Origin of the sequence: Amycolatopsis sp. NPDC047767, assembly GCF_040704195.1 — a bacterium.
GTDB lineage: Bacteria > Actinomycetota > Actinomycetes > Mycobacteriales > Pseudonocardiaceae > Amycolatopsis.
Genome location: NZ_JBEYSJ010000047.1, coordinates 1 through 56,668, shown reverse-complemented (window position 1 = coordinate 56,668; position 56,668 = coordinate 1). Strand labels below are relative to the sequence as shown.

The following is a 56,668-nucleotide window of genomic DNA, read 5'->3' as shown; positions in this document are numbered from 1 at the left end:
GGAGTACACCGGGACGGATTCGAGCGGATGCACGACCGTGCCGCTCGGCACCGCCTGCTGGTCGATGTCGGCGGGAGCGTCCGTGAGTGTGGTGAACGTCGTCGCCGCTGGCAGGCTGTCGAAGTTCGGGACGGCCCGCGGCGCAACAGTCACAGCCTGGACCTCGTTCGCCCCTGCAACAGCCGGGTGCTGAGGGTTGGTGTGGTCGGGATGACCTGAGGCCTGGAACCAGACCACGGCGGCAGCCGATGCCAGAAAGAGCAGGGGCATGACAACCACCGCGACGACCAGGTAGCGGCGACGAGCGTCGTAGGCCGGCACTTCGTTTGCGGGCATGGCGATCCTCCTGAAATAGGGGCGGGGTGGCGCGGACCCGCCCCCCGAGCGGGTCCGCGCCTGCGCGTCAGCCGGCCGCGAGGGCGGCGACGAAGCCTGGGGCAGGCGTGCCGACACCGGTCACGTTGTCCCAGCCCTGGGCGCTCTGCAGGGACTGCGGTCGCGCGTCGAAGTCGACGAGGTACGAGCCCTCCGCCCCGGGAACCGTGGCGCCCGCCACGCTGTGCATCGTCGGGGTCCACACGCCGGCTTTCTGCGGCGTTACGTCGGTGATCCCGTCGTGCATCGAGTAGAGCGCCGGCGTGAGCAGCCCGCCGCGGCCGCCGCGGATCTGCTGGGCGTCCGCCGAGAGACCGGCGATCAACGGCGAGGCGACCGAAGTGCCTCCGAACGAGCCAAGCCCGAACTGGCCGTTGACGGTCTGGCCGACGAGCATCCCGGTGTACCCGTCGGCCAACGCGGCCACGTCCGGGACGGCTCGGTGCCCGTTCGCCACCGAGCCCGGGACGACACCGGCCTGCCAGTCGGGCTCGTCATACAACGCCGAGGTCCCACCGCCACCGCCGCCGGCGAACGGGCCATCGGCGTCCGACTGCGGCACCCACTGATCTCCGGAGAGGGTGTTGCCGCTGTTCTCCCAACCGCTGACGACAACGGGCTTGTTCGCGCTGTCGAGGCCGACGCTGGTGCCGCCGACCGCCGTCACCCACGGCGTGCTCGCCGGGAAGCTTGCGGTCGGGTGACCGGCGAGGGTCTCGTTCGTGCCGGCGTCACCGCTGGAGACGGTGATCGACTGGCCCTGGATCGCGGCCTGCAGCGCCACCGAGTTGAACTGGTCGCGGGCGGCGGGGGTGAGGCTGTTTTCGCCGTCGGCGTTTCCCCAGGACAGGCTGATCACGTCGGCGACGTTGTCCGTCACGGCCTGGTTGACAGAGTCGTAGAGGCCACCCAGGCAGGTCGTCGCGGCGTAGTAGCGGATCTTCGCGTTCGGCGCGATCGTGTGCGTGGCCTGGACGTCGAGCGTCTGCTCGCCGGCCCAGCTGTCGGGGTTGCACTGGTCCTGGTCGGTGAAGCCGCCCTGCGGGAGCACTGCCGAGTACTGGCCGTCCGCCAGGGCCGGGATGCCGAGCTGCGGTGCGGCACGGTTCGTGTCGTCGACGACCGTGGCGGAGTTGTAGGCGCCGACGATGCCGATCGTCGTGCCGTCACCCCGGTCGTCGGACCCGAGGCCGTACATCGCCCGGACGGACGTTCCGGTGTATCCGCAGAGTGAGTTGGACTGCGCGCCCGCCGGGTACTTCTGCGGGACGTCGGTGTTGTTCTGATCGCCCCACCAGCGGGAGCAGTGCTGCTCCGTTGTGGCGGACGGCGCGGTGTGCTGGGGCTGGATCGCCATGGCGCTGTCGTCCAGGCCGAGAACGGCGGTCACCGTGCCGCGCAGTTCGCGGGGGATGGTGATGGGCGAGTCCGGGGCGATGAGCGTCTCGACTCGGCCGGCGATGCGCGAGCGGTACTTCGACAGTGTTGCACCGAAGGCACGCTCGAGGCTGCCGGTTGTGGCCTGTGCGTCGATGAGGTGCTTGTTGCCGCTCACGCCGGTGACGGTCACGCCCTCCCGTGTGAGCCAGTCGCGGACTTGGGACACGGCGGTGTCGGTGGGCCCGAACCGATCAGTGAACTGCTGCTCGGTCAGGAATTTCCCGTGGGCTGGGTTTCCAGGAGTGGAGACCGCGGCGGCGAGCTTGGCTGCGGCGCCCTCATCGCGGAGGGCTAGCGCGACCTGGACGTGTCGGACGGTCGAGGAGTCCGTGCTCCCGACCTTCGCCTGCGGCGTGGCCCACTCCGGCGTGCTCCCGGAGACGACCGTTCGGTCTCCCGCTGATGGGCTCACGATCGTCGTCGGCACCGTCGCGGAGACCGCCGCGAACGCGAGCGCGGAGGCCAACGCCGTGGCGGCGTGTGACAATTGCATGGTAGTCCTTTCAGTTGATTTAGGGCAGGACAAATTGGTTTCCGTGGATTGCCGGTTTTGGGTGCGCGAAAAGAAGCTCAGGCTTGGGTTTGGTTGCCTGGCGGGCGCATATTGGATCGGTGAATGAACGGTGGTCGGCGCGCGCGAGTCCGTGCGGCACCGGCGTGATTCCCGTCAGGTCAGCAAGTTCGGTGGGCCAGCGTTGCCGCTGTGACGTGTAGTGCGACTGTCCTGTTAGGCTGAATTTGCCGAGGGAAGTGATGTTCTCGATTGAATTCGATGAAGCGACTCGACGTTGAGCCTTGCTACTGAAAAATCTCTGGTGTGAGAACACTGCCCTCGTCGTCCGATTCGCAAGGGCAACTGCTGTTGCGCGCACGGATGTGCGGTAGTGGATTTCGGCACGCGTACTCCCCGCTCCACGGCCACTGAGCCTGAACGCCGCGCCCTCCCTGACGCGGCGGCACCAGATGACCAGGTGTCCTCTACCGTAGCGGCTGAGATAGTTTTGTCAACACAGTGATACAAGACTGCTGGATAAGCGGGTTTTTGTGTCGTCACGCGCCGCTAATGGGTGTGCGGATGTGCGGCTACTGGATCTCTCGCGCGCGGTGACGTTTCTTGTCGACATCGATACCAGCTGCTGGAGCGCCCGTCATTCGCGAATCGCCCAGGAACCTGCGTGATGCAGCGTCCAGTGTGCGATGAAGGTCCGGATCGCGCGCCGTGACCCTTCGCTGGCCGATCTGCCGGCGTGAAGGCGTGATCAGGGCCGCGGGAGTGCCATGCAGAGGTGACGCAGATTCCTCTATCGAAGAGGTCCTGCGGGGCAACCTGAGGGAGTGACGTCGAGCTCCGCGCCCAGAGGCGTGCGTGGGCTGGTGGTCAGCTCTTATCGTCGGAGTCGTCACGCTGGTGCTTCGCGATGCCCTCCAGGACGTCGAGGAACGCGAGTTGCTGTTCGGCTGTTGTGGCATCGAAGACGGCCGAGACCTCACGGGCGCGGACGCCCTGGAAGCCGATCTGCTTCATCAGCTCCCAGGTCCTGCCGGTGACGCCGCCGAGGGTGCTGGCGGGCAGGTCAGAGATGTCTTCGGCTTGGGACTCGGCGATGCGGTCGGCGGTGGCGCTCGGGTCGAGCAGCCTTGGGTCGATCCGCCAGAAGTCGGCCATGGCGTTCGCGACTGATGCGCGAGGTGGTGGGCGACGGCCGGTCCGCATCTGGGAGATCGCGCCGCGGGAGATCGCCGTGCCGGAGTGGTGCTGAACCCAGGCGGCGATGAACGAGGCCGTGGCCTTGTGTCGACCCAGGTATTCGATCCGTGCGCTGATGATCGCGGGGTCGGTGACCGCGGTGCCGTCTTGGAGGTAGAAGTGTGACTCCTCGTCCAGCAAGTACGCCAGCCGCTCGTGGAATGTGGGGAGGGAGAGCAGTTTCGACGTCAGCGCGGCCTGAGTGTCGCCGTACCTGGTGGGGATCGGCGTGGGCTGGTCGGGCTGCGCGGGAGTCGGCGGCCTTCCTGCCATCGTGAACGCCCCCTGCGGCTGTCGGTCGAATCGTGTCTCGCTGCTTGACAAGCCTGTCACGGCGATTACTCTCGTGACCAGATGTCGTCGCCATGATACAACATCGCGATATCAGCCCTCCTCGGCAACACGGTGATACGAAACGGGCCCGCGAGCTCGGTCGGTGTCGCCTGGCGATGCAGGAGAGGCGGCCGCGACGATGGTGGCGTTCGACATGCAGGTGCAGACCCCTGATCGTGCGCAGCAGGATGCCGGTAGCGCCTTCGGTACGGTCGTGTCCGTGCTGGCTGCTTCGCCGGGGTCGGGAGCGACAGCTGTTGCGGCGGCACTCGCTGATGCGGCGCAAGTTCGCGGGCGCCGAGTGTTGATCGTCGATGCAGCTGATGGCGTCCGATCAGGTCTTGCGCGCGCGGCCCGCGACGACGGATTCGCTCTCCCCGGGCCCACCGGCGCGGTTCGAATGCGGTTCTCCTGGCGGGCCCAGGCGCTGATCGCTCGTGCGGAGACTTCCGCGCGGATGCTTTCGGCTTCGGCTGTTCCGCCAGTTCCTTACTGGCTGCCGCCGCGGCACCAGGTTGAATTGACGGTGGCCGACCTGTCTGCTGACTCGTGGGGGATCGCGACGAACCCGGGAACCGGTGCGGGGATGTGGTTGACGCAGTTCGCGGGCGGGACGCACCCTGTCCTCGTGGTCGCGCCCAGCATGCCGGGCGTTGTCCACGCTGAGCAGATCCTGGCGCGGCTCGAAGACTGGAGCCGCAGGGCGCCCGTGACGCCGCCGAGCCAACTTGTCGTCGTGGGAGCTCGAAAATGGCCCGCTCGGGTGGCCGCCAGTGCTGGACCTCGGCTTCAGGCGCTGGTTCCCGGCACGATCTTCGTGCCACACGACTCCGCCTTCGCTGAGACCGGTGTCACCGCGCAGATCACCCCCGCCAGTCTGCGAACGCCCTTGATCCAGTTCGTTGATCGATTGTTCGGACAGCAACCCGGCCTGCCGGCGGGCGTTCCGCACTCTCGCGGTCGTTTTTGGCGACGCAGCGAGGTTCCGGCTGCCGCGACCCGCCCGTCGAACTGACCGTACCTCCACAGTAGACAGAAAAATCGAAGCCCTCCCCGCTTCGCTGTCCGGTTCGGGCCGGACGTGCATAGGGGAGTCACGATGTTCGCGCACGTGCTGGTCGAGTGGCTTTCGGCCGGGCCGCCTCCGATTCCGAATCCCGACCCGACGCAGCCGCCGGGCGCGGACAAGATCCTCGGCCTCGTCGGCAACGCCAAGTGGGCGGCGGGGGTGTCGCTCGTCATCGGCTTCTTCATCGGCTTGATCGTGTGGGCCGGCGGGCGCTGGGTTGACCACCACCGCGCCGGGAAAGTCGGCCTGGTGATGATGCTGTGCGCCCTCGGTGGCGCACTGCTGTACGGCCTCGGCTGGACGGTCATCAACGGATTCGCACAGGCGCCGGCGAAATGACGGCGCCATCAGAACGCCAGGCGAGTCGGCGGGCACAAGCGCGGCTCGTTGCCGTCGGCCTGGCGTTGGTCAGCGTAGTCGTCGTCGGCGTCGCCTTGATCGTCGCGCACCACCGCACAGAGCCGCGGGTGGCGTCGGTGGCTCCGGCAAATCCGTCGAAGGGCGACGTTGCGGCTGAACGCGTCCTCGCGACGCGCCCGATGACCTGGCTCCCCGCAGTGGCGGCGCAGCCTCATCCTCTCACGACCTCGACTGCGGGTTCGCCGGTCGTTCTCCCGTCTCCATCAACTCAGGACCACGAGTGGGTACCGAAGTCCTTTCCCCGCAGTGCCGAGGGCGCGCTCGCGCAACTGGTCGTTCTAGACGAGACAGGCGCTGCAGGCGGTGACCCGGACTCTTACGCACGCGCGTACGCGGAGATCGCAGATGCCGGGGCGCCACCGGTTGCCGAGTCCGCGCTCCACACCGTTCTTTCGCATTTCCGCCAGGCCGCCGGCATAGCAGCCGGCGAGGTGAAGCCCGGGCTGTCTGTGCGATTCGATGTGACGCAGGGCCTCATCAAGGGCACCGCGGACGGCGGAAGCTACGTCGTCGCGTGTGTGCTCGGAGAGCTCTCCACCGATGCGCACGGATATGGCGCGAACCTGGGAATCGGCGACTGCCAGGCTCTGCGCTGGACCGCCTCCGGTTGGCGGGTCAGCGACGGGCCGCGTGCCGCATACGCGCCGTGCGCTTGGCCGGGGAGCGCGGAGGCGATCGCGGCGGGTTACCGCACACTGGTCAGGAGCGACCGGTGACGCCCGTCGACGAGCTGCTCAAGCTCCTCGGCCAGCTAGGAGATTCGGCCGGGGACGCGGTCAATCTTGGCCTGTCGGTGGCCGCGCAAAGCGTCTTCGACACGGCGATGCAGCAGATCTGGACGAGCGCGTTGTTCGTCCTGCGCAACGTCCTGGAGTTCATCGACAAGATGTCGGTGTTCACGGTGTCGACGACGAGCGGCCCGGTGTCGGTTCTCTGGCCGCTGATGCTGTGGATCAGCGGTTTGCTGGCACTGGCGTTGTTCTTCTGGCAGATCGTCGTGACGGTGTTGCGAGGCGGCCGAGGCTTCTTCCGGCTGATCGCGGGCCCGGCGCAGTACGGCGTCGCACTGGCAGCCGCCGTCGGCCTGGTCGCGGCGTTCCTCGCGGCCGCGGACGGGCTCACCACCGCAGTCCTTCAGTACGGGCTGCATTCCGACAAGTTCGCCGACGCGCTGCACGCCATGAACTTCCCGGACGCCGCCTCGGACACGATCAAGGCAGCCGTCCTCGGGCTGTTCGGCATCGCGGGAACCTTTCCCGCCGCGTTCGGCCTCGGTTTCGAGATGGTGCTGCGCGAGGCCTCGATCTACATCGTCGTGGTCACGATTCCCTTGCTGGCAGCGGGGTTGTTGGCCCGAGCGACGACGAGCTGGTTCTGGAAAGGCTGTCGCATCATCTTGGCGCTCGTCTTCGTCAAGCCCGGTATCGCCCTGGTGATCGTCGTCGGAGTCGCGGTCGAGGGCGGCGCCCAGGGATTCGCCGGCCTGCTCGCCGGCACCATGATCCTGCTGATCTCGTTGTGGACTCCGTTCGTCCTCTTCAAGCTCTTCGCGTTCGTCGACCCGCGCACGGAGTCCGGGGAAGCGCTACGCGACGCCCTCGCCGACGCCGGCGCGAATTCGTACGGCCCAGACAGCATTCCCGGTCGCCTCGGCGGTTCGCTGATGGACAAGCTCAAGGACCGTCTGAGCCGTCGACCGGAAGAGGACGACGACGAAGACGGCGACTCGGACGACACGCAGGAACTCGCGAACGTCGAGCGGTTCGCCGAGGCGGGCGGCGGCGATGAGGCCGACGACGATCCGTCCCCGTTCGACGACGAGGACAGCCCGTCCGAGCACGTCGGCGAACCCGACGGTGAGGCAGAGGCCGAAGAGGAAACCGATCACGCGGACGGCGATGAAGAGCCGGGTCCTGTGTCGCCCCCTGCCGACGGCGAGCCTGAGATGCCGGGGCTGCTCGAGAACTCAAGTTTGGGGGCAGGTGACGAGTCGGGTGGCGGTGATGACGACGGCCCGGACGAAGGGGCCGCCGCGGGGTCGGCGGTGGTCTTGTGAGCACCGGCCAGCGGATCTACACGGGGCTCGCGCATCGGGAACGAGCGGGCTGGCTGCTCGGCCTGCGCCCCGGCCAGGCAATTGCCAGCGTCGTCCTCGCGCTCCCGGTCGTCGTGTTGCTGTCGTCGGGGAACCTGGCCGGCGCCGTGATGGCCACGCTCGCGTGCGGGCCCGGCGTCGCGCTGTTCATCGTCCCCGTGCGTGGCCGACCGGCCTTGCAGTGGCTCGCGCACCTGCTGCTGTTCCAGGCCGGAATCGCCTTCGGCTGGTCCCGGTGGCAATCGCGTGCTGCCGCGGGCGAGCCCGTTGACCCGGCCTCGCCAGACCTGCCCGGAACTCTGACCCGGCTGCGGTTTCCCGACGGACCGCCGATGCGGGACCTGGGCCGGATCTGCCTCATCCACGACACCGTCGAGGGCAGGTGGGGCGCCACGGCGCGGCTGATCCACTCCGGCGTCGGGATGCTGTCGGACGCGCAGTGCCAGCGTCTGGCCGACCAGCTCGGGAGCCTGCTCGCGACGCTGGCCCACCGCGAGGTCGTCGACCGGATGTCGCTGGTGATCCGGACGGTGCCGGACACCGGGGCCGAGTATGCGGCCTGGCGCGCGGCGCACGAGGTCGCCGACGTGCCGGAGGTCGCCCGTCGCGCCGCCCGTGAGCTGGACCGGACCGTCGGCGCGGTGTCGGTGCGGCACGAGGTGTTCGTGACTTTTTCCGGGTCCGAGGACTCACTACGTAGACCTGCCGCAGCGGCCGGCGGCGGCGTGGAAGGCCGGGCCGTCGTCCTCTACCGGGTTCTGGACGGACTCGAGGACAGGCTCCGCGGGCTGGGCGCGCAGCGAGTCGTCTGGCTCTCAGGTGGTGGCCTTGCCGAGGCCATCCGGACAGGCTTCAGCCCCGCCTCGGCGGCCGTTCTCGCGGCAGGTCGTCAGGGCGGCGTCGCGTGGGCGGTTGCAGGACCTGGCCGGGCGCCGGCCCCCACCGCGCGGGTCTATCGGCACGACGGCTTCGCGACCGTCTCGTACTCGGTGCTGATGCCAGAGGGCGGAACCGTCTTCGGCTCGCTCGGCGGACTGCTGGCCGTGCGCACGGCAGGCGAGCGCCGGTCATTGGCGGTGCACTACGAAGCTCTCTCGCCTCGACGCGCGCGCAGCGCTGTGCGCGCGGGCCGCTTCCGCGCCGGGGTCATGCGGGACTGGAAGCGGTCGAAGGGCTTCAGCACTTCCGCCTCCGACGCCCGTGTCTCCTCGGGCGCGCGGGCGCAAGAGCAGTCGGTCGCGGCCGGCCACGGCCTCGTGCGGTTCGCCGTGGCCGCGGCGGTGTCGGTGCCGGACGAGTGGGCCGTCGAGGACCACGCGGCCCGCATGGAGAACGACATCGCCGGCCGGTTCCAGCTGCTGCGGATGGACCTCGCGCAGGACGCCGGGTTCGTCACGGCGGTGCTGCCGGTCGGCATCGGGTTGCCGAAGCTACGCGGGGGCGGGCTGTGAGCCGGCGCGTGCCGGAGCGCGGTGCCGCCGAGCTGCTCGAAACCTTCGGCGTCGTCCCGCAGATCGGCACGAGACAGCGCACGCCGGAGCCGAAGACTCGCGAGCGCATCAACCGCGCTGCCGCCCCGCGTCGCGGATACGCCCGGCCCGGGTACGGCTGGTCCCCGGCAGCGGCGCCCTTGCCCGTTTACCAGGCCAGCACCCGCGAAATCGGCGGGTTGTTCCCGCTGCTCGCGGCCAGCCCGTTGCCGGCGGTGGGCGCCAGGATCGGTTACGACGTGCTGTCCGGCGGCGCCTTCTACTGCCATCCGGTCGAGTGGGTGTTGCGCGGCTACGCCACCAACCCGAACATCGCGCTCTTCGGCGAGCCGGGAAGAGGCAAGTCGTCGACGGTCGTCGCGATGATCCTGCGGCTGCTCAACTTCGGTGTCCGCACGCTGATCAGCGGCGACGTCAAGGGCGAATACACACCGGTCGTCAAGGCGCTGGGCGCGACGCCGATCGTGCTGGGCGGCGGCAGCAGCGCCCGGGTGAACGCGCTGGACCTCGGCCCCCTGACCGCGCGCTGGGATTCGTGGTCAGCCGCTCGGCAGCGGACTGAGCTCGAAGGAGTGCTCGGCCGGTGGGGACAGCTGCTCGCCGCGCTGGCCGAGTCGCAGGGCTACTCGCCGACCGTGACGGACGAGGCCGCGATTGCGGCAGTGCTTCGTCGGCTTGTCGGCGCTACCGCCGGCGCGACACGCCTGAGCCCGATCACCATCCCCGACGTCCACCGCGAGCTGGCCGATCCAGACGAAGAGTTGTGGCGCGAGCTGCGTTTCGCCGACCGCCGCGAATGCCTCGACCAGCTGCGCTCGATCACCGACGCACTCGGCAACCTGATCTCCGGGACGCTCTCCGGCCTCTTCGACGCGCCCACCAACATCAAGCTCGACTGGAACGCACCGGTCCAGAGCATGGACCTGTCGCGAGTCCGCTCACGCGGTGACCGTGTCGTTGCGGTCTCGCTGACGTGCCTGGGCGCGTGGTCTTCCCTGGCGACGGATCTCCGCTCGGACGGCCAGATCCGCTGCGTCGTGCGTGACGAGAGCTGGCGCCAGCTCCGCCTCGGCCCGCGTGCGGTCGCAGCGATCGACGCCGAACTCCGCCTGTCCCGGCTGGAGCAGATCATCCAGATCCTCGTGCTGCACAAGCTGTCGGACCTGCTCTCGGTCGGCGCCATGGGGTCGCAAGCGGTCGCGATCGCGAAGGACCTGATCGCCCTCTGCTCCACCAGAGTCCTGTTCGGACAGTCGACCCACGTCGCCGACGAGCTGGCCGCGGCGCTGGGGCTGACCCGTCCCGAACTGCAGCGGCTTGTCGGAGCCGTGAACGAGCGGCGGGGCCGCGCGCTGTGGAAGACCGAGAACCACCCTGCACACCTCGTGCAGACGGTGCTGTCGAGCTTTGAGCGCCGCCTGTTCGACACCAACGCCCAGCTTCGCCCGCGATCCGGACACGGCAGGCAACACCATGGCCGATAGCCGGATCCGCCTGCAACCCCGGAGTGCCGCGCTCTTCGTCGAGCGCGAGATCTACGTCGGCTGGGATGACGTTCTGCAGACCTACTACGCCCACGTCATCGACGGGGCCGACGAGCAGGGGGAGGAGCGCCGGACCTTCGAGGTCGGCGGCGACCTCGGCGAGGTGACCGACCCGTCCCGCTTGGTGGCCGCAGTGGGCCCCTACGCGGAAGTTCCGGACAACCTGGGAGAGCTCCTCAACATCAGCCGCGTCTCGCGGACCACGACGGACACAGACCTGCGTGGCGAGTCGCGTTCCTACCAGAACCAGATGCATTTCGAAGAACGGATCGGCGAGCTCTATCGGCCCAACGGGTTCGTCACGGGTCTCGGTCGAGATGACGTCCTACCCGTTCTCACCTGGCAGAACTGGGATCTGACCGGTGTCCAAGCCGTCGAGGGCGGTTACGCCGAGACGTACCGGCGCGGTGATCACGAGGCGGTCCTGCACCGGGACCAGCCGGACTCGAATCGCTTGGGCGAACGACTCCTGAGCCCGGTCCTCGTCGACGGCGAGAGGCACGGGGCGCATTCAGTGCGGGCACTGGAGCGTGCCCTCAGCGAGTCCACGGAGGACAGATTGGACGATCCTGGTCCTCGCATGACCGCGCCGCTAGATCAACTGCCGATCGCTGAAGCTGTATCTCGCGACGGTGCCCTCTCGGGAGATCTCATGCCCGAGCCCGCCGAAGCACGAGCGGCCGATGACCTTCTGGATCAGCTGTTCCTCGAAGACCCGCTTGACGACGACGAGGGCTTCCACTTCGGTCTGGGGACTTGAGCCGTGGGAGCGCTTGGCGGCCGATTGGCCGCGATCGCCGTGACCGCCCTGATTGTCATCGGCTTTCCGCTGGGCGCCATTGGCATGGTCGTTCTGTCGACGCAAAGGCCGGACGAGCACACCGGCATGATCGTCTGCTCGGGCGGCGGGCCGGGCGGTGGCACCCAGCCGGTCGACCGGCAGTTGCTCGATGCCAGCTCCATGGACATCGCGCGGACGATCGTCGACGTCGTCCGGCAGCGTCGCCTGCCCCGCCGGGCCGCGGCGCTGGCAATCGCCACCGGGCTTGTCGAGTCGGGCCTGCACAACCTCGACCACGGCGACCGCGATTCGCTCGGCGTGTTCCAGCAGCGTCCGTCGCAAGGCTGGGGCATGCCCGCTCAGATCCTGAACCCCGTCTACGCCACCAACAGCTTTCTCAACCACTTGGTGGCTCTCACCGGCTGGGCGACGATGCCGCCGGGAGTGGCCGAGCAAGCTGTCCAGCGGAGCGCGTTTCCTGGCAGGTATGCGCCTCGGGAGCAGCAGGCCTCTGACCTGGTCGCGAAATTCTGGTCTGGGCCTGACAATCCCGTCCCGCCATCGGGGGGTGGTTTGCAGCCGGTGTCGGCGACACCGAGTTGTCCGGATCACGAGGCGTCGAACTTGCCGGTGTCGCCAGGCAGTGGCGGTCTGCCCCCGGGTTTCACCTATCCCTCGGATGCGAGCGAGGGCGCGGCCGTCCGGTTCGCGGTCGCCCAAGTCGGCAAGCGCTACGTGTGGGGCGGCAAAGGTCCTGACGTGTACGACTGCTCCGGGTTGATGCTTGCCGCCTGGGCCGCTGCCGGAGTCGCCGTGCCCGCCGGGACGCTGAGTCAGGTCCGGGCCGGGCACGCCGTTGCCGACGCCGGCCAGCTGCTGCCGGGCGATCTGCTGTTCATCGCCGGCGCGCTCGGCACCGCAGCCGTGCCGCGGCACGTCGGGATGTACGCCGGCAACGGAGTCGTCGTCGACGCCTACGACGAGCACCACGGGGTCATCCTCGAAGCCCTGGCCGACTGGACCCGTCGGATCGTCGCGATCCGCCGGGTCGCGGATCCGGCCACGCCCTCCCCGTCACCAGGAGGGAGCCAGCACGGATGACTGCCTGCTGGTCCGTGGCGCTGCTTCCTCCGTGTCCGGGAGGAAGTGCACCACTGTGCCTCGCAATCGCACCGGAGCAACAGATTTTGACCGCGATATCGCCCTCGTGGCGCTCGTCGCAGGAGCTGTCGTCCTTCTGCTCGTCCTGGCGGCCGCGCTGGTCGTCGCAGCCTCATTCACAACGGGGCTGACAACCGGAACGTGGGCCTGGCCGCCTGCGCGTGGCTGGTTGACCGTCGCCGCCCGGATCGCGATCAACCCCGGGGATCCCGGACACGACCTCACGAGCCCTTGGGTAGATGGGCTGACTGGACACGAGCTCGCGTTCTATGTCTACTTCTCAACGCTCGTCCTGGTTTTCGCGGGTTTGACGACCGGTGTGTCCGTCCCCGCGTGGCGACGTCTGGCGCCTGTGACACCGGGCCACGCGTCCCGCCGCGAGGTTCGCGCCAACTTGTCCGTCCACGCCGCGCGCAAGACCGCCGCCTGGACGCGCCCCGACTTCACCACTTCCGAGCGCCGGCAGGCAGGAACGGACGCCATCGCGGTGCCACTGCACCGCGGACCGCACCGTGAACGTCTCGTCACCTCGCTCGAGACGCCGACTGGCGTGATCGCGCCGACGCGCTCCGGCAAGAGCCGTACCGACCTCGTCCACAAGATGCTCGTCGCCCCCGGAGCCCTCTTCGCCTCCACCACCAAGGACGACTTGGCGGAGTGGGGCTTGCTGGCTCGTTCCCGCAGGCCGAGGGGCGGGATGGCGTGGCTTCTCGACATGACGGGCACTGTGGACTGGCCGCGGCACGTCCGCTGGAGCCCCATCACGGGCTGTGAATCCCCCGCGGTGGCGCTTCGCCGCGCCGAGACGCTGATCGAGAGTTCATCACTGGGGTTGGAGGGCGTCGGCGGCAACGACAAGGTCTTCCGTGGCCGCGCGATCATCGTGCTGCAGGCGTACCTCCTTGCGGCCGCTCGCCACCGGCGGACGGTCGATGACTTGGTCGGGTGGGCGATCACGAAGCCAGCCGACCAGGAGCCCGTTCAGTTGCTGCAGCGCGAGTTCCCCCAGTTGGCCTTCAACCTGCGCTCGGAGATCGGGATGGTCGCCGAGACGTCCGACGCGGTATGGATGAGCGTCCGCCGGGCCATCGAGCCGTTCATGAACCCCGACATCCGCGAGCTGTGCACGCCGCCCGCGGACGATTCCTTCGACATCGACGCCTTCCTCGAGTCCGGCAGCAGCGTCTTCGTGATCGCCGGTCAGCACCAGGCGCCTCAAGCTCGTCCCGTGCTCACCGCGTTCGCCGAGCAAATCCTCACCACGGCGCAGGACCGCGCACTCGCCACCAAGCACCGTCGGCTCGTCCCGCCGTTGACGGCTATCCTCGACGAGATCTACGAAGGGACGCCGATTCCGCGACTGCCCGGGTTCATCTCGGATTCCGCCGGCCGGGGCGCCCTCATCCACTGGTCGGCGCAGTCGCGAGCGCAACTCGACGAGCTCTACGGCGAGCACGGCAGGCAAACCCTGCTCGACAACACCCTTACCCTGTCAGTGTTCCCTGGGCTCAAGGACGACAAGACGCTCGAGTGGCTGTCCACGATCGCCGCCGAACACCGGCGCCACACCTACCAGCACCACAGCGACGGGCTGTTCGCTTCCGGCCGCGGTTCGGTCGGCTTCGAGACGGTGCCGACCTACCGGCCAGGGGATATCCGGACACTGGAGCGCGGCCGCGTGCTCATCCTGCACGGGAACCTCAAGCCGATCCTCGGCCGTACCGTCGACGTCTCGGAACGGGACGACTGGGCGCAGCTTGGCGCTGACGTCGCTGCCATCCGCGCAGGCCGAGCTCACGAACTCGTCGAGGCTGCGAGGCCACTGTCGTGATCCGCGGCGATGACGAGGAGATCCCGCTCCCGGACGATGCCGACGGCGAAGACGTACCGGCTCGCCGTTCGCGCGCGGAGCTGGATGCGATGGTCGAGCGACTGTGGTCGGCGGCCCAGGAGCACCAGGGCCGGTTGGCGCAGCTGCACGACCGCGTTCAGCAGCTCGAGGCGCGCGAGCAGGCCGACACCGACCGGCTCGCGAGGTGGCTCTCGTTCCCGACTCCGCCTGCGGCAGAAGATCCTCAACACGCGGGGGAGACGCCCCTGTTCACGATCGCGCACTTCGTCCACTACTACAACGAGGTCTACGTCGGGCGGCCCGGCAGTCAGGCTGTCGCGATCCCCGACTGCTGGCTCGACCATCCCGGGCTGCTCGCCGAGCTGGCCACCCTCACCTACGCATGGCGCGCTGCGCACCTTGGCCGGCAAGCCAATCCGCGCGACGCGCAGCACTGGCACGACCGGTGGCGGCCGGCGTTCGCGGAGCGCCTCGCGACACAGTGGACGCACGCACACTGCCTGACCGACATCCACAAGGCAGCTGGGGCGCAGTCGAAGAAGGATCGCTACACGTTGGAGACAGCCACCGTCGTCGCGAAGTCGAGTACCAGGAGGGCGGACGGTGTCAGCGGCTCGTGACACGCAAGGTAGCCGGAGGAAGCCTCGATGGACAGCCCGTCAGCTGACTACGCGCCACTACGCGGTAGTGTGCAGGGTATTGCAGCGTTGTGCTGCACAGCGCCAACTGTGCAGCACAACGCCGTAGTTAGCGCAGGATCCCGCCCACAAAGGCGATCACTTGCGCGATAAGGTGCAGCACCGGACCCCAGGCCTTGAGGATTGCAGCCCAGTCTGGGGTTCGGTGCGGTCGGGCCGGGGTCGCCCTCGGTGTCGGCACCTGTTTTCTTTAGGGGCATCGCCCCTCCTTCTCGCCGGATCCGTTGAGAAGAAGCACCAGGCTCCGGCAATGCCCAGCGCTTCCCCGCGCCGGGCAAGGCACAGGTTAGCCTCTGCGCAATCCTGAGATCGCGCGGGGTTCGCTGACCGGCAATTGCCTTACAAGTTGTACAAACTCGATGTCCTGCCGGGTCTTCAGGCTTATAAGCGTGGCTATAAGTCTAGCTCGGAAAAGTGCAACTCCCGAACTTCCGAAGTTGCCTGGTCAGGGTACTCGAACGGTGGCACTTCGTGCGCCTGAACCTATCGGAAAGGAAGGGACCGGGCCGTCGTGTGAGTCGCAGACGTCCTGCAGGGCCGGTGTTCGGCTCCGGTGTGAGGGGGTGGTGGCGTCGAGGAGTCGGGATGGGTGGTTGGCTGCCAAGCCGGTCAAGTGGCAAGCTGGTTAAGTTGCAAGGCACTTCACCGGTTAACCGGTGAAGTGGCAAGACGGTTAACCGGTTAACCGGTGAAATCACCTCTGGGTTTGCTGGTAGGTGATTCGTGGGGCTCGCCGTTCCCGGGGGGCGCGATTGAATTGGTATGTTATCTTCGATGTGACTGCGGTATCGTGTGCGTGAATATTTCCAGATCTGGAGGAAGAGGCATGGCGCAGAAGGTTCTTGTTGAGGTGGTTGACGACCTCGATGGTGGGGTCGCTACGCAGACCGTGCCATTCTCGATCGACGGTGTGCAGTACGAGATCGACCTTTCCGAGGACAACGCGGCGGAGCTTCGCGACGTGCTCGCGCGCTTCGTCTCGCGCGCCCGCCGGACCGGTGGCCGGAAGATGCGGTTGGCGGCTGGCCAGTCCGGCGGTCGCAGCAGGACCACAACGGCGGAGGAGCGGAAGTTCACGCAGGAGGTGCGGCAGTGGGCACAGGACAACGGCTACGCGGTTTCCGACCGCGGCCGCCTTCCTTCGGAGGTCCAGCAGGCGTATGAGATAGCTCAGCAGGAGGCTGCCAAGCCTGCGAAGAAGGTTGCGGCTACGCGGAAGCGTTCGCCGCGGAAGAACGCTGCGGCGAAGTAGAGCGGGCGTCACTGCGCGGCTGAGGAGCTTGAGGCGCTGGCGGACGAGCCCTCAGAGGTCGCGGTCGCGCAGACGCCGGTTGTCGAGCAGTGCCCCCACCGGATCGCACAGATTCGTCCTGGTGGGTCTGCAGCGTTAGCCCGCAGGCGCGAAGTCCTCGTAGGACCGAGTGTGTGAGCCCGTGATGCGTCCTGACGGTCGTCTCACGGGCTTCGCGCTTTTCTGGGCACAGTGGAGGGCGTCGCCGCTCCGGCGCTTCAGTAGCCGAAGCCGCGATGTTCGCGAGTTGTGTCGAAGTCCTCGGCCGCGAAGCCCTGGCTAGGTGGTTCATCCGCTTGGCTGTCCGACGATTGGCGAACGACGACCCCCGACGAGTCTGTCGGAGCAACTTGCGAAGATCGCCGGTGTACTTCGTCGCGGCCGAGGTGATGGGCCGCCGCAGCCGAATCGAACTCGGCGTCGAGACGTCCATCGAACGTGTCCGAGTGAGAATTGGCCGGCACGAGCGGTGCGTCGTTCGGTGACGCAGGCGAACTCCATAGGGCATCAAGCCGGTGCCACTCCCGCGCTCGCGGGCCGTTGCCGTACGGCTCCGAGCCCAGCGGATGGTCCGGATCGGCGGACCTGATGCGGAAGGACTCCCGGTAGGCTGCCATCTGCGCGATCGTCTCGTCCCGCACTACAGAGGCGGCTGGCTCGTTCGACCGTGCGCCAACATTCGGGGCCCAGTGCGGTGGCCTGGCAAGAACCTCGGTTCGAAGCTCCGAGACGCGGTCGGCGATCTCTTCGTTGATCCTCCTGAGCCTGTGAACGTTGGCGGCGGCGGAGGAGGCAGGGTCGGCCTGGGCGAGCCAGGGGACGGCGGGGCGGTTGTGGTCTTCTATCCGGGTGCGGTGTGTGAGCTCGCCGACCAGCTCGTGGGCGAGAGCGACGGGTAGCCGCTCCGGAGGCGCCTCCTCCTGGGCAACGGCCGCGGCCGCAGCGCCGAGCGCTTCCCCGACGTCGACGCCGCTCAGCGCAGCACCGGCGGCGTGGCGCCACACGATGTCCCACGTGTCGGTCTCCACGTCGGCGTCCGGGAATCGCCGGCCGACCACTTCGCGCCAGGTGACCAGGTCCGTGTCGCTGGGCGTCGCGGTCCGGGCCGGTGGCTGGCGCGACGAGAGGTACCGGTGCAGCGTGGCGAGCAAGGCGGCGTCGGGTGCCTCCGCCCAGCTGAAGTCGTTCCCGCGAGTGACTGCGTGGAGTACTCGCTCCGGCTGCCAGCCGGTGTCTTGGGCGTCGGCTAGGACCCGAACCAGGCGGGGTTCTCCTGCAGTGTTCACGGTGCCCGACACGTATCGTGCCAGGAGGTCGAGGTAGCGCGACTCGTCGCCGTCGTGCGCGAGCTGGTTGTAGCGGGCGACGAGAAGGTCGAGAGTGTCGCGCGGAGCCTGGTCTTCGGTGTCCGCATCCAGCTGGTCGAGGACGTCGTCCATCGTGAACGCCTCGCCGTGAACAACGAAGGTCTCGGCGCTTGTCTCCGGGGTCTGCGGCGGCGGTGTGCGCGGCGGGTCGCCGGTTCCGGACCAGCGTCGGGCGAGCTCGGCCCACGCCTGAGCTCGCACTCCGCGGCTCGTCGGTGCGTCGCCGAGTGGCTGAGCCGGGTCATCCTCCTTGATCCGGTACGTCTCCCGGTACGCAGTGGCGAGCCCGACCAGGTCGTCCCAGTCCCACGCGGCCAGCGGGTCAGCAGGCCGTGGCCCGAGGCCGTGGGTCCACCTCGGCACGGTCCGAATGGCCTCGGCCCGGAGCTCTTCCACTCTGTTCCCGATGGCCTCGTTGACCTCCGACAGGTACTCGACCCGGCCGGGGTGCCTGCGTGCGTCGGCGAGGTCCGGGCGCGCTTGCCACGCGACGGCGGGGACATGGACCTGTCCGCGCTCGGCCTGCTTGGCCAGCTCTCGGCTGAAGAGCTGCTCAGCGAGGAGGTGGTCGGGTGTCGGGTCCGCGCTCGAGCCGGCGGTGTGCTGGGTGGAGAGCTGGTGGGCTACGACCGTCATGGCCGCTTCGACGTCGTGTCCCCGCGCCAATGCGCCGGCTGCGACCTTCCACACGCGGTGCCAGACCTCGTCCTCTACCGCGGCATCGGGCGCGATGGCGTCGAGGATCGTGCGCCACCGCGTGACGTCGGCGGCGTCGGGGTGGCCGGTGACGACAGGCGTTGGGCGTGAGGAGAGGTGGTTGTTAAGCCGCGTGATGAGCACGGCCGCGGCGTCGTCGGTTTCGGTGAGCGGCGGACTTGTAGTCACCGTTGCGAGCAGGTGCTCGGCGTGCCAGCCGGCATCGCTCGCGTTGCGGAGGGTCTGCACAAGAGCGGGTTCTGCCTTCTGCCCCAACGCTTCCGGTGCGTGCCGCGCGAGGGCTCCGAGATAGGTGTCCTCGTCGAGGTAGTGCGTGGCGTAGTTGTAGCGCTCGACCAGCGTGGCCATCGAGACCACGGACTCGAGGCTTTCGCGCAGCACTTCCGTGGCGGACGGCTCGATGCCGGAGTGCTTGAGCACCCACTTCAGCACCTTGATGTACCCCGGGATGATCCTTCCGTCGTCGGTCTCGGTGTCCTCGATGACGACCGATTCCTGGTGCTGGTCGACCAGGTGCAGGTGCGTCACGACGTACATGAAGTTCGACCGCATGGCCCGCGTGATCGCGGGATACAGCTGTTCGCGCGTCATGGTCTGCGGCACGACCGTGTGGCTGTTGCCGGAGCTCGTCATGCCCTGGACGCGGTTGACGGTGGTCGCGTAGGCCAGCTCGACGTAGGCGCGAACGTAGCCGCGCGGCAGCGTGACGCGGGCGCCGTGGTCGACGTGCTGCACGGTGAGGGAGCCACCTTCGTCGACGTCGACGACCCGCCAGGTGTCGCCGTTCTTGACGAAGTCGGCGCCCCTGAAGAACTTCAGTCGCCGTCGGTTCCTCCGTGTGACGATGAGGTCGCCGGCGCTGGCTTGGCTTCCGTCATGGAGGTCGACTTCGATGCCGAGCGGTCGCGTCTGCCGTTTGAGGCGTTGCGCGCGGGCTTCCAGGTTCAGCGCGACGGTGTCTTCGTTGGTCGGGACGATCAGCAGGGACTGCTTGCCGACCCGCAGGTCGTGCCGCCAGCCGAATAGTGCGGCGGCACGCATGGTCTCGATCGAACCGCCTTCGATGACGCCGGCTTCGTCGTAGTACGTCAACCCCGCGGGGACGCCGTCCCGGATCAGCAGGGATGCCGCGGCCTGCTGTTGCGCGTCCTTGCCCTTGAATCGGACGACTTCGGAGAACCGCACCGCGCCGACGTCGAGCGAGATCAGGCGGACGGCGCCACCTGCTTCGACGGCCGCGAGCTGGCGGTCGTCGCCGATGAGCCGGACGTCGGCGCCCCTCTTCAGGGCGTAGGTCACCGCCGCGTGCAGGGTGTGGGTGCCGGCCATCGCGGCTTCGTCGACGATCAGTAGGTCGCCCGGGCCGAGCGGGAACATCTTCTCGGCGAAGCCGTGTTCGATCGCGGTCGGGAGCTGGTGGAGCGTGTGGGGTGTGGCGTCGATCGAGGTACCGATCTCCTGAGCGGCCCGCGCGGACGGTCCGAAGGCGTAGACGCGTCCGCCGTCCTCGGTCCACAGCTCGGTCAGCAGCTTCATCGCCGCGGTCTTCCCGGCGCCTGCGGGCGCGAGTGCGAGCTGCAGCCTCCGCCCTGACCGGGCGAACTGCCGAACCATGCGCTGCTGCCCCTCGTTGAGCGACGACCGTTTGAGAGCGCGGTCGACACGTCGGCGAAGAAGCACGTGGCCGCCGCGTCGGCGGGCCCACGCGACGAGATCGCCTTCCTGGAAAAGGGTCCGCGTTGTGGTGTAGCGCGTTGAATTGTGGTTCTGGAACACGGATTCGCCGGAGCGACGCCGCAGGAACGGGGCCTCCGCGACGAGCGTTGCCCCCTCTAGAGTGACGGTGCCCCGCGCTGACATGACGGCTTCGACGACCTTGGCGACGAGTTCTTGCCGACGTTGCGGGCTGACCTTGAGGTGGGAAGTCTGACGGTGTGCCTCGCTTTCGAGGTGCCAGCGGGTGAAGTGGGCGTACTTCTCGGACACCGCGGCGAGCGTCGCGGTTGCAAGGCCGGCGATGTCGCGGACGTTCTCCTCACGCATCGGCCCGCTGAAGACCAGCCCGCCGAGCTTCTCGACCACGGCGCCGGGAACAAGGGTCCGGGCGAAGGTCACCCAGTCCGTGGTGTGCTCGTCAAGTGACTGTGGCGGCTGCTTTCCTGGTCGGCCGTCCAGCTTTGCGGCCCGGTCGATCTCGAAGATCTCCTTGGGCCGGGGTTCTCGCCCGTGCCGGTCCCGGAAGTCCACGATCCGGCGGGCCCGGGCGGCCTCGAACTGTCGTGTCCGCTGGGAGAAACCCTTGATCAGTGGGAGTGGCACGGCTGCGAGCTGCCAGATCTTGCGGGTCTGGTCGACGCCGTTGGCCGGCCGCTGGGACCATTTCGCTCCGTGTGCACGGAAGAGGTCGCGTGTGCGGGAGTCGAAGAACTCGGACGCCGTGACGGCACCGGCGAGCATCGGGCGGCCGTCGAGCGCCGTCCACTTCCCGTCTTCGGAGCGGCGGACCTTGGCGGAGATCAGCGCGTGGATGTGGACATGGGGGTCTCCGCTGCGGGAGTCCCAGTGCTCGAAGGTGGCGACGGTGATGCCGTCGACGTCTACCTGGGCTTCGCCGCGGTTGCCGGCTCGGGTGAAGGCGAGGTTGTGCTCGACGTAGGTCAAGGTGTCACGCGCGGCCTGGCGGACGAGGTTCGCGATCAGCTCCCGCTCTGCGGGCTGCGCGAGAGCCCACGCGACAGACACGGATTTGTCGGGGGCGAAGACCATCTCGAAGCCGGACACCGCCTGCTTGAGCTTCTTCTGCTCACTTGTCAACCATGCGTTGAGCTCGGTGGCGTCGACGTCTCCGGACGCTCCTGTGGCGTCGCGGAACGCCTGTTCCTGTACCGAGCGCCGGATCTGGCGTCGCGTCTCGGCATCGATCGGTGCTCCGACTGGGCGTTCGTGTTCGCGGTTGTATTGCTTATACGCCTGGGAAGTCTTGCTCCGCAGTCCGTCGAGTCCGCTGTAGACAGGGAAGTTTCGGCCGAGCTGTGTGGCTTTGAGCGCTTGGTCGGCGGTTGCTCCGCCGGCGATGAGCTCAGTTTCCATCGCGTCGGCGTTGGGATGGCGTCCTTCGCCGAACAGCGCCTGCATTTGGGCAGCGCTCACCTGGCCGGCGAGCCCCAACTCCTGCGCGCCGGCACCGAACCATTCGCCTGCCGGGTAACCATGGGAGAGGTAGTAGTCACTCAACAGCTCGCCGGGCTCGAGCCGGCGGTCGTGGCACGCGACCGCGTTCGTGAGGTACTCATGACCACCAGGGCTCAGCTTGCGCAAGCCCATCACTGATGCCCAGGCTACGCCGGGAAAGGCGAGACGCCCACCTGGTTCAGATGATCTGCAAGATGTCCTGAATGGTTTGGGGCCGCCGCGGAGAGGGGAGTGGGTGGGGGCGGTGATGTGGTCGGCGGGGTGGGGGTGTGTGCGGGGCGTGGTGGCGTCGGCGGTGGGACGTGGGGGCGTGCGGGGGTCGGGTCCGGCCGGCCACACGAAAGTCACCAGCCGCCGGCGCTTGCCGGCCGCGCGTCGACCGTGGGTGCCGGCGCCGGAGGCGCCTGCATCCCAGGGGCGACACGTGGTGGCGGCGTGTCGGCGGGCGCAGCAAAAGCGCCGCTGGTCCGAGACCAGCGGCGCCTTTTGAGCGGAGGGAGCTACGCGGCGATCAGTTCGTGCCGGGGGGTGAGCGGCGGGGCGTCGACCTCGGCGCAGATTCCGCACCGCCCGACTGGCGCGGTGAGGTGCTCGATGACGGAGCGCTCAAGGTTGCAGGAAGTGCACAGCGCGCCGTCTGCGACCGGGCGCATCGCGCGGGCCTCGAATTCGAGTTCTGACGTCCACCACTGCTCGTCGGTGTCCTCGGGGTCGTCCGACAGGGTTGGGCGGTCGTTCTCGTATTGGTCCACCACTCGCTCGTCCTTGCGGGCGCGGCTTGCGAGCGGAATGGCGCGGACGATTTCGCGGTAGTTCTCGTCGTACTGGGTTTCGATGGGGCCTGCTTCGACGTAGGTGCGCTGAGCGCGCTTCTCGGCTGGTTCATGCGTGGGAGTGGCGGCGGGACGCCGCGCCGCTGATCGGCTGTGGTCGGACACTTCCGCCTCCCGGCGGCAGGCGTCAGAGCAGTAGGCCATTTCAGGCAGCTCGGCGAGGTTGCCGTCGCAGTTGCCGCACCGGTGGACGTCGCCGGTGTCCGCCTCAAGCTGGCGTGCGCGGTCGGCCTGGCGTTTGGCGGCCAGCGTTGCGCGCTGGTGGCTGGCGTAGACACAGGACACGATGAGGGCCCGATAGGGCTTGTCGAGGCTCGGCCACAGCTGGTGCGACTCCTTGACCGCGTCCACGATCAGAGGGTGCGTCGCGGACGGGTTGTCGAGCAGGGTGAGGCAAATTCGGATCGCGCCTCGTTCGGTCTCCTCAGCCTGGGCGGCGAGCCACCGGAGGGAGCGTCGCGCCTGGGTGAGGGGCTTGGGGTTCTGCCGGAGGGTGGCGGCCAGTTCGTTCGGGTCGCTGATCAGGTCGGCCCGGGTCTCGGTCGTGTAGATGCACGCGTTGAACAGGCGGCGCTCTTCGTCGCGGAAGTCGTCCAGGTCGGCGCGGAGGCCACGCATGCGGGCGATCATGTCCCCGTCGGTCGGGTCGTTCGCGTTGAGCAGGTGGCCGCAGGTCAAGATCAGGCGCTGCGGGATGTCGCTGCGGTTCTCGAACAGCCAGCGCAGGGCGATGGACGCGGAGCGTTCGCGTCCGCTCCGAAGTGCGTCGACGACGTAATCGACGGTATAGGTTTCACGCTTGTTCTTTTCGCTCACGAGTGACTCTTTTCTATTCGGTCGGTTTTGGCTGAGGCTTGCGGGTTTGGCGCCCCGCGTGCCTTTCGTGATCAATATTAGTCGCCAATGGCAATTTGCTCAAGAATTACCCGCCTACGAGCAATAACTTTCGTGTGACGATTCAAAGATGCACAATGGCGCTCTGACCTGGGTGTTTGTGCTTTAATGGTGACCATTATGCGAGTGGCGGAGAAGTGGCCCCGAAGCCTTCCGGGGCAGGCCCTCGGCCTGCCCCTAATGCCTGTCCAAGGCCGAAAGGGGACCCGAATGCAAGGTCGGGGCCTCAATTTTATTTTGACGCGCTTTTTGTCAAAATAAAATTGGGGTGGCCTTGTATTTGGGGCATCGGCCGATACAATTTCGGGGCCACTTCTCCGCCGCGGAGGTGAGGTCAGAACACGGCGTGACCAGGCCAGAAGGGCTTTGAAGCTGGTGCAGAGCTCGACGGGAGTTCGCAGGGTGCGCGGGTCCGGTAAACTCCGGCTGCCACCGTGTACGGGCTGGTCGGCCCATGGCGCACGGCGGCGACGCCCTCGTGGCTTTGGCGAGCCGCCGCCTCGGCGGTGATGGCCTCCGGGCCTTCACGGGGTGAGGCAGGTGTGGCCGGCTCGGCCGGCCACACCGCGCCGCTCAAGGTGAGCCGGGACGACGTGGGCCCTGACCAATCGGACGCTCGCCCGGTAGCCTCGACACGGACCGAGCCCTCCCCAGGTGTGGGAGGTAGCCATGTCCTCAGCAGATCGGAAGACCGGGCGGCGCCGACGGCGTTCGAGCGCCGAAGTCGAGAGGCTCGCGGCCCTCAGGCGGGCGCACGCGGAACAGCTGGAGCGAGCGCGAGATCAGGCCCGCGCTGTGGACGACGCGCTGGTCCCGTTCGCGGAGGCGTTGGCGGCGATCGAGTCTGCGCAGTCGCACGCGGCGGCTCAAGAGGCGAAGGCACGCGAGCGGCTGGCGGACCGCATTGGGGAGCTCGACGCGGCACGAGCGGCCGCGGAGGCAGAAGGCGTGAAGGCGCGTGAGGACGCTGGAGCCGCGCTGGCTGACGAAGTGCGGCGTTGGCGCATGGTGATGGGGGGCTCGGTCCGCGCGATGAAGTCGGCGGGCCTGGATGCGAATGCCGTCGCGGCGGTGCTGGGAGTGTCCGTGCGTGAGGTGAACACGCTGGCACGTGTTGAGTCTGCCGACGCGCGTCCCGACGTGCCGGAAGCCAAGGCTGGCACTGGGGGCGTCGGTGTCGTGGACGAGGCGGCCGTTAGTGGCGTCCCGGCACGGGACGAGCGCGATGGCGGGTCGTCGCGGCATGTCGGCGGCAGCAGGGAGGCGCCGGAGGCCGTACATGGCGGTGGGAGCTGACGAAGCGGGTGGGGGTGTGCCGTGCACACCCCCACCCGCGCGGTCAGTGGTTCGCGAGTTCGCGTTCGCGGCGCTTGGTCACGGCAGCGTCGGCACGCTCGTGGCGCATCCGCACGGCGGCGCGTCGCCGACGGACGTAGTACGAGACAACGCCCACCGCGCCGCAGCAGAAGATGAACCCGCCGAGCTGCGGGCCTACCGCGTCGTCGTGGATGACAAGGTCCAGCTGCCCGACGAACGCAGTGAGCGGCATCGTGGCCGCTCCGGCGACGACGAGACGTCGACGACGACGCTTGTGCGCCGTGGCGTTCCTGGGACGTGTTGCTCGGGCGACGAGCAGGCCCGTCAGTGCGCCGACTCCGATGAAGACCGGCACCGTGACCAGCTTCCCCGGGTCCTGTGGCGCGACTGCGAGCATCGCGACGAGCCCGAGCGGCACAGTCGCCAGGTAGACACCGAACGCCGCGGAGGCGATCAGTCCCACGACGGTGATGCGGTACGGGTTACGGGGCATGTAACCAGCGTAAAACGTGATCAGCCCCAGAAAGGGTGATCTTTCGGCGGCCGGCCCGCGTCGGTGACGAGGGTGCCGGGCCGAGCCTGCGGAGGATTGGCTGCTGGTGCGGTCCGCGCGACTCACGACGCGGGTGGAAGGCGAAACCCTGTGACTTGCGCACGCCACAGGTCGAACGCGTCTCGCCAGTCCTCCGAGGCCGTCAGCGTGGTTCGGCCGTACGGGTCCCAGGTGTGCCAAGCACTGAGGCGATGGACGTCGACGGTCAGGCATCCGCTCGGGTGGCCAGCCCCACCGCTGAAAACCGCACGGAACACGCCGCGGTTCGGGTCGAGCGGGACGCGGCGCGGGATACCGGTCAGGTCCGGCGTCCGCCACAGCGCAGGCGGCAGATAGGCGCGACGGCGATCCGGGCTCGCGCACACTGGGCACCGGGTGTCGGCGAGACGGTGCCGCGTGCGTGTGCGGACAAGGTTCCCCTCGTGCCAGACGTTGACGGGCCCGAACCCTCCGTTCCCCCGGTACGGCACGAGGTAGCAGACACCGGACTCGGTGACGACGCACCAGTCTTCGAGTCCGTCGGCATCGTCACGGAGGTCCGCGGTCGGGAAGGCGGGCCACCCGGGGAGCGCGTCTCGGCCGGCATGGCGGATCAGATAGGTCCCGAGGTGGTCCGCGAGCACTCGGTCCGCGGCGCTCAGCTCGGCGTAGCCGATGGGCAGCAGTGAAGGCCAGAGCGATCTGGACGGGTCGTAGGGAACGACTCCTTCGGACAGGAACATTTCGACGTCGTCTGAGAGCTGGCGGTGCCACGCCCGCGCGAGGGTTCGGGCGGCTCCGTGGCTCATCTCGTGGAACCAGGTGATTCCGAGCCGGTCGTTCGCGCGCGCGACGCGGTGGACATGGGATCTGACTTCGGTGAGGTCAATCCGTGAATGCGGCACGGGCTGACTCCTTCCGGACGGCGAGCCGCGCCGAGCGCGGGAGCGCTCGGCGCGGCCGTGCGTGGGAGGTGCCGGTGGCCCGGTAGCGGGCCGGGCCACTGGCGGGCAGTGCCTGGTCGGCGGGGAAGGGCCGACCAGGCACCGCGATCGGGTCAGAACGTGGGCGCGTCGGCCGCGGCGACCAGGTCGTCGAGCGGGGTCGAGGTCGTGTCCCACGGGTCGCCGGCCGGCTCGGCCGACTGCTGCGTGGGGATTCCCTCGCGAGGCGCCTTGGTGACCTTCGCGACCGCGTACTTCAGCGACGGGCCGATCTCGTCGACGTCGATCTCCATCGAGGTGCGCTTCTCACCGTCGCGGGTCTCCCAGGACCGCTGCCGGAGCCGACCCTGCACGATGACGCGCTGGCCGCGGTTGAGCGAGTTCGCGGCGTTCTCGCCGGGCTTGCGCCAGATGTTGCAGCGCCAGAAGGACGTCTCGCCGTCCTTCCACTCCCCGGACGTGCGGTCCAGGACCCGCGGGGTCTGTGCCACGGTGAGATTGGTGACGGCGAGTCCGGACGTCGTGAACCGCAGCTCCGGATCCGAGGTGAGGTTGCCGACGACGGTGATAGTGGGCTCTCCGGCCATGGTGGCCTCCTTCGGGCTGGTGGTGTGTGGAACGCGGCGCAGCCTCAGCGCGCCGCGCCCGGGCCCGCAGCCCCGGACCAGCTCGTCCGTCCGGTGTGGACCGACCGCGCCCCGCGCGAGCGATGCGCTCGACCGTGAGGGTCGGTCCGCCCGGACGGATGCGGCCGGTCCTCGGGGCTGCTCGCGGCCCGGGCGCGGTGTGCTTGCCTTCGGGCGTCCACTCGCCACCGGCACGCGGAGGGCGCGAGCGGAGAGCCTGCGCAGCCGTCGCAGGTTGGCCTTCTCTCACCAACATGAAGCGAGGGCTGCATCCGCCGGTTAGGCGGATGCAGCCCTCGCTCGGGTGAAATCAGGCTGTTCCCAACAACCCAGTGAGATGAGCTGTCTACTTCGAGCGCTCGATGATTTCCTCGCCGAGTCGTTCGATCACCGTGCCGACGGGCAGCTCGTCGGCGATGGCCAGCAACGAGTGGGCCGAAGCCTCGATCTCGGAACGGTTGTGTTCGGTGTCGGCGACCCCGGACTCGAACAGACTCGCGCGGTATTCGGTCAGATACTCGTCCACGGACATGGCAATCTCGATGACCTCGGCGGTAGTCGCGGCCTTCCGCGATTCGAGGCCGGTGAACACACGGCAGAGATCGCAGCCACAGCGGGCGTTCCCGCGCTCGCATCCCGTGGTGACGGCGACGAGTTCGCCGTCGTCACAGGCGAGGAAATCGGCGGGCCGCCACCCTTGCGTGCGCGCGGTGGCGACGAGTACGCGAAGCTTGGACACAGTGAACCTCCTTGTGGTTCTCGGGAATAACAGGCCTCGATCTGTCAGCGGCCGAACGAGCCACACTGGTTGACCAGCTCGCGGGCCAGGCCATGCAAAATCGGGTACGTGGCACTACCCAAAGCCCAGCCCGCGATGCTGACCGCTAAGGGGGGCAGCATGAACGCGATGATGCACACCACGTCCCACATGTGTTCGGAGACGAATGCTCGCTTCGGCTTTGATCGTTTTTGAACAGGGCGGGGTTTGTCCAGCGGGAACGCGTTGTCGGCGGGTGAATGCTGGATGTCTTCGGCTGCGTCATACCGATGCCAAACCGGCGGTTCTTGGTCACGATCGTTCTCTCGCATGGGATCTCCTCGGGGTTGAGGAACCGACTTGCTGTGTGCAAGGGCCGGCTGATCCCAGAGACGGGATCAGCCAGCCGCCGGTCAGAGGATGATGATCGAGTCCCCGCCGAAGGCTTCGGGCGGAACGTTGATCGCGCGCGCGAGTGCGGCGAGCAGCGCGGTCCGGAACTCGGCCAGGTCCTCGACCACCTTCTCGAACCAGCGGCGGAAGTCCTCGTCGAGAGCCACGGGCTCTCCGTCCTGGTCCGCGCCGGTGATCACACACGGGCCGTGGATGACGGGCAGGGTCTCGGGCCGGCTGAGAAGTTCCGTCGCGTGGCGCCGCTCGTCAGTGGTGGCAGGGAAGGCCTCCGCACGGGTGTCGACGAGAAGCCGGTGGAGCAAGCGGGTCGCTCCGACGTTCAGCGGGTGCGCGGCGATGCTGTTGTCACCGACCCGGAACTCCACAGTGCGGAAGTGCCGCATCGGGTTCGGGATGTCCCCGAGGTGATCGAAGATGCCGGGCCACGGTTCCGTCGAGCTCATGTCGATGAGGCCGATCCCCGTGGACCCGACCTTGATCGCCCGCATCGCGTCCGGCCCCTCCGCGTCCCAACGGGGCGGCATGGGGGAGGTGGGGTTGCCTTCCTCGTCGGTCGAGAATGCGGCGAGCAAGTCCATCAGCTCATCGGAGGAGGGGTTGATCACGAGCTCTCCTTTGCTTTTCGGTTTGTCCGGGTCGGGTGGAGCCGGTGGCTGCCCGCCCCGGACGGGGCGCTCGGTGTTCGGCCGGCGAAGGCGTCCGGGTCAAATCGGGTCGGCCAGGACGGGCGGCGCGGACCTCGCCGACGCGAAGGCATCGCCCGTCCTGGTCGGTTTGACGCGGACGCCGGGAGTCGGCCACCGTGCGCACGCCCCGCCCGGGCTGCTGCAGCCCGACGGGTCAGGGCTGTGGTTCGTCGGCGTCGCCGGCGGCGAGCGCGCCGAAGCGGGCGAGTGTGGTGCCGGCCTGGTCGGCGAGGGTTGTCGAGCAGGTCTCGCCGAGTTGCTTTGTCAGCACGGTGAGTGCGGCGATGACGAGGTCGGCCGCGTCGGCCTGGTCGGTGTCGATCCGAGCGACGAACCGAGTCTGCGCGCGAGTGGCGACGGTTGCGGCACCAACAGCGGCCGGTGATTCCGGCGGTGGTGTCGGCTCGCTGGCTTCCGCGGTGGGCGGAGTCGCTGCCGTCACGGCAGCGACCGTGTCGTCGAAGACGGGCGTCGAGGAGTTGGCAGGATCCTGCTTCTTGGTGGCCGACTGGGGAATGTGACTGGCGGGCTGGGAGACCCACTCGATCGGAGAGGGCACTGGGTGTCCTTTCGCAGAGGAACCGAGATGCATCGTTCGCGGTGCCGTCACGACAGTCCGCCGGTGAGCGAGCCACGTCGCCGGATCGATTCGTCGATCAGGAATCCGGCGGCGGTGTCACGAGAGCGAGTTCCCTTGAGTGCCAGGGACATGAGGTGACCGAGGATGGAGGCCTCGGATGTGGATTCGACGGCGAGCCGTGCGCGAGTGTTGTCACCGCAGAGGAAGTAGGTGACCGCGAGCGCCCCCGCGATGGCCGCGCCGTCGTCAGAAGGCGCGACACGAAGGAGGTGGTGAAGCAGGTTCTGCGTGGCGACGATGTCGTCGTCACCGCGGCGAGGAACGACGGCGGCCATCGCTACGTCGATGCTGCCGAACGCGCCGATCAGATCTGCGATCTGTGTGTCGGTCTTCGGAAGGTTGCCGCTCTCCACGGCGGCGACGGCGGAGTCGACTCGCTGTAGACGCCTTCCCAACGCCGGAAGGTCCTGACGATTGGCTTCTTCGCGCACCGCGGTAGCGATGTCCCGGACAGCCTGCGCCAATCGCATGCGGACGTCGGCGGGGCCGGGCTCGAAATCTTGCGCGACCTCCTGGATGCTGCCGAAGATCCGCCGGCCGTTGTGCGCGTTCACCGCTGCCAGCTCGGAGCCGGACACGTCCGGCAGCGTGCCGCTGCACGCGTCGTGACAGTAGCCCCGCCACGGTTGGCCTGGCGCGAAGCTGGGGACGTGGACGACCCGCACGCGTGAATGGCCGGCCTTTGCACACAGGTCCTCGAAGGTTTCGACCTGCAGATGAAGCGGGAGGTCTGGCTCGTCGAACTTCGCGCCTGTGACGATGACTCCCTGGAGCCGGGCCACCTTCACGCCTTCCACGACTTCGAGGAGCTGTGGCGTGGCGTTCCCGGGGTACGGGGCGAAGTGCCTGAGGTCCATTCGAGCTACGGGGCCGAGTCGGGTCTGCCCGCTCGGGTGGACGATCGCGGAGACGAGGATGATCGATTCGCTGGGGTGAAAGCCGAGGATCAGCGGTATCGAGGCGATGAGGGTCGATTCGTCCTTGAGGTCGATGGGTTCCATCGATGTGTGTCCTTTCTGTACGGACCTGACTCAGGTGGGCAGGGCGAAGCCGTGCTGGGCGCGGATGCGCCCGGGCCCAGCACGGGTTGGCAGGGTTTACGAGGCAGGTGGCCGGAGGATTTGGAGGGCCTCGCCAGCGCCGCGGAGAAGCGCCGTCGACACGAAGTCGTGGGGCATTCCTAGGCCCATCGCCTGTGAGATGCCCAAGCTGAGATTGGTCGGGGGCTTGACGGCGGAGGCTGCGAGGCCCGCCCACACTCCTTCACCGCGGAGGTACGACACGGCGGCCAGCACTCCCGCGATCGCGGCGGCCTGGGGCTGTGGCGCGAGGCGCAGCAGCTTCAGGAGCATGTTCGGCAGATCCGCCTCTTCGTTCTCTGCGAAAGAAACCACGGCGTCGGCGATGACAATGCTGGCGAACGCACCGATGAGGTTCGCGATTTGTTGGTCTGAGAGTGGGGCGGACGTGCTGTTGGGCGTCGTCAGTGCGGACTCGAGCTCGTCCAGCCTCGACCGCAGAGCGGCGAGGTTGTTCGTGGCTGTTTCGTCTCGCACGGCTTGAACGACCGACCTGACGAGCGGCTCGAGCGGTGCGCGCTGTGACTGGGGTGCGGGGTCGAACTGAGCGATGAGGGCGTCTCGATCCGAATGGATCTGGTGCCCAAGGTACGTCAGAGCGAGTGCGAAGTCGGTCGTTGCGGGATCAGGCAGTGTTCCGTGGAGGTCACTGTCACCGTAGGTGCTCCACCGGGCGCCCTTCGCGAACTCCGGTACGTGGATGGCCTCGATCGTCGCGAAGCCTGCTGAACGCAGAGCCGTGACGAGGACGTCGACCTCGGAGACCAAGGGCAGGTCGGCTGTCTCCTCGTTGCGGTGCGAGGCCACGACGACGAACACGGCCGGGGCCGTAGCGCCTCGGAAGAGATGGACCAGGTCAGAGGTCGTTTGTCCGGGCTTATTGGCGATTTCATCGATGTCCAGGCGCGCGAGCGAGGCCAAGGTGAAGGTGCCGTCGTGTGTCGGAACAGCGCCGAGAACCAGGAGCGACTCCCGCGGGTAGAACCCCGCGAACGCGGGTAAGGACGCGAGAAGTTCGCCTCGTGCGGTGTTTTCCGTCCGTTCCATGTGGACTCCCTCGCAATCAGAGGTGTGACGACTGTTGGGTGAGTGCGGCGCCGTCACTTGGATGAGGTGCTCGTGGCGCCTTGAACGCGCAGTGGCTCCAGCTCTTCGGAGCGGTGATGCTTTGAAGGGCGGAGTTCGACACCGCCCAGCTCCGTGCGGATCAGCTCAGCGGCGCGCTGGAAAGCGTTGCGAGCGGGAGTCGGATGGCGTGCTGTGGCTGGCATGGAGCCTCCGGCGGGCGAGGCGGACAGGACCCGCGCCTCTCAGCACGCCGGCCTCGGGGTCACCTGAGCCGTCGAGCACGGGAGGTTCGACGCCTCCGGCGCTGACCCCGAGGCCGGTGTGCTTGGCTTGCCGGGGCCTGTGCCCGCGCGATCGGCGGCTTGTTCGCACAGGAGTCCCGGCGTCGCTAGACGACTCGCTGCTCGGGGATTTCCCTGGGGCTTCTCCTGCCCGCCGAGATCCCGTCGCGGATGGCGGTGGTCAGTTCTCGCCAAGTGAAGCCTTCGACTCCGACGTGTCGTCGGCCGGCATCGACGATTGCGTTGGTAATCGCCGCGTCGCTGATCCAGCCCTTCTCGGCGAGCTCACCCAGGGCCGCCGCGGCGGCGAAGACCGCGATGTGCCGCTCGCCGACACCGGCGGAGCGGACCTCCGAGGTCTCGCCGGCGACTGCAGCCTCGACGTAGGCGGAGATCCGTCGTGGCGTAGGGGGTTGTTGCCCAGGTGCAGAAAGGCGGGGCGGGGCCGGCGTCAGCCGCTGGGCCAGCCAGAGTGGAAGGGGAGCAGGCGGAAGGTCTCGGGCGACCTCGTACGGCGCGAGACGCCCACCCCGCCGCAGCCGCGATCCAGGGGCCACAACGAGTCCGCCGTGGCCGCGGGTGTCGATGCTCCAGCCGAGGCCGCTGCGGCGCCGGCCAACGGTGCTGCGCAGCCGCAGTCCGCCGGGTTGGTGGAAGTAGCGGTGTTCTCCGCTGTTGGGCGTGCGAGTGATGAGGGTATGGGCGGGGTCGGGTTGGCCGGCTCGCGCACAGAGCGCGGCGAGGACGTCGCGTCCGTGGTCGATGCCGCGGCTCCGCCATGGCTCGGGCACCGGGCCGCGGCCGGCGTCCAGGTCGATGACGAGGAGGTCGGACGGGCCGCAGGCGACGCCGACGTTGTCGCGGGGGTGGTCGGACCACCAGGCGCGGATCTTGGCGTGATCTGTTGTGGCCCAGTTCTCCCAGTTCTCGACGGCAGGCCGTTTGGACAGCGGGTAGAGGGGAAACACCGCCCATCGATTGTTCGCCGAGTCCAGAGCGACTTTCATCAGTTCCGGCAGGACATCGGGGGGTTCGGGCTCCGTTGGAGCGGATCTTCGGACACGCACGGCTTACCTCCGGTTGTGCATGTGGTTCGCGGCGAGTGATGGGTCACGTGGAGATGGTCGGCAGGGTGGCGACGACGGCCGCCACCCTGCCGACCGCGAGTAGAGGGGTCAGCCGACTTCCTCGGGCTCCGTCGGGTCGGTCTCCGCGTCGATCACGTCCTCGTCACCAACCGAGTCCGCGGGCACGTCGTCTCCATCGGAAGAAAGCGCGTCGGGCTGCGCGGCGCTCACGACGTCGTCCTCGCGCTCGGGCGTGATGACCTTGAGCTCCACGTCCGAGGGCTTGTAGCCCCAGCTCGCCAACGTCTGCATGTAGGCGGTCTCGATCGGGACCGGAGTGCGCCACGACGTGCGCGACATGTGCTCCTCGTAGGCGGCGAGGGTCAGGAAGACGTCGAAGACCGTCGCCCGCGCGCCGGACAACGTGGCGGCGTGGCCAGCGAGGTCGTCGGTGCCGAGAAGGGTTCGGGCCAGCCGGTGACCGTGCTCCATCGGTCGGTACAGGGTCGGGTCGGCGATCGCCTTCTGTGTGGCCAGCCACCCGTGCGCCCCTTCCGGGGCGCGGCGGCGGCCGGCGAACTCCCGGAGCCACTCACGACGGACCTCGGTGGCGGCGTCCCAGTCCTTGTTGTTGCTGATCACCCACTTCCGGATGATCCGGTTTGCCTGGCGAGTGGCTTCGTCGACGGCACCCTGGTTGGTACTCACGCCTGCCGCCGTGCTGGCGCGAACGGCCTTCCCTCGCGGGGCGTCCTTCAGTGCGTGTCCGTGCGCGAGGAAGTCACTGCAGCCGAAGGTGGGGACCACCGAGATGTCCCATTGGTCTTGGGGCCTGTCCACGGACTGCCGGCGCTCCGTTACAAGCCAGGCAACGTGACCGGGGCATTCGATGTGGGCCTCTGCGGTGAGCTCCGTTCGCGGTTCGTCGTCCGGCGTCGGACGGAGCCAGCTCAGCGAGCGACCCGGTCCCTCGCGGCGGAGCACCGAGCCGTCGACGATGGTCACGCCTGCGGCGTCGAGCTCGGAGGTGAGGGCCTCCGTCAGCTCGCGGATGGTGGCGGCCTCGGCCTGGTCGTTGCGCAGGCGCCGCGCGAGGGTCTTGAAGTTGTTCGGGCTTTCGACGGCGGTGACGATGAGCCTCTTCGCCTCGTCCAGGAGGCCCTGCTCCTCGAACCAGGCGATCTCGGCCGCCTGGAGCGTGTCGAGCTGGTACTTGTCAGCTGCCTTGACCGCCAGCTGGGAGGCCGCCAGTGCCAGCGACGCCTTGATCTCGGCGCGGGCCTTCCCTCGTTCCCGGGCGATCTTCGCCGCCGACACCCCGAGGTCGAGCAAGTACTGGTGCGCGTTGGCGGTGTCCCCGTGGGTCAGCGGTTGACGCTGGTCGTTCTCGTCGAGCTGGTCGAGGACGCGCTTGATCTCCGCAGCCTTCTCGTCCTCTGTGGGCGGCTGCTTCATCCACACGGGGACGGTGGTGCCGGCTTCGCGCGCGTGCAGCACACGGCGCTGGCCTTCCGTGACGACGATGACGCCGTCGTCACGCCGGTATCCGTTCGTGGCGGTGTTGACCCCGCGCTGCTGGTAATTCGCGACCGTCCGCTTGTCCGTCTCGAGGCCGACGGTCCGCACGTTGTCCAGGATCACGACCTCGTGCGGGTCAGCGTGGACGATCGTATCGATCTCCTCGGCCCAGCTGAGCCGATCCGCTTCGCCCGGCTCATCCTCCGTCGGACCGGCTGGCTGCGACGGGACGGCTGCGTCCGATTCCTCCGGCGCGGAAAGGGCGTTCTCGTATTCGGGTTCGGTAGTGCCGACGGTCAACGTCATCGAATCTCCTCTGCAGAGTGTGAAACCGCTCGTCAGGAGCGGCTGTGAGCGGGGTACGCCCCGAGCGGGACGCACTCTCCTTAGTGGGGCCGCAGGCGCCGGGGGCGATCGCGGCTTCGCCCAGCCGGCGTGGACCGCCGTCGCGTGACCGGACGCCGGGTGGCGTCCGGCCACGCGCGTGGGGCGGTCCACCCGGCTGGTGCGGAGGTCACCGCGACCGCGTCCGGTGCCCGGCTCCGCTAGAGTGCGTCGTCCCGCCGGGGCGTGGCACGCATCAGCCGGTGGGGCTCATGGCCTCGACGCACACGCAGTAGCGGTCGACCTCGCGGCAACCGGGGCACACCTCAACGAGGTAGCGCCTCGCGCACCAACGCGAGCAGTCCTTTTCGGACTCACCGCACTCGACACAGGACCCGCAGACCTCGCACAGTCCGGTCTCGACGTCGGCTTCACTGGCGTTGCACGTCGGGCACGCCCGCCAGTCGGCCCACAGTTCGAGCAGGTTCTCTTCTCGGCTGGTGAAGTCGGTGTTGGAGTACCAGACTCCGTTGTCGTAGAAGCCACGGTTCTCGTTGAACACGTAGGCCTGCTCGGCGTAGCGGCGGTTGACGGTCAGGACCGCGACCTTGTTGAACGGCCCCAACCAGGCCTCGAGGCGTGCTCGTGAGGTCGGATCGTCGTAGTTCGCGAACGGCTTGTTGCCAAGGCGTTCGTCGGCGAAGACCCTGGTGTCCGAGCGCCGGTCGCCAGGTCCCGGGTGGACGCTGTGGGGCAGGATCCCGTTGTGGGCGACGACAGTTCGGCTGTCGTTGCCCACTCGGAACGGGTGCATGTTCGCCTTCGAGAGCGAGCCGTGGGTGGCAAGCCGGCTGTGGAACAGAGCCGGCCCCTCCGGGTGTCGCGCCCTGGCCGTCGCGAAGGTGGCGATGAGCCGCGCCGGGTCGTGATCCTTACGTACGAGGATGCGGTCGCCGACGACGATGGCGAAGCCGTGGCCCTGATCGTTGATCTCCGCGCCGCGAGCGAGGGCGTCCGCATCAGGCAGGATCCCCGGGGCGAGGTAGGTCAGCATGCACACGTGAGGGCCTCCCACTCCTGCGTCAGGGTCGAGTACTCCGGGCGCAGCGAGACCCAGTTCGTGAACGTCTCCCACTCCCAGCCACGGCAATGCACGATCGCGGGGATGCTGAGCTCGCGGGTGTACTCGATGGTCGCGGCCGCGAACGTGAGGGCAGCCTGTACCTGGTCGGGTTCCAAGGAACTGGCGAACATACGAAGCTCGAACGTCGCGGAATTCAGGGTGTTGACCGCGGCGTACCGGGGGCCTGGCCGCCCGCCCTTGCAAGCCTCTTTAACCGTCTGACGCACGTATGGGCCGAACTCCGCGTAGTCGGAGTTTCGTCGTCGCGCCAGCCGCTGAACTTCACGAGAGTTGCGGTAGATGAACTTCATCCACCGGTAGACGTGGCTGCTGTTGGCAAATCCGTCGCGGCTGACGTGGATGTGCAGGCCGGTTCCCTCTCCGTTGCAGCCCTCGGACTTGAGGCGCCCCAACATCACCCAGGGGAAATTCGCCATGGCCCAAGGGAAGGACATGGGGTGGGTCACGATCTCGAAGCCCTCGAAGATCGAGGAGTCTTCCTTGAGATAGCCCAAGTTGCCGAGATCCCGGAGGCAGAGCTCGGCGCACTTCGTGAGCCGGTCGCTCGGCGTGTTGACTTCGAGCTCGACACCGAAGTGAAGGCTTCCTTCGCCGTGGAAGACAGGCCTGGGCTTGTAGTCGTAGTCGTGGACGAGATCCGCGTCCAAGGTGTCGGGGTCCGAACAGTGCTGGCAGCAGTCTTCGTCGGTGACGAGGGTCGAGCAGTAGCGGCACTCGTGGTACCCGTGGTCGTACTGGCACATGCCGCAGATGTCCGAACCGGCGTCCGTGCGGAACAGCGTGCCCGCGTAGAGGTCGCAGCAGTAGCAGAGGTAGAAGCGAGAGGTCGCACATGCGGGGCAGATCTCGTCGCCGTCCGAGCGGCTGACGAGATCGTCCATTGTGGTCGGTGAATCGCAATGGCTGCACAGCATCGGTTCGAGTGCGGTGATCGGCATTGTGGATCGCTCCTGACGCCGTCTGGCCGGCATGGCCGGCGGCCCACGGTGTGGGCCGCGCGCCGATCAGCGCGGCCAGGGCGTGGCGGGCCTTTGTGCGGAACCGTTCGCAGTTATCCCGCGGCCCGCTACGCCCTGGGAGCGCTACGGTTTCGAGCGTGCCCACGCCGAGGTCGTTGGCTCGCCGGGAGCGTTTTACCGCTACAGCCAGCGTTCAGACCTCTACATCAAGCCGGGCAAGAGCCAGTTGATCGGACGGACCCTCAAGGCGCCGAGCTTCGCGTACGACGCAGCGAGGTTGCCGTCGGCTTCTATCAAGTCGTAACTTCCGACCCACACCGAGAACCACGGTTCCCGTGGTGCTCCCAGGCGTTGTTGTGCGTCGGGGCCGGTGCTGTGTTCGGGGCCGAGAAGGCGCGGCGACCGCCGGTACTGAGTCATCCGGCCGCCGACCATCGGGCAGGCCTTGATCGTGTACGCCGCGCAGACAGGGTGCAGGCCGGGTTCGTTGGTGCAGGCGCGCGGCAGGTCCGACAGCCTCAACAGGAGTACCGTCCGGTCGACCAGGTCCCGGCCGCAGACGCCACACCGCCGCCTCTGGAGACAGGCGTTCATGCGGTCCACGTCCACTGTCCCGAGGAGATACCGGCTGTCGGGCGTCCGCGGTGTTATCCACGGCACGACGAGCCCGCCGACGACGGGCAAGTGCGCCAGCGCCAACGGAATGGGCGGTTGTTCGGATTCGGTCATGGCAACCTTCCGTGATACCGGGTGAATGTGGAATGGCGCGCTGGGCGAACGATCACCCTGCGGCGGATGAAGAATCTGGATTGAGGGCGCGCTCGATGTCGTCCACAGTGGTGAAGAGCTCGGCGGTGCCGTCGGCGATCAGCCGGTGGCAACCGTTCGACTGTGCCGAAGAGATCGGACCAGGCAGGGCCAGGACGGGGTGGCCCAGTTCCTGTGCGTAGCCGGCGGCGCTGCGGACGCCGCTGCGGTTCGTTGCCTCGATGAACACCAGGCCGGCCGTCAACTTGGCGATCAGGCGATTCCGCATCTGGAAGCGGTGACGGCTGGGCACGGTGGTCAGGCTGTGCTCACTTACGATCAGGCCCTTCTCGGCGATGTGCTCGAACTGCCGGTCGTGGCTGAACGGGTAGACGTGGTTAAGGCCGTGCGCGACGACGACGGCTGCGCGTGCCCTGCCCGTCGACAGCGCGCCACGTTGCGCTGCCACCTCGATTCCGTGAGAGCAGCTGTTCCAGATCGCCCATCCGCGTTCTGCCAGCTGAGCACCGATTTCGGCCGCGTGGTGGTCGCCGTAAGGGGTTGCCAGCCGAGTGCCGATGACAGCGACGGCCCGAGTCGTGAGGTCGTTCAGGCGCCCCGCGCCGCGGACCCAATGAGCCAGGGGTGGTGCGACCGGCCCGTCGTCCAACGCGACCGGCCACTCGGCGTCGCCAGGAACGACCAGCCGCGCGCCGAGTGCCTCCGCGGCGGCGAAGTCGTGGTCTATGGCATCCCATCCACCGAAGTAGGACCGGAACTCGGCCTTCGCTTCATCGGACAGCGCGCCAGCCTCATACTGTCGAACGACCTCGAGCGGGCCGAGGTCACGCGCGAGACGTGCAGTGTTCGGCGCCGGCGGTTCGCATGCGATAACCAGGTACGCCCAGGCTTGTTCGATCGTGTGGGACATCGTAATTGTCCTTTCTGGGCTTTGGTGCGATCGCTGCACTCGTGACCGCTCTGCGGGCTATCGAAGGCGCAGATCGGTGCGGCGGTGTTCGAGTCGGCTCCACGCGGGTACCGTCGACCCGGTGTGGTGCAACGGCGTCGTGGCCGGTTTCTCCGCTTCGGCTGCGGTCTGCGGCACTGTCAGGACCCCGGTGCGGTAGGCGATCGCGACGGCGTGCGCGCGGTTTCGAGCCCGGAGCTTCTGCAGCACGCTTTTGACGTGGGTGCGAACGGTCTCGATCGAGATGAACTCGTGCTTGGCGATCCCAGCATTTCCGAGGCCGGACGCGATGTGGATCAGGACTTCGAGCTCTCGTTTGGTGAGGGCGAGCTTGGACGGCCGTGTCATGTCGGTCCTCGGCTTCCTGGGCGGGCGTGGGCGCCGGCCGTTCCAGCGGACCCGCTCGCTCGTGCGCAAGCCCCTGACAGAACGGCGTCGGTGAGCTGACGGGCTTGCGCACGGGCGCGGGTCTGCTCGGCTCTTCGCGCCGACGTCGCGCAGGACGCCTACGGGTCAATGTGACGACGTGGTGACACAGAAGTCGACCAGAGGCCAGTGTTGTATCACTGTGTTGACAATATTGGCGTTCTTGGGCAGGCTGAAGCCAGAAGGAACCCGGGCATGATCCAGACGGGAGTGATCGTGTCGGGGCCTTCCGGGCAGCGGCCCCGCTTTATCCCCCCTAGTGGTCAGCTGCGGTCCGGTCCGGGAGACGGTTGTCGGGGAGGGCGCCGTCTCCCGGACGCCGGCCTGCCTCCCGCCGGGTCATCCTGTTGCTGCGCCCCTTGTCGGGCGCCGTTCTGCCCTCCAGTCGTCCTGGTGCGAACGTCGTCGACGGCGTCCGTCGCTTGTGGACGCCGCCGCCGTTGCCTTCGGTGCAGGGCGGCTCTCTCCAAGGAGGGACCAAGTTGATGTCGAACTCGAACGGGCCTCGGGCCAAGACCACTCGGGAACGCAAGACCCGAACCTGGGTCGTCGTCGGCCTGATCGCCGCCGCGGCGTCAGTCGCAAGCGTGATGCCGGCGTACGCCATGACCACGTCTTCGGGCGGGGACACGGAAGTCGGCGCGCCGCCCGGTGGTGTCGCGGGGCCTGACGTCCGGGCAATCGCACCGGACGGGACCCGCATCACCGGGTTTAGCGTGTCGCCGCATGGCTTCGCCCACGAGCGGGCTGTCGCCAAGCGACTGAGCGCAGCGGACGGTGGAGTGTCCACCCAGTCGGGGATCAACGTCACGATCGCTTCGACCGGCGCCCGGTTGCGGGCGTCGGTCCCGAACGGTGCGGTGCTTGCTCTGGCCTACCCGAACTACACCGCGTTCGTCGGCTGCAAGATCTCCGGATCCGACGGCTTCGCGTGGGGCTACCTGGACGTGGAGACACCGCAGGGCTGGCGGACCGGCTGGATGCGCCAAGACCTCTGGTACGTCACGCAGTTCACCGGCCCCGGCAACGGCGGAAACGGCCTGCCGAAGGTTCCGTGGTGTTGAGTCGTCCGGCTCAGGCACACCCCTGAACACCTGGGGAGACGGGCTGTCCTCGGCGATTTGCCGCCCGTCTCCCCAGGTCCCTTTGCTTGCCCACAAAGAAATGGGTCGCTCATGTCTATCGATGTCACGCGTCGTCCCACCTGCGTGCGGATCGACCACGCCGTCCGTGAGGTGTCGCCGCAAGGCCAGGCGCTCACGCCGATCGTGCACTCGGGAACTGTCTCCGGAACGAGGTTGTCGAGTTACGGCATCACGATGCCGCCCGGTCACCTCAGCAGGGCCCACGTCCACCTTGGCGCCGATGTCCTCGTCCACGTACTGCGCGGGTGGGCGGCGACGCTGTGGGGCGAGACCATGCAGCCGATCCGGCACGGCGCGGGAGAACAGATCCTGATCCCCGCAGGGGTACCGCACGCCGCCCTCAATCTGTCCCGCAAGAGCTCGGTCGTGGCGCTCGAAGTGCGGACCGACCCACACGCCAACCGCGACGTCGAGCTCCTGCCTGACCTTGACCCGATCGCTGCCGCTCGTGTGGAAGATCTGCAGAACCAGCACCGCGACCGGAATACACAAGCCACGGCGGAAGGCCGGATGCCGTGGTGACGACACGGGAGATTCCTGCGTACACGCCCGGGCGCGTCGACAGCGTGACCCTGTCGACCAACGAGTTGGCCGGTGGGCCGCTGGCGGTGGCTGTCGACGCTGTCCGCCGGGCCGCCGACGACGTCCATCGGTACCCCGACACCTCCGCGGCGGTGCTGGTGGAGGCAATCGCCCGTCACCACGGCTTGTCTCCGGACTGCGTTGTGGTCGGCGCCGGCGCGGCGGAGGTTCTGCACCGCCTCGGGCGCATCGCCGCGCCCGACCCAGCCGATCTCGTGATGTTCGGCTGGCCTGGGTTCGAGGCGTACCCCGTGTTGCTCAGCGCCGCCGGCAACGGTCAGCAGCGCATCCCCTTGACCGGGCGTCACCGGCTCGACCTCGAGGCGATGCTGGCGGCGGTGACCGCGGCGACGCGAGTGGTCGTGTTGTGCAACCCGAACAATCCGACCGGGACGATTGTCGCGGAGCACGACCTGCGCCGTTTCGTCGACAACCTCCCGTCGCGTGTGCTCGTCGTGCTGGACGAGGCTTACTTTGGCTTCGACGACGGCCCGGACGTGGTTGACGGAGTCGAGTTCGCGCAGCAATGCTGGGCCGCCGGCCAGGCAAACGTCGTGGCGGTGAGGAGCTTTTCGAAGGCGTACGGGCTTGCGGGCTTGCGGGTCGGCTACGCCGTGGCGTCGCCGGATGTCTGCGTCAGGCTCTGCCGGGCAGCCGTTCCTTTCGGGGTATCGAGACCGGCGCAGGAGGCGGCGGCAGCGGTGCTCGGAGACCCGCGCGAGACGGTGCTGAGGTGCCGGCGGATCTCATCGGACCGCGCGCACTTGGCCAACGTTCTCGGCGCGGCCGGGTATCCCGTGGCTGACAGTCGGGCGAACTTCCTCTGGCTCCCGCTTGGCGACCAGTCGGCCTCGTTCGTGGAGCACTGCCGCGCCTATGGCGTCGCGGTGCTCGGATACCCCGAGGGCGTCCGCGTGTCGATCGGGACGCTCGAGGACAACGCGGTGTTCGCCCGGGTTGCCGACGCGTACACACCTCAGCTGCGCCCGATTCGTCGGGAACACCGGGAGTAAACGATTGCTGAACGTAATTGTGTTGCGACATTCAGGTGATTAGTTGCTGTGTGCACATGTTCGCCCACTGAGAGGCATTATCTTGATCGACTTGAGTGGGCATTGGGGAGAATGCGCCACTTGGGGTCATTTCGGCAGGGGAGGCCGCATGATCGACGTTCGCATGACGTCTTGGCCGCGTTGGCGGTCGTATGCACTGTCCGGCCCGCGAGGCGGCCTTCCGCGTCGCCATTGTGCCTCTGAGTGATCGTTACCCCCTTCGAGTGAAGGGGGACGGTTCTTCACGATCAGAGGTGGGGGCGACTTACCGTCATCAGGACGACACGATGTGTCGGCGGTCGGTCGTCAGGTGATCGATGCGGGGGAGTAATGGCACTGCACGGCAAGCCGGGTTTTTTGTACCCGTTGCGGAACTCCGAGTTCCGGGTCCTCTGGCTGGCGGAGCTGATCTCGGTCGCGGGCGACCAGTTGGCGCGGGTCGCGCTCGCATTGGTGGTGTACGCCCGGACGTCGTCGGCGCTGCTGACGGCATTGACCTACGGGCTGACCCTCATTCCATCGCTGCTGGGCGGCGTTCTGCTTTCCGGCCTCGCTGACCGGTATCCGCGCCGTCGTGTGATGGTGATCGCCGACGGTGCGCGGGCTGTCCTGGCGGGCACGATGGCGATTCCGGGATTGTCTCTGCCGGTGTTGTGGGTGTGCGTGGGACTGCTGAGCCTTGCGGCCGGGCCGTTCAAGGCTGCTCAGATGTCGGTGCTGCCGCAGGTTCTTCAGCGCAGTGAGCAGTACGAAGCGGGTCTGGCTCTGCGCCAGTTCACGACGCAGGTGGCGCAGCTGGCCGGCTTCGCCGGCGGTGGTCTGCTGCTTGCCGTCGTCGAACCGCACGTCGGGATGGCGCTCGACGCTGGAACGTTCGTCCTGAGCGCGGTGCTGATCGCCGTCGGCGTTCGGGCGCGCCCGGCCGCTGCGGCGTCCGCGAAACCCGACTCCGGCGGCGCCAGTGGAGCTGCAAAAGGCGAGCGGTCGAACGTCGTGGCCCTCTACGCGCTGGTTTGCCTGCTGGGCTTGTACATTGTCCCCGAAGGTATCGCGGCACCGTACGGCGCCGGATTGGGAACCAGCGCCGTGGGCGTGGGTCTCTTGCTGGCCGCGGATCCGGTGGGCAGCGCTGTCGGGGCCTGGCTGAGCACGAAGGTCAGGCTGCCGGTCTCGCCGGCGGCGGCAGTCGCGCTGGCGGCGGTAGCGGGCGGTGTGCTGGTCTTCTGCGGGTTCGGCCCGGTGCTGCTCGTGTCCGTCCTACTGTGGGCAGCTTCGGGAGCTTTGTCGCAGATGTACCTGATCCAGACGCAGACGATCGTGGTGGATGTCGTGCCGGATCACCGCCGAGGGCGCGTTATGGGCCGGATGGGCACCACCATGTACTGCTCACAAGGCCTGGCCGTTGTCGTCGGCGGCGTGCTCGCCGACGCCATCGGCCCTTCCAAGACCGTGGCGGCCGCCGGCGCGAGTGCGGCCCTGCTGGCCGTGGTCGTCGGCGTGCTGTGGAAAGCGGTTCGCTCCCGGACTGCACCCGGGAGCGAGCCGGGGTCGATCACGAGACGTCAACCCGTTCACCAGTCCTTGCCACGCACCTCGGACACCTCCCCCCGGGAACCGGACCGTCACGTCGACCGGGGTAGGCACGCGGGAGCGACGCGTGAAGCCGCCGACCCGGCCGGCAATGCACAGGGCTTCAGTATGCAGGTCGGAGGCGAGCCGGCGTGAGTCGTCACGATGACGAGGGTGAACGGGCACCCGGACTACGCGGCTGGAAGGTGTGGACGCTGCCGCGGTCGGTGCTGGCAACGGTGCTCAGTGTCGACGCCGCGGCGGCGGCACTCGTGGCCGCGACGGCGCTGACCAGCGAGTTGTCAGGGCGCGACGTCGTGCGGTTCGGCGTCCTGGTCGTCGTGGGAGTGCTGGTCGCGGAGCTCACCCGGTACATCGAACAGATGCGCCGGCGGCTGGCGGACACCCCGCACGTCAACATGAGCTCGGTGACCATCCTGGCGGTCACGCTGCTGACCGGCCCGTTCTTGGGGGCGGTCGCGGCCGCGGTGCTGTACGCGCACCTGTGGCGGCGCGCCTGGCGAACGGCGGCCGGGCTCACCGTGTACCGGGCGACGTTCAACGCGAGCGGCATGATCGTGTCGACCAGCGCTGCCGCTGGTGTGGCTCAGCTCTTCGGTGGGCACCGCGTGCTGGACGCCGTGGGACCGCAGTCGTTGATCGGGTTCTCGTTGGTCATCTTCTCCTTCTGGGCAGCGAACTCGGTCCTCGTCGGACTGGTGATCTCTCAGGCGGACGGCGAGCGGTCGATCCCACGGCTGCTCGGCAGATGGGGCGAGAACGCGCTCGAGATCGTGACACTGTGCCTTGGCGTCCTGACCGCGGTGCTCATGGAGTGGCGACCGTGGCTGGCCGTTTTCATTGTTCCCCTGGTCTACGTGCTGCACCGAAGTGCGTCGGTGCAGCACCTCGAGGTGGCTGCGACGACTGACGCCAAGACCGGCTTGCTCAACATGTACACGTGGCGCTGCCTGGCAGAAAGCGGCCTCGAGAAGGCGCGGCGCCGCGGATACCCGGTCGCACTGCTCATGGCGGACCTCGACTTCTTCAAGCGGGTGAACGACGTCCATGGGCACTTGGTCGGTGACCAAGTCCTCCTCCGCGTCGCGGAAGTGATCCGCCGGCAGGTGCGGCTCGGGGATCTCGTCGGCAGGTTCGGTGGCGAGGAGTTCGTGATCTTCCTATCCGACATCACGATCGACGGCGCCGTCGACGTCGCCGAGCGCATCCGCCTGGCGGTCAGCGACCCGAAGGCTGAGCTACGGCGCGACGGTGATCGAGCTGGGCAGCCGCCGACGGTGAGCGTGTCGGTCGGTGTCGCCGGCGACCAGGACGGAGATCAGGACCTCGAAGACCTGTTGCGGGTCGCCGATCTGGCTGTTTACCGGGCGAAACAGCACGGGCGTAACTACGTCGTCGCCGCGCGGCCGTAGTTCTACGCGGACTCCTCGTCGGCTTCGTCCTCGTCGAACTCCTGCGCCCACTGGATCAGTGAGCGCGTCGAGAGCAGCCCGGACTCGCCCTTGGCGGTCAGGCGGTAGAACGTCTTCTTGATCTGGCCGGGCTCTTCGCGGCGGATGACGAGACCGTGCTCAACGGCCCGCTTCAGGGTCTGCGTCAATGACTGGTCCGAGAGGGGACGCACGTCGGCTCCGTTGCCGGGGCGGGTCTCGGCTTCGTTGACCATGGCGAGCAATTCCTTGTACTGGACCTCGCCGACGGCGAGCTCCGCCAGGACGGCGATCATCCACCGTCCGCCGAGGATCTGTACGGCTTCGTGAAAGCGTCGTTGGTACGTCACGTTGTCCCGAGCCACAGAATCCAGCTAACACCATGTCCAGCGGCTGGTCCCTGTGATCGGGAAAAGCCTGGGCTGCATGGTCCGAACGGGTGACAAAAGGCCCACTCAGCCCTCCGTGAGTGGACCACTTCGCTTCCGGTGAGTGGCATGCGGCCCCGTATACCTGAGCAGGCCAGGCACGGACCGTCCGGCAACGCATTGAGAAGACGGCGGCGCGGGCGCCACCAGGAGCAGGTTGGCACCCGCGCGGCCGTCGCACTATCGACGCGTTTCATCGATCGTGGAAATTCAAAGGGGCATCCGGTGCCGAGTACCGCCTCCCGCTGTTCCCGACGGCCCTTTCGCCGTCTCGCAAACGGGCGGGGAGCGCTAGAACCACCCGGACACGCGTTGGGCAGGACGTCGACCGATCCGCGGTGACCACCGCGGAATCGCCCGAGGCAGTTCCACTGGAGAACCCCATGAACAACCAACCCCAGCAGCCGCACGTCCTGCCGGCCGGCACGGCGCAGCGAATCGCGGAAGTCATCGAGGCCTTGCCACTCGTGTGGCCGTTCAACATGCACGCGTTCGTCGCGGCGATCAGCCGGAAGAGAGACAAGCCCATCCAGCTGATGCGCGGCGCGCTGTCCGGGGTCCTACCCACGGGCATGCTGTTCAGGACCACGACCGCCGACTACATCCTCGTGATCCGGGGCATCAACGAGGGGCACGCGAAGCACATCCAGTTCCACGAGCTTGGCCACATCCTCCTCGAGGACGCTGGGTTGACAGGGCCGGGATGCCATCGCCCCGGCGACCCCGACCGATCCGAACTCGACGAGCTCATCGTCGAGGAATTCGCGCACCAGCTGACGGCCGTGATCGTCCAGCACAACGTGACGCCTCGGAAGCCTCGCCGCACCCGCGCGCAGCAGCACCTGCACGCCGGATTCGCGGCTCGGGCCGACCTGGCGGACTCCGATGCGTGAGGCGATGAGCTGGGTCGCCTGCGTGATCGGAGCGCTCATAGTGGGAGAGGGACTTCGGGCCTTATGGATCGCTCACCACCGACGCGGGGCGCTGGCCCGCACCTACCTGGGCTGGATGCTGCTCCTGGTGGGGCTGTCGGTGGCACTGCGGGCGCCCGAGTTGGCCGCGGCTGTCGATCGCGCACTCGATGTGTCGAATGCGTCCGCGATGATTCGGGAAGCGGTGGGCCTGGCTTCGACCGTTGGTGCTTTGGGGTTGATCCGGCTGGTGGGGGCCGTCCGCTTGCGCCTTCGCTACGGGGTTGCGGTGGCTGCGGCGAGCACGGCGATCGTCGTCTTGATTGCCGGAGCCGAGTTGTCCGGCGTCAGCACGGGCCGGGTGACGCGCCTCGTATACATGGGTGCCTTCGGCCTGTACACCGGGATCGTCCTCGGGTTGTGCGCCGTGTTGTTGATCAGGGTTGCGCGGCAGACCGATCCAGTTGTCCGGACCGGCATCTCCCTCACCGCTGGAGGTTTCGCAGCGAGTGCCACAGGAGTTGCGGTCGCGCTGGTCGCGATCGTGGTGCCTCGTGCCGTGCCATCGTCAGAGGGTTGGTGGCCGCTGATCATCCAGGGCGGTGCAGGGGCGCTGCTTGCGATCGGCTCGAGCTACGCCGAGCTCGCCCACTGGACATCCTGGTTTCGGCGGCGACGGGCATGCCGGACGAACCGCGCGACAATCCACCGGCTGTGGCTGTACGTCGATCCCATCCGTCAGACCATGGCGCGGCGATCGCCGGCCGATCTCGATACGCAGCGGGAGGTCGTGGACATCTACGACGCGCTGATCTTGGCTCGGCACCTGGCGCAGGAGGCGCTCTCGGCTCAGGCTGAGCTGGTGGCGCACGCGCAGGGGCTCAGCGACGCAACCGCCGATCGCTTTGTCCGCGCCGCGGAGCTGAGGTCGTTGGTCGACGGCGAGGACCTGGAGGTCGGTCGTGTTCATCAGCGTGTGAATGTCGATCTTGAGCCAGACGCCGGCCCCGGCAGTTTCGACGCCTGTGCTCAACGGCGAGAGGTCGAGGAGCTCGGCCGACTAGTGCTGTGGGACGCGTCGGTGCGGCGAACCGCTCATCGGGCAACCCGGCCGAGCCCTGCATGTGACGCGTCTGACCGGCTCGCGGCATAGCGGCCCGATGTCCGGCAATCCGATGGCGCTCGTCATCGACCTGTACAAGAAATACAACGCGATCACCAACTGGAGCTGCTTCACGGTGCCGTGGACGCCGCGTACATCAAGTACTCCGACGGCAATGGGCCGGCCCAAGTCACCGCCGACGACTACGTGGCCGGATGCCGCGCCTCCGCAATTCCCTACGGGGGCTACCACTTCGCGCAGCAGGGCAGCGCGACCGCGCAGGCCGACGTGTTCATCGCGATGTACCGCAAGTACGGCGGGATGCTCGCCCCCGCGCTGGACCTGGAGACCGGCGACATCCCCGTGGCCCAGCGGCCGGCCTTCGCGCGGGCGTTCCTCGAACGCGTGCACGACGCCTTCCCGCGGGTGGTCCTCTACGCCTCCACGTCGTGGCTCGCCAGCCTCAAGCCCGACAGCTGGCCCTACGACTGGGACATCACCTGGGCCGCGGAGTACGGCGTCAACAACGGGCAACGCAACCAGGTCACGCACTATGCCGGCCGCGTCGACCTGCACCAGTTCATCAGCAACGGCCGGGCCGCCGGCACCGTCGGATCGGTCGACCTCAGCTACACCGGCAATCTCTCCGCGCTCCTGCTGGCCGGCGCCCCGCCCGCGCAGACGTCCGCCGCGACCCTCACCGACGACGAGGAGACCAACATGAAGCTCGACGCCGGAGACCGGCGCTCGCTGTCGTTTGACATTCCCGCCGGCGCGACGAAAATCCGCGTCAACTGCCCGATGGACAGCATGATCGTGCACGGCATCTGGCAAGCCGGCGACGGCCTGCCGCCCGGTACGGACTTCGACTACAAGTGGTCCTACGAAAAGGACTTCCGCGTCGACCGGCTACGCCCCTGGAAGATCGACGTCGCGCCCGGCGCGACCAACGGCAGCATCATCTACAGCTACGCCAAAGACCACCCCGAGCGCGCCGCGTCCCTGAGCTTCCGGTGATGATGGCCATGCAGTACGCCAAAGCCGCCGTCGCCGTCCTCGCCGCTGGAGTCTCCGCCGTCCTCGCCGCACTCACCGGCGACCAGATGATCTCCACCCTGGAGTGGGTGAATATCGCCATCGCTGTCGCCACCGCCGCCAGCGTGTTCGCCGCGCCCAACGTGCCCGGTGCCCGAGCCACGAAACTCGTCCTCGCCGTGATCATGACCGGCCTCACCGCCGTCGTGAACGTCATCGGCGCCGAAGCCACCACGCCGACCGATTGGTGGCAGCTGCTGACCGCGTTCCTGGGTGCCGTCGTCGTGTACGCAGTCCGCAACACCCCGCAAAGCCCACCAGCGGTCGTCTGAGGCCCGTCGACACCCCCGAATGGGGCGCGGCGCCATGCTCGGCGGTCGCGCGGCCCGCGGTCGTGGCCGCCGGCGATCAGGACGGGCCATTCGACGTGAGAGTGAAGTCGTACGGTCCGCCCGGCGCCTGAGGTGCCTTCACGGACAGCCACGTGTAGGCGAGTCCTTCCAGACCGGTCACGGTGACCGACGCAGGGAATTGGACGAAGTGGCCGTCGGCGCAGTCCGGGATGCAGTCGTTCTGCGACAAAACACCGGAAGCATGCGCAGTCGGCGATCCCCAACCCGACCACCGCAGTCCCTGCAACTGGCTGTTGGCGTCGGCACAAGTCAGCACGTACGACGAGGGCGCCGAAACGGCATCATGCGTGCACGTATAGATCGCCACCAGCGGCGCACTCAATGTCGTGGTCGGCTGATTGGTACCGCGGCCCACGAAGTAGCCGCCAGCGAACGCGCCGATCAATGCCACCACGCCAAGCGCACCGCTTGTCGCAGCGATGGCCGTCCGGTTCATGTCCATCCCAATGTCGTTCTTCGAGCTGATCAACGGATCAGTCGGGAGTTGCCAGGCGATCGTTGCGTGAGCAAGCATCCCGCAAGCCGGACCGGCCCTTCCCTTCCGCCGGTCCACAGAAAGCCCCCGCCGCTCCCCGGTGCTGTCGTCACCCGGGTTGAGCGGCGGGGGCTTTTTTGTGTGCTGGCGTCGGCTCAGAAGCTGGCGTCGGCGATCGCGACCCACGAGTGCGCCTCTATCGACGAAACCGTATGCACGCCGTGAGACCCGATCTCGACTCCATAGTTCGGGAGACCGTCGGGCACGTCTCGGACCGTGAAGTCGAACCTGCACGCAGCTCCCAGCGGGTTTTCCACGAACTGACCCTGGCCCAGCACACCCGACGCAAGTGCCTTCCCCGTCTGGTCGTACACCTGCACCAAGGTCCCGAGCTTCGCGTCGGCGTACACCGCGGTGCCCTGGCAGATCTCGCCACTCTTCAAGCCCGTAGAGCCCTTCGGGACCAGCAGCGACAGCGCCCCCTTCACGTCGAACGACGGACCAGCGGCATTGGTGTCAGTGAACATCGACTTATAGCTTGACGGAGCAGGCGCTGTTGCCGACGAGGCAGGCGTTGTCGCCGAAGGAGCAGGGGTGTCGGATCCGCACGCAGCCGCGGTAAGCCCAACGGCTGCCACCAGTGCGGCGATCACAGATGCGCGGCCCATGCTGATCAGAAGCCGTTGCAGGAGGCGGTGGCGAACTGGCCGGAGGCGGTCGCGGTCTTCGACTCCTTGCCGTCGACAACTACCTTGCAGGTCGCGTTTCCGCCGCCGGCACCGGTCGTGACGGTGAGCGTGCCGCCCTTCACCAGCCCCTGGGCGGTGACGTCCTTCGACCACGGCAGCTTGGCCTGCTCCTGATTGGTGGACAAGTCACTGCCGGACATCGTCGAGTACGTGATCGTGGCATCCTTCGCGGTGCCGCTGACCTCGTAGTGCACCGTGACGCTGCGGTTGGCCTCGGTGTTCAGGTCGCTGACGGCCTTGGTAGCGGTGGCAGTCCAGATGATGCAGATGACCAGGCCGATCACCGACAGGACCAGGCCGGTAATGGTGAGGCCCTTGTTCGTGGCGCGGTGCTTGCGGATCCGGCCGAGCCCGACAGCGGCGAAGATGATGCCGAGAATGACCAGGGGCCAGGCGACCAGCCCGATGATCGGAATGAAGCTGAAGATCAGGCCGATCAGCCCGAGCACGAATCCGGTGGTGCCGAGCCCGTTCTTCGGGGCGGTCGGAACGGGCGCAGTCTGCTCAGGGTAGGACTGCTGCGGGTGAGGCTGATTCACGGTTTTGCTCAACTTTCGGTATGGAGTTTTCTCGTGGTGAAGACCGCAAGCCTCAGACATGTCGGAGTGCGCACCCTGACGGTTACGCGCCACAGCACGGTGTTACGGCCGTGTTATCTCAGTTCTCCCACTGCTCCCCGGTGTCGTCCTCACCCGGGTTGAGCGGTGGGGCTTCTTTGCGTTCTGCGCCCAATTCAGAAGCTCGCGTCTGCGATGTGGTCAGAATCCCACGGTGGCCGACCGGTGCTCGAACCATTGCCGAGCGGACGCTGCGAGCGTCTGCTTCCACTCTTCGTCCGGCTGATCCTGGGCGATCTCTTCCCACATGGCCGTCAGGCCCCTAGCGAACAGGTTGATCGCGGCAGGGTCGGCGTCGCGCCACGCCGGACACTGCCGGGCGATGTCCTCGGCACTCTCCGGCGGATGCCCCCAGGCAATGAGGCGTGGCACCAGACATGCCGGGTCGATCCAGGCTGCGCCTCGCGTGGGCCACGCCCAGTCGATGACTTGGACGTCTCCGTCGCTGGTGACGAGGACGTTCGACGGGTTGTAGTCGGTGTGCAGGATCGTGTCTCCGGCCAGGAGTCGGCGCGCCGCGGGGTCCTCGATCATCGCGGCCCAGCGGAGTTCTGCCGGTCGGAAGTACAGGGGCGGCAGGTTCGGACATGGCAGCTCTGCCAGACGCCGCATCGTGGCGAGAACCTGTGGCAGGTCGGCCGACCCGGGCGTGTAATCGGCTGAGCGGCCATCGACGTATTCGAAGCAGAGGAGATCCCATCCGTGGATCTCGATCCGCCACCGCAGTTCCGGGGAGACGGCCCGCACGTGCGGGTTGATCGCCGCCTCGCGCTGCTGCGTGACGACCGCGCGATGGTCGGTGCGCAGGCCCTTAATGAAGACCCGGCCCTGCTCGGTGTCGAGGATGGTCGCGATCGCGGAGTTCTGCCCATCGCCGACGGTCTTGGCCGCAAGCACCGGGCCAAGGAGGGCTTCCGCGGCGTTGCGCACGGCGGGAGGGAGCTGCTCCCAATCGAGGCGTGGGATGGCCATCAGTGAATTGGTCCTCGAATCGTGGGTGCTGGCGGGGTGGAGCCTACGAGTGGAGCGGGCGCGGCTGAGACTCCGGCGAGCAGCTCGCTCAGCGCCCACCACCCAGCCCAGATGAGCGCGCCGCAGAACGCGACCAAGCCGAGGGCGATCCAGATGTGGCCATAGCCGTGGGGCCCGCGGTCGCTCACCGGTCGCCTCCGGCCGGCACGCTGGAAGACTCGACGCCCGCGTCTTCGGCGGGCTCCTGGTGCTCGCTCCGGTGGATCCGACGCAGCCGGCGCCACAACATCGCGGCGCCCCATGCGGCGTCCACGATGAACATCGCCCAGCGGGCGTAAGTGCCGGCGAGGTGCGACCACTCGTCGAACACGCCCGCGACGATCAAGATGGGAACGACGAGCACGAGCGGTGCGAACACGGTGTCGAAGACCGCGCTCCCACGGCTGTCCGGCTCGTCGTCAAGACTGCTCCGTCTGGTTGGTCGATGTGGCACGAGTCCAACTCTCTGACCTGCGGATCGCGCGCAGAATCGAATGAATGTTCTACTGAATTGTGGTCTTCTACTTCTCGTCCGAGGTCCGGCTCTCCACGGAAGACCCGGGCATGTGCGGAAACCATCACGTCATGGCGCCGGGCGAGTTCGGCTCGCACTTCGTGCGCTGCGGGAAGGAGTGCACCGCGAAGGAAGGGCCGGCCGGTGGCCACTGGGTGTGGCGGTGCCAGCAATGCGCCGACGAAGGGCTCAACCCATGGATCTACCCGTGGGGACACGTGGTGCAGAAGGAGCGGCTCTACCCCGACTGAGTCCGAGGTGGGCCCGGTCGTCGCCCGGCGCCCACCTCGGCCGGCTCAGCAGGTCAGCCGGTTACCGGGGCAGCGTCCATGTCCGGCCGGCTGACGGTTCGTCGAGCCATACGGTATGGCGTCCGTCCGGTGACACCGTGAGACCGAGGCGGTCCCAGCTCGGTTGCCCCGCCTCGTCCCACTGGGCGTAGCCAAACTCGACCGCGTCCCACAGGTCCCTCGGCCCGGCCTGGGCAACCGCGCGGTGACCGTCCTCGCCTGCGGCAATGTCGACGTGCGCCCACGAGCCATCTGCACTCGTGATTGTGGCTTTGGCCGGCTTGTAGTCGCTGTCCAGTTGCAGGCCGTACGTCGTGTCGCTGGGGAGCTTCAGTGCCGAGAGGAACCACGGGACGCTCTGCTCCCACGCGAGCGGTGGGTGGGTGGTGGTGCCGTGGCGAACCTCGGTTCCATCGGCCGGCGAGCTGGCCTGGGGGGTGGGTTCGCCGGGATGCCGCATCGCCATGAACGTCGCGTAGCCGCGATCGAATCGCCCGATCAGCGAGTCGCCGTCCTTGCGCAGCAGCACGAGGTTGCCGGCCGAGATGGTGAGTTTGAGGTCGGCCAGGATCATGCCGTCCTCGTGCAGCTGCTCGGCCCAGGCCGCGGGAATGCGAGGTACGGCAACGGTCGCGATGATCCGGTTGTAGGGAGCGAACTCCGGTAGCCCGTGAACGCCGTCTCCGGTGCGCAGGGTGGGGCTGAAGTCGAGCCCGGCGAGCCGTTCCCGCGAGGTGTCGACGTAGTCGATATCGACGCTGAACACGTTCTCGTCACCGAGGTACTCGCTGAGCAGGGCGGCGTTGTAGCCCGTGCCGGTGCCGATCTCCAGTACGCGGTCGCCGCGCTTGACGTCGAGCAGCTCCAACATGCGGGTCATCAGCCCCGGCTTGCTGGACGAGGACACCGCGTGGCCTCGCTCATCGACGTCGGTGGGCAGCGACGTGTTCGAGTACACCGCGTCCAGTCCGTCGGCGTCGGTGGCCAGGACTCGGCGCCAGCCACCGCGCTGCCCCTGCTCGAAGAACTCAGGGACGAACACGTGCCGCGGTACCGCACGGAACGCCCGCTGCCAGTCGGGAGAGGTGAGGTTGCCGCGCTCGGCCAGCTCGTCGGCAAGCCGATCCAGCCGCGCCTTCCAGTCGGTCATGCGATGCCTCCGGCGAGCAGGTCTGCGAGCTGGTCTGTGAGCGGGGCGCCGGTGTGGTCCTCCAGCCACCCGTATTGCCCGGCGGCGTTGACTTCCAGGAACACCCACTCGCCGGTGGGGCTCACCACGAAGTCGATCGCGCCGTACACCAAGCCGAGTTCCTTCATCAGGTTGCGGATGCCGGACTCGACAGCGGCCGGCGGGGTCACCAACTCATACCGCAAGCTGGCGTAGTCGGCGCGGTAATCCACGTACGACGCGGCGCTGTCGGCGTGGATGCTCACCGCCGTGAGGTGATCGCCGATCACGATCACCCTGGCTTCGTGCGCCTTCGGCGCCCACCGTTGGAACTGGTGCGCGGTCTGCTCGACACCGCGGAGATCGTCGAGATCGGCCGGGTCGAGCAGGTGCGTGCGGGAGAACTTGCGGACACCGCCCTCCACGACGGAGACGCCTCCGAGCATCTTGCTCACGGTCCGCCCGCTGTCGGCGAACGCCCGCACGGCCTCGGGTTCGTTGGTCACCAACGTGTCCGGCACGGTGAGGCCGCAACGCTGCGCGGTCACCAGCTGGACGGGCTTGTATGCCGCGTCGGCCAGCCGCGCGGGGTGGTTGACCCACAGGACGGGCAGAGTCATCAGGATGCCGCCGAGACCGTACTTGGCCTCGATCGTCGCGTGCTGCCGCTCTGTCGCGGTCATCGCCGCCGGGAAATCGAAGATCCTCGGGGACCGGTACCAGACCGCCGTAATGGTGTCGAGGTCGATCGTCCGGTACGGCGTGCGCAAGCTGCCGCACCACCGGCCCGAGGCCAGCTCAGCGGTGAGGCTGAGCTGGCCCGGGAACCAGGACGTATCGACCCGATGCACGATCGTCTCCCGCTTCTCCAGCGCGGAGACCATCAGATCGGCGGACGGGTCACGCTCCCCGGTCAGGATGAGGACGGACATCAGACCGTGTACGGGTTGTCCGGCACGGCGTCATAGGTCCAGTCCTCGGAAGGCCCCTCGTCGCCATCCGAATTCGAGACGGAATTCGCGGTTGGGGCACCCATCTGAATCAGAGGTCGACCGTCGGAGTCGACCGCGAGCTGACTGGCCGGGTCGTAGGTGCCCCTCGGCGCCTCGGAGCCGACCACCCGTCCCTCCTGCATCCAGCGCAGGCCCCACGGGCGAATGTGCGGGGCGGACGGGGCGTCGTCGCCCGCACGTTCCCGCAGTGGTCCCAGCGGGAACTGCGCACTGTGGGTCGCCACCGGGTCGTTGGCGAAGGCCGGCTCACATACGGCTGTCATCGATCTCCCTTTCTAGGTCACGCGTACGGGCTCGTACGCGGGTGTTACGCGGGCCCCGGGCGTCGCTCCCGGGGCCCGCTCAGGCGCTCCATATCCGCGAAGAGTCAGAGCGCCAGTCTGGGGACGCGCTGCGCGAGCAGCAGCGCCTGTTCGGTGGGCATCAGCTCGTGGCCAACGTCGCGGTAGTGCTCAAGCTCAGCCATCGCCAACGCCATGTGCTCCTTAGTCGGCGCCATTGCCGGGTTCACGGCGAAGCTCAGCCGAAAGCGCGCGACGTGGTTCACGCCGATGTCGACGGCCAGGAGCGTTCCGTAGGTGACGATCTTGTGGGCCCAGTCGAGCGGCCCGAGATCTGGCGGCAGCCACTCCCACGGGTAGAGGGCGGCCTTGCCCAGCTTGATCGCCTTCACCACCTCCGTCGGGTCCTGCACGCGGTGCAGTGGGCTAGGCACGGAGCAACTCCCGAAAGCTGGCGTAGGTCAGGGTGGCGGAGAAGGCCCCCCAGGCCGCGGCGTCGAAGATCGTGTAGGCGTAGCCGTCTTCGCGGGCCTCGCTCGGCACGCGGGTGATCCACACCGGGCCGCCCCCGTCCGTCGTCTTCGCGTACTCGCCATCCGTTCCCAGACTGGAAAATGCGATCCACTCGGGAACGGCCGCGGCGATTTGGGCGCGCGTGAACTTGTCCTTGTCCTGCATGGGTTTCCTACTTCGCGAGAGTGGGGTCCGGCCCCGCAGGAAGGAGGGGCGGTGGGGCCGGAGATGGGGGGCCTGCCCCCGGCACGGCAAGAAAATGGGGGTACCGGGCCGGGGGCAGGCATATCGGTGCGGCGAGCGGGCGCGGGATGCTCTAGCCGGACCGTGGCGGGTGGGGTGGATGCTGAAATGAGCGGAGAAGATCGGCGACGGCTCGGCTGAGCCGCGTACCCGCGGTGTCGAGCAGCGCGTGCGGCTCGGCCGGCACCCCGAGGACCACGCACCCACACAGCACTGGCGGATGCTCACCACGCTGCCGACACGTCGGCGCGTGCTCGCGCGAGCCGAACACGAAGACGCTCATACGAGAGACTTCGGTCTTGGCGTCGGGCGAGGACGCGGGGTGAGCCCGGTGTAGGGCCGCCGCCGCTTGCGGGAGAGCCGTGTCTGCTGCTGCGGCACCGCGACGGTCGAGACCGAGGCGAACTCCACCGTCCGCTCCTCCTGCGTGGCCGCCGGAATCCGATCCATGACCTGCGTGTCTTCGTCGAGGCGTCGCTGGGCGGTTTCCTCCGCAAGCCTCGTGAACTCGGCGCGACGAGCTTCGTCGATCTTCGACTGAATGCTTTCGGCTTCCTTCGCGAGGCGGGCCTTCAACTTGTCCACGGTCAGGGCACCGCGCTTCGGGGCGGTTGGCCGGCGCGCTCGCGCCAGCCAAATGACCACCACCGCCAGCAACAGCAGGATCACGCCGACCGTGATCACCGCCGGATCCCCATCACGCACCGCATCCGGAATCGTCCCTGCACCCATGCTGATCAACCCCTCAGTGCCAGGTCGCACACGGTCCCCCAGCGGCTCGTCGTCGTTGGCCAGGCAGGCAGGAGCGCTGACGCAGAGTCAGTGCCCCCACCTGCCGTCGGCTGGTCCTCAACCAGGGCGTGAGCGGTTTGCCGAGTTCTCCGCCTACTGGTTGTCACTGGACCAACACGCGCAACAGTAGACTCCGCCATAGGCAGATAGCAACACCAAACAACGCAAAGGCGTTGATTTGAGGAGGCGATATGCTCCCGAACATGCCCGAACTCGTGACACAAGGCTCGCGTCGACTTGGTGGCTACCTGCGCGAACTCCGCGACGGCTGCAAGAAGACGCTTGAGGAGGTCGCTACCCACCTCGATCAGGACAAGGGCACGATCAGTCGCTACGAGGGTGGCCGGCTCAAGCCGAAGTGGTCCGTCGTCGTCATGCTGACCAACCTCTACGGCGCGACCGACGAACAGGCAGAACGCGTTGGCGCGCCTCCCACTTTTCGGACAGTGGGCCTAATAAGGTCTGGTCTGGATTGGAGGATGTGCAATGCCGGAACGGCGGCGGAAGTTTTCTCCC

General features: G+C 67.9%; 56 protein-coding genes (1 of these 56 cut by a window edge). 23 read left to right on the top strand and 33 right to left on the bottom strand.

The genetic code is table 11. The annotated features are described in order from the left end of the window. From AB0878_RS45030 to AB0878_RS45020, 3 genes are all read right to left on the bottom strand, one after another. Positions 1–336, bottom strand: the start of a protein-coding gene (locus AB0878_RS45030; protein WP_366588697.1) for a L,D-transpeptidase. 540 nt of this gene lie to the left of the window's left edge; only the first 336 of its 876 coding nucleotides appear in the window; its start codon is at positions 334–336; its stop codon lies beyond the left edge, outside the window. A 67-nt stretch (positions 337–403) separates the two neighbouring features. Beyond that, the gene (locus AB0878_RS45025) at positions 404–2,308 is read right to left on the bottom strand and encodes a S53 family serine peptidase (RefSeq protein WP_366588695.1); all 1,905 of its coding nucleotides are present in this window, start codon (positions 2,306–2,308) and stop codon (positions 404–406) included. Between the two features lie 885 nt (positions 2,309–3,193). Beyond that, positions 3,194–3,835 carry a hypothetical protein gene (locus tag AB0878_RS45020; RefSeq protein ID WP_366588693.1) on the bottom strand — a complete coding sequence of 214 codons (642 nt, stop codon included), beginning with the start codon at positions 3,833–3,835 and terminating at the stop codon, positions 3,194–3,196. Positions 3,836–4,034: 199 nt separating this feature from the next. On the opposite strand from AB0878_RS45020, the gene AB0878_RS45015 reads away from it, so the two are divergent. From AB0878_RS45015 to AB0878_RS44965, 11 genes are all read left to right on the top strand, one after another. Continuing rightward, complete coding sequence (locus AB0878_RS45015) at positions 4,035–4,910, top strand: hypothetical protein (RefSeq protein ID WP_366588691.1); 876 nt, start codon at positions 4,035–4,037, stop codon at positions 4,908–4,910. An 84-nt stretch (positions 4,911–4,994) separates the two neighbouring features. Beyond that, the gene (locus AB0878_RS45010) at positions 4,995–5,303 is read left to right on the top strand and encodes a hypothetical protein (RefSeq protein WP_366588689.1); all 309 of its coding nucleotides are present in this window, start codon (positions 4,995–4,997) and stop codon (positions 5,301–5,303) included. After that, complete coding sequence (locus tag AB0878_RS45005) at positions 5,300–6,100, top strand: hypothetical protein (protein ID WP_366588686.1); 801 nt, start codon at positions 5,300–5,302, stop codon at positions 6,098–6,100. The genes AB0878_RS45010 and AB0878_RS45005 overlap by 4 nt, the downstream gene beginning before the upstream one ends. After that, a complete protein-coding gene (locus AB0878_RS45000; RefSeq protein ID WP_366588683.1) occupies positions 6,097–7,440 on the top strand; it encodes a hypothetical protein in 1,344 nt (447 codons plus the stop codon). Before AB0878_RS45005 ends, AB0878_RS45000 begins: the two co-directional genes overlap by 4 nt. Further along, the gene (locus tag AB0878_RS44995; protein WP_366588680.1) at positions 7,437–8,930 is read left to right on the top strand and encodes an SCO6880 family protein; all 1,494 of its coding nucleotides are present in this window, start codon (positions 7,437–7,439) and stop codon (positions 8,928–8,930) included. The genes AB0878_RS45000 and AB0878_RS44995 overlap by 4 nt, the downstream gene beginning before the upstream one ends. Further along, a complete protein-coding gene (locus tag AB0878_RS44990; protein ID WP_366588678.1) occupies positions 8,927–10,453 on the top strand; it encodes an ATP-binding protein in 1,527 nt (508 codons plus the stop codon). The genes AB0878_RS44995 and AB0878_RS44990 overlap by 4 nt, the downstream gene beginning before the upstream one ends. Further along, on the top strand, positions 10,443–11,273 hold the full coding sequence (locus AB0878_RS44985) for a hypothetical protein (RefSeq protein WP_366588675.1): 831 nt from the start codon (positions 10,443–10,445) through the stop codon (positions 11,271–11,273). The genes AB0878_RS44990 and AB0878_RS44985 overlap by 11 nt, the downstream gene beginning before the upstream one ends. A gap of 24 nt (positions 11,274–11,297) precedes the next feature. Beyond that, complete coding sequence (locus AB0878_RS44980; protein WP_366588673.1) at positions 11,298–12,395, top strand: NlpC/P60 family protein; 1,098 nt, start codon at positions 11,298–11,300, stop codon at positions 12,393–12,395. A gap of 106 nt (positions 12,396–12,501) precedes the next feature. Then, positions 12,502–14,286, top strand: a complete 1,785-nt coding sequence (locus AB0878_RS44975) for a TraM recognition domain-containing protein (protein ID WP_366588671.1) — start codon at positions 12,502–12,504, stop codon at positions 14,284–14,286. Then, positions 14,283–14,927, top strand: a complete 645-nt coding sequence (locus tag AB0878_RS44970; RefSeq protein WP_366588669.1) for a hypothetical protein — start codon at positions 14,283–14,285, stop codon at positions 14,925–14,927. The genes AB0878_RS44975 and AB0878_RS44970 overlap by 4 nt, the downstream gene beginning before the upstream one ends. 904 nt (positions 14,928–15,831) lie before the next feature. Then, positions 15,832–16,257: an Lsr2 family protein gene (locus AB0878_RS44965; RefSeq protein ID WP_366588666.1), complete on the top strand. Its 426-nt coding sequence runs from the start codon at positions 15,832–15,834 to the stop codon at positions 16,255–16,257. A gap of 257 nt (positions 16,258–16,514) precedes the next feature. Here AB0878_RS44965 and mobF read toward each other — a convergent pair whose 3' ends face one another. After that, positions 16,515–22,139, bottom strand: a complete 5,625-nt coding sequence (gene mobF, locus AB0878_RS44960; protein WP_366588664.1) for a MobF family relaxase — start codon at positions 22,137–22,139, stop codon at positions 16,515–16,517. Continuing rightward, entirely contained in the window at positions 22,073–23,221 is a 1,149-nt protein-coding gene (locus AB0878_RS44955; protein ID WP_366588661.1) for a hypothetical protein, read from the bottom strand. Before AB0878_RS44955 ends, mobF begins: the two co-directional genes overlap by 67 nt. Before the next feature lie 873 nt (positions 23,222–24,094). On the opposite strand from AB0878_RS44955, the gene AB0878_RS44950 reads away from it, so the two are divergent. Next, on the top strand, positions 24,095–24,595 hold the full coding sequence (locus tag AB0878_RS44950; protein WP_366588659.1) for a hypothetical protein: 501 nt from the start codon (positions 24,095–24,097) through the stop codon (positions 24,593–24,595). A 43-nt stretch (positions 24,596–24,638) separates the two neighbouring features. Here AB0878_RS44950 and AB0878_RS44945 read toward each other — a convergent pair whose 3' ends face one another. The 16 genes from AB0878_RS44945 to AB0878_RS44870 all read right to left on the bottom strand — a co-directional run bounded on the left by AB0878_RS44945 (position 24,639) and on the right by AB0878_RS44870 (position 38,720). Continuing rightward, positions 24,639–25,109, bottom strand: coding sequence for a hypothetical protein (locus AB0878_RS44945; RefSeq protein WP_366588657.1), 471 nt, complete (start codon positions 25,107–25,109; stop codon positions 24,639–24,641). A gap of 122 nt (positions 25,110–25,231) precedes the next feature. After that, positions 25,232–26,053, bottom strand: coding sequence for a hypothetical protein (locus AB0878_RS44940; RefSeq protein ID WP_366588655.1), 822 nt, complete (start codon positions 26,051–26,053; stop codon positions 25,232–25,234). A 152-nt stretch (positions 26,054–26,205) separates the two neighbouring features. Next, positions 26,206–26,679 (bottom strand): single-stranded DNA-binding protein, encoded by a 474-nt coding sequence (locus AB0878_RS44935; protein WP_366588652.1) that lies wholly within the window; start codon positions 26,677–26,679, stop codon positions 26,206–26,208. A gap of 385 nt (positions 26,680–27,064) precedes the next feature. After that, entirely contained in the window at positions 27,065–27,457 is a 393-nt protein-coding gene (locus AB0878_RS44930) for a hypothetical protein (RefSeq protein WP_366588649.1), read from the bottom strand. Positions 27,458–27,501: 44 nt separating this feature from the next. Continuing rightward, on the bottom strand, positions 27,502–27,807 hold the full coding sequence (locus tag AB0878_RS44925; RefSeq protein WP_366588647.1) for a hypothetical protein: 306 nt from the start codon (positions 27,805–27,807) through the stop codon (positions 27,502–27,504). A gap of 81 nt (positions 27,808–27,888) precedes the next feature. Further along, positions 27,889–28,494: a hypothetical protein gene (locus tag AB0878_RS44920; RefSeq protein WP_366588645.1), complete on the bottom strand. Its 606-nt coding sequence runs from the start codon at positions 28,492–28,494 to the stop codon at positions 27,889–27,891. 235 nt (positions 28,495–28,729) lie between these two features. Further along, a complete protein-coding gene (locus tag AB0878_RS44915; RefSeq protein WP_366588642.1) occupies positions 28,730–29,134 on the bottom strand; it encodes a hypothetical protein in 405 nt (134 codons plus the stop codon). Positions 29,135–29,181: 47 nt separating this feature from the next. Next, positions 29,182–30,216, bottom strand: a complete 1,035-nt coding sequence (locus tag AB0878_RS44910) for a DUF4192 domain-containing protein (protein ID WP_366588640.1) — start codon at positions 30,214–30,216, stop codon at positions 29,182–29,184. A gap of 96 nt (positions 30,217–30,312) precedes the next feature. Then, complete coding sequence (locus AB0878_RS44905) at positions 30,313–31,341, bottom strand: DUF4192 domain-containing protein (RefSeq protein WP_366588636.1); 1,029 nt, start codon at positions 31,339–31,341, stop codon at positions 30,313–30,315. A 409-nt stretch (positions 31,342–31,750) separates the two neighbouring features. Then, the gene (locus AB0878_RS44900; protein ID WP_366588634.1) at positions 31,751–32,650 is read right to left on the bottom strand and encodes a bifunctional DNA primase/polymerase; all 900 of its coding nucleotides are present in this window, start codon (positions 32,648–32,650) and stop codon (positions 31,751–31,753) included. Positions 32,651–32,818: 168 nt separating this feature from the next. Beyond that, a complete protein-coding gene (locus AB0878_RS44895; RefSeq protein WP_366588632.1) occupies positions 32,819–34,534 on the bottom strand; it encodes a hypothetical protein in 1,716 nt (571 codons plus the stop codon). A gap of 274 nt (positions 34,535–34,808) precedes the next feature. Beyond that, positions 34,809–35,606: a hypothetical protein gene (locus AB0878_RS44890; protein ID WP_366588630.1), complete on the bottom strand. Its 798-nt coding sequence runs from the start codon at positions 35,604–35,606 to the stop codon at positions 34,809–34,811. Continuing rightward, positions 35,600–36,634 carry a hypothetical protein gene (locus AB0878_RS44885; RefSeq protein WP_366588628.1) on the bottom strand — a complete coding sequence of 345 codons (1,035 nt, stop codon included), beginning with the start codon at positions 36,632–36,634 and terminating at the stop codon, positions 35,600–35,602. The genes AB0878_RS44890 and AB0878_RS44885 overlap by 7 nt, the downstream gene beginning before the upstream one ends. Before the next feature lie 222 nt (positions 36,635–36,856). Beyond that, entirely contained in the window at positions 36,857–37,384 is a 528-nt protein-coding gene (locus tag AB0878_RS44880) for a hypothetical protein (protein ID WP_366588626.1), read from the bottom strand. Positions 37,385–37,436: 52 nt separating this feature from the next. Further along, on the bottom strand, positions 37,437–38,333 hold the full coding sequence (locus AB0878_RS44875) for a DNA-processing protein DprA (protein WP_366588624.1): 897 nt from the start codon (positions 38,331–38,333) through the stop codon (positions 37,437–37,439). 57 nt (positions 38,334–38,390) lie between these two features. Further along, on the bottom strand, positions 38,391–38,720 hold the full coding sequence (locus AB0878_RS44870) for a LuxR C-terminal-related transcriptional regulator (RefSeq protein WP_366588622.1): 330 nt from the start codon (positions 38,718–38,720) through the stop codon (positions 38,391–38,393). A 425-nt stretch (positions 38,721–39,145) separates the two neighbouring features. On the opposite strand from AB0878_RS44870, the gene AB0878_RS44865 reads away from it, so the two are divergent. The 5 genes from AB0878_RS44865 to AB0878_RS44845 all read left to right on the top strand — a co-directional run bounded on the left by AB0878_RS44865 (position 39,146) and on the right by AB0878_RS44845 (position 44,579). Further along, positions 39,146–39,862 carry a hypothetical protein gene (locus AB0878_RS44865; RefSeq protein WP_366588619.1) on the top strand — a complete coding sequence of 239 codons (717 nt, stop codon included), beginning with the start codon at positions 39,146–39,148 and terminating at the stop codon, positions 39,860–39,862. Between the two features lie 144 nt (positions 39,863–40,006). Next, a complete protein-coding gene (locus AB0878_RS44860; RefSeq protein WP_366588617.1) occupies positions 40,007–40,465 on the top strand; it encodes a cupin domain-containing protein in 459 nt (152 codons plus the stop codon). Continuing rightward, a complete protein-coding gene (locus tag AB0878_RS44855) occupies positions 40,462–41,538 on the top strand; it encodes an aminotransferase class I/II-fold pyridoxal phosphate-dependent enzyme (protein ID WP_366588615.1) in 1,077 nt (358 codons plus the stop codon). Before AB0878_RS44860 ends, AB0878_RS44855 begins: the two co-directional genes overlap by 4 nt. A gap of 369 nt (positions 41,539–41,907) precedes the next feature. Then, positions 41,908–43,302 (top strand): MFS transporter, encoded by a 1,395-nt coding sequence (locus tag AB0878_RS44850; protein ID WP_366588613.1) that lies wholly within the window; start codon positions 41,908–41,910, stop codon positions 43,300–43,302. Further along, positions 43,299–44,579, top strand: coding sequence for a GGDEF domain-containing protein (locus AB0878_RS44845; RefSeq protein ID WP_366588611.1), 1,281 nt, complete (start codon positions 43,299–43,301; stop codon positions 44,577–44,579). The genes AB0878_RS44850 and AB0878_RS44845 overlap by 4 nt, the downstream gene beginning before the upstream one ends. Before the next feature lie 2 nt (positions 44,580–44,581). Here the strand turns inward: AB0878_RS44845 and AB0878_RS44840 are convergent, their stop codons facing one another. Further along, on the bottom strand, positions 44,582–44,947 hold the full coding sequence (locus AB0878_RS44840) for a winged helix-turn-helix transcriptional regulator (RefSeq protein WP_366588721.1): 366 nt from the start codon (positions 44,945–44,947) through the stop codon (positions 44,582–44,584). Between the two features lie 416 nt (positions 44,948–45,363). Between AB0878_RS44840 and AB0878_RS44835 the strand changes: the two genes are divergently transcribed. The 4 genes from AB0878_RS44835 to AB0878_RS44820 all read left to right on the top strand — a co-directional run bounded on the left by AB0878_RS44835 (position 45,364) and on the right by AB0878_RS44820 (position 48,405). Beyond that, entirely contained in the window at positions 45,364–45,918 is a 555-nt protein-coding gene (locus tag AB0878_RS44835; RefSeq protein ID WP_366588609.1) for a hypothetical protein, read from the top strand. Between the two features lie 115 nt (positions 45,919–46,033). Further along, positions 46,034–47,089: a hypothetical protein gene (locus AB0878_RS44830; RefSeq protein ID WP_366588607.1), complete on the top strand. Its 1,056-nt coding sequence runs from the start codon at positions 46,034–46,036 to the stop codon at positions 47,087–47,089. A gap of 90 nt (positions 47,090–47,179) precedes the next feature. Then, entirely contained in the window at positions 47,180–48,055 is an 876-nt protein-coding gene (locus tag AB0878_RS44825) for a GH25 family lysozyme (protein ID WP_366588605.1), read from the top strand. Beyond that, positions 48,055–48,405, top strand: coding sequence for a hypothetical protein (locus AB0878_RS44820; RefSeq protein ID WP_366588603.1), 351 nt, complete (start codon positions 48,055–48,057; stop codon positions 48,403–48,405). Before AB0878_RS44825 ends, AB0878_RS44820 begins: the two co-directional genes overlap by 1 nt. 76 nt (positions 48,406–48,481) lie before the next feature. On the opposite strand, the gene AB0878_RS44815 is transcribed toward AB0878_RS44820, so the two are convergent. From AB0878_RS44815 to AB0878_RS44795, 5 genes are all read right to left on the bottom strand, one after another. Further along, on the bottom strand, positions 48,482–48,955 hold the full coding sequence (locus AB0878_RS44815) for a hypothetical protein (protein ID WP_366588601.1): 474 nt from the start codon (positions 48,953–48,955) through the stop codon (positions 48,482–48,484). 161 nt (positions 48,956–49,116) lie between these two features. Then, positions 49,117–49,488, bottom strand: a complete 372-nt coding sequence (locus tag AB0878_RS44810) for a hypothetical protein (RefSeq protein WP_366588599.1) — start codon at positions 49,486–49,488, stop codon at positions 49,117–49,119. Between the two features lie 146 nt (positions 49,489–49,634). After that, on the bottom strand, positions 49,635–50,261 hold the full coding sequence (locus AB0878_RS44805; RefSeq protein ID WP_366588597.1) for a DUF4190 domain-containing protein: 627 nt from the start codon (positions 50,259–50,261) through the stop codon (positions 49,635–49,637). Between the two features lie 207 nt (positions 50,262–50,468). Beyond that, the gene (locus AB0878_RS44800) at positions 50,469–51,299 is read right to left on the bottom strand and encodes a hypothetical protein (RefSeq protein ID WP_366588595.1); all 831 of its coding nucleotides are present in this window, start codon (positions 51,297–51,299) and stop codon (positions 50,469–50,471) included. A gap of 184 nt (positions 51,300–51,483) precedes the next feature. Further along, positions 51,484–51,702 carry a hypothetical protein gene (locus AB0878_RS44795; RefSeq protein ID WP_366588593.1) on the bottom strand — a complete coding sequence of 73 codons (219 nt, stop codon included), beginning with the start codon at positions 51,700–51,702 and terminating at the stop codon, positions 51,484–51,486. A gap of 221 nt (positions 51,703–51,923) precedes the next feature. On the opposite strand from AB0878_RS44795, the gene AB0878_RS44790 reads away from it, so the two are divergent. After that, positions 51,924–52,103: a hypothetical protein gene (locus AB0878_RS44790; protein WP_366588590.1), complete on the top strand. Its 180-nt coding sequence runs from the start codon at positions 51,924–51,926 to the stop codon at positions 52,101–52,103. A gap of 61 nt (positions 52,104–52,164) precedes the next feature. Here the strand turns inward: AB0878_RS44790 and AB0878_RS44785 are convergent, their stop codons facing one another. The 6 genes from AB0878_RS44785 to AB0878_RS44760 form a co-directional block, all read right to left on the bottom strand. Then, complete coding sequence (locus tag AB0878_RS44785) at positions 52,165–53,292, bottom strand: protein-L-isoaspartate carboxylmethyltransferase (RefSeq protein WP_366588587.1); 1,128 nt, start codon at positions 53,290–53,292, stop codon at positions 52,165–52,167. Then, positions 53,289–54,242 carry an ATP-grasp ribosomal peptide maturase gene (gene tgmB / locus AB0878_RS44780; RefSeq protein ID WP_366588584.1) on the bottom strand — a complete coding sequence of 318 codons (954 nt, stop codon included), beginning with the start codon at positions 54,240–54,242 and terminating at the stop codon, positions 53,289–53,291. The genes AB0878_RS44785 and tgmB overlap by 4 nt, the downstream gene beginning before the upstream one ends. After that, the gene (gene tgmA, locus AB0878_RS44775; protein WP_366588582.1) at positions 54,242–54,586 is read right to left on the bottom strand and encodes a putative ATP-grasp-modified RiPP; all 345 of its coding nucleotides are present in this window, start codon (positions 54,584–54,586) and stop codon (positions 54,242–54,244) included. Before tgmA ends, tgmB begins: the two co-directional genes overlap by 1 nt. A gap of 104 nt (positions 54,587–54,690) precedes the next feature. After that, positions 54,691–55,038, bottom strand: a complete 348-nt coding sequence (locus AB0878_RS44770; RefSeq protein ID WP_366588580.1) for a hypothetical protein — start codon at positions 55,036–55,038, stop codon at positions 54,691–54,693. Next, positions 55,031–55,282 carry a hypothetical protein gene (locus tag AB0878_RS44765; protein ID WP_366588578.1) on the bottom strand — a complete coding sequence of 84 codons (252 nt, stop codon included), beginning with the start codon at positions 55,280–55,282 and terminating at the stop codon, positions 55,031–55,033. Before AB0878_RS44765 ends, AB0878_RS44770 begins: the two co-directional genes overlap by 8 nt. 357 nt (positions 55,283–55,639) lie before the next feature. Then, positions 55,640–56,092, bottom strand: a complete 453-nt coding sequence (locus tag AB0878_RS44760; protein WP_366588575.1) for a hypothetical protein — start codon at positions 56,090–56,092, stop codon at positions 55,640–55,642. Between the two features lie 263 nt (positions 56,093–56,355). Here AB0878_RS44760 and AB0878_RS44755 point away from each other — a divergent pair. Next, positions 56,356–56,668, top strand: a 313-nt coding sequence (locus tag AB0878_RS44755; RefSeq protein ID WP_366588573.1) for a helix-turn-helix transcriptional regulator, incomplete at its 3' end; no start/stop codon positions are given.

Excerpts from the sequence above, each read along its gene's own strand:
- AB0878_RS44890 (WP_366588630.1), bottom strand. The coding sequence starts at position 35,606 with ATGCTGACCTACCTCGCCCCGGGGATCCTGCCTGATGCGGACGCCCTC.
- AB0878_RS44850 (WP_366588613.1), top strand. The coding sequence starts at position 41,908 with ATGGCACTGCACGGCAAGCCGGGTTTTTTGTACCCGTTGCGGAACTCC.
- AB0878_RS45015 (WP_366588691.1), top strand. The coding sequence starts at position 4,035 with ATGGTGGCGTTCGACATGCAGGTGCAGACCCCTGATCGTGCGCAGCAG.
- AB0878_RS44765 (WP_366588578.1), bottom strand. The coding sequence starts at position 55,282 with ATGCAGGACAAGGACAAGTTCACGCGCGCCCAAATCGCCGCGGCCGTT.
- AB0878_RS44870 (WP_366588622.1), bottom strand. The coding sequence starts at position 38,720 with ATGACACGGCCGTCCAAGCTCGCCCTCACCAAACGAGAGCTCGAAGTC.
- AB0878_RS44790 (WP_366588590.1), top strand. The coding sequence starts at position 51,924 with ATGGCGCCGGGCGAGTTCGGCTCGCACTTCGTGCGCTGCGGGAAGGAG.
- AB0878_RS44760 (WP_366588575.1), bottom strand. The coding sequence starts at position 56,092 with ATGGGTGCAGGGACGATTCCGGATGCGGTGCGTGATGGGGATCCGGCG.
- AB0878_RS44875 (WP_366588624.1), bottom strand. The coding sequence starts at position 38,333 with ATGTCCCACACGATCGAACAAGCCTGGGCGTACCTGGTTATCGCATGC.
- AB0878_RS45025 (WP_366588695.1), bottom strand. The coding sequence starts at position 2,308 with ATGCAATTGTCACACGCCGCCACGGCGTTGGCCTCCGCGCTCGCGTTC.
- AB0878_RS44900 (WP_366588634.1), bottom strand. The coding sequence starts at position 32,650 with ATGAAAGTCGCTCTGGACTCGGCGAACAATCGATGGGCGGTGTTTCCC.
- AB0878_RS44830 (WP_366588607.1), top strand. The coding sequence starts at position 46,034 with ATGCTGCTCCTGGTGGGGCTGTCGGTGGCACTGCGGGCGCCCGAGTTG.
- AB0878_RS44810 (WP_366588599.1), bottom strand. The coding sequence starts at position 49,488 with ATGTTCACTGACACCAATGCCGCTGGTCCGTCGTTCGACGTGAAGGGG.
- tgmA (WP_366588582.1), bottom strand. The coding sequence starts at position 54,586 with ATGACAGCCGTATGTGAGCCGGCCTTCGCCAACGACCCGGTGGCGACC.
- AB0878_RS44820 (WP_366588603.1), top strand. The coding sequence starts at position 48,055 with ATGATGGCCATGCAGTACGCCAAAGCCGCCGTCGCCGTCCTCGCCGCT.
- AB0878_RS44785 (WP_366588587.1), bottom strand. The coding sequence starts at position 53,292 with ATGACCGACTGGAAGGCGCGGCTGGATCGGCTTGCCGACGAGCTGGCC.
- AB0878_RS44910 (WP_366588640.1), bottom strand. The coding sequence starts at position 30,216 with ATGGAACCCATCGACCTCAAGGACGAATCGACCCTCATCGCCTCGATA.
- AB0878_RS45020 (WP_366588693.1), bottom strand. The coding sequence starts at position 3,835 with ATGGCAGGAAGGCCGCCGACTCCCGCGCAGCCCGACCAGCCCACGCCG.
- AB0878_RS44925 (WP_366588647.1), bottom strand. The coding sequence starts at position 27,807 with ATGCGAGAGAACGATCGTGACCAAGAACCGCCGGTTTGGCATCGGTAT.
- AB0878_RS45010 (WP_366588689.1), top strand. The coding sequence starts at position 4,995 with ATGTTCGCGCACGTGCTGGTCGAGTGGCTTTCGGCCGGGCCGCCTCCG.
- AB0878_RS44895 (WP_366588632.1), bottom strand. The coding sequence starts at position 34,534 with ATGACGTTGACCGTCGGCACTACCGAACCCGAATACGAGAACGCCCTT.
- AB0878_RS44880 (WP_366588626.1), bottom strand. The coding sequence starts at position 37,384 with ATGACCGAATCCGAACAACCGCCCATTCCGTTGGCGCTGGCGCACTTG.
- AB0878_RS45005 (WP_366588686.1), top strand. The coding sequence starts at position 5,300 with ATGACGGCGCCATCAGAACGCCAGGCGAGTCGGCGGGCACAAGCGCGG.
- AB0878_RS44985 (WP_366588675.1), top strand. The coding sequence starts at position 10,443 with ATGGCCGATAGCCGGATCCGCCTGCAACCCCGGAGTGCCGCGCTCTTC.
- AB0878_RS44945 (WP_366588657.1), bottom strand. The coding sequence starts at position 25,109 with ATGCCCCGTAACCCGTACCGCATCACCGTCGTGGGACTGATCGCCTCC.
- AB0878_RS44800 (WP_366588595.1), bottom strand. The coding sequence starts at position 51,299 with ATGGCCATCCCACGCCTCGATTGGGAGCAGCTCCCTCCCGCCGTGCGC.
- tgmB (WP_366588584.1), bottom strand. The coding sequence starts at position 54,242 with ATGTCCGTCCTCATCCTGACCGGGGAGCGTGACCCGTCCGCCGATCTG.
- AB0878_RS44905 (WP_366588636.1), bottom strand. The coding sequence starts at position 31,341 with ATGGAACGGACGGAAAACACCGCACGAGGCGAACTTCTCGCGTCCTTA.
- AB0878_RS44935 (WP_366588652.1), bottom strand. The coding sequence starts at position 26,679 with ATGGCCGGAGAGCCCACTATCACCGTCGTCGGCAACCTCACCTCGGAT.
- AB0878_RS44965 (WP_366588666.1), top strand. The coding sequence starts at position 15,832 with ATGGCGCAGAAGGTTCTTGTTGAGGTGGTTGACGACCTCGATGGTGGG.
- AB0878_RS44885 (WP_366588628.1), bottom strand. The coding sequence starts at position 36,634 with ATGCCGATCACCGCACTCGAACCGATGCTGTGCAGCCATTGCGATTCA.